Source organism: Candidatus Eisenbacteria bacterium (genome assembly GCA_035577985.1).
GTDB lineage: Bacteria > Desulfobacterota > Binatia > DP-6 > DP-6 > DATJZY01.
Genome location: DATJZY010000065.1, coordinates 1 through 57152 on the forward strand (window position 1 = coordinate 1; position 57152 = coordinate 57152).

The window sequence follows — 57152 nt, forward strand, 5'->3', positions numbered from 1 at the left end:
GTCGCTCAACGCGGTCCCGTTCTACCTCGCCGCAGGCTGGGCGCGGGAGCGCGCGACCACGCACACGCTGGCGCCCGGACGCGACATCGCGTGCGTCGTCATGACGAAGACGCTCGCTGAGCTGCCCGTCGTCGTGCGCGAGGAGACGCCGGCGGATGCGGGCGCCATCCGCGCCGTCAACGTGGCCGCGTTCGGCCGCGACGGCGAGGGCGTGCTCGTGGATCGCCTCCGTCACGCGGGCGCACTCGGGCTGTCGCTGCTCGCGGAGCTCGACGGGACCGTCGCCGGCCATCTCGCTCTCAGCCCGGTCACGATCGATGGCGCATGCGGCGCGCCGCTCGGCCTCGGGCCGATGTCCGTGCTTCCGGCATACCAGGGAAACGGCATCGGCTCGCGCCTGGTCGAGGAGGGACTCGCGCGGGCGCGCGAGCGCGGCCATGGCGCGGTGGTCGTCCTCGGCCATCCCGGATTCTATCCGCGCTTCGGCTTCGTGCCGGCGAGCCGCTTCGGCCTGAGCTACGACGACCGCGTGCCCGACGAGGTCTTCATGGCCGCGGAGCTGGTGCCGGGCGCGCTCGCGAGCGCGTCCGGCTTCGTGCGCTACCGGCCCGAGTTCGACGCCGTCTCGGAGTAGCCGCGCTCAGAACTCGTCGAACATCCAGGGCATGGCGCCGGCGAAGACGCGATCGAGCGCCGCGCGATCGCCGTCCGATCCGCCCTCGAGCAGTCCCGCGCGTGCGAGGAGCGAGGTCGTCGCATGACCGCTGAAGAGCGCGGACAGCGCCCCGATGCCGACGCGGACGGCCCCGGCGCCGCCGGGCTCGAGCCGCCCGCGTGCCTTCTCGACGACCAAGGTGAAGCGCCCGCCGTTCCACGGGCAGACGCCGTCGGCGATCTCGAGCGGGACGACGCAGCCCACGTCGTCGGGGAACCCCCGTGCCGCGACCGCGCCGGGCGCGTCCACCATCCGGAGCATCCACGGCCGCTCGCGCAGCACGGTGACGTCGGGCGCTCCGAGATGCATCGCCAGTGGATCGACGCCGCCACCGCGGAAGTACGTCGTCGGCGCGATCGCGGCCGACGCCGCGACCAGCGACCACAGGGCGCGCCATGCGGTCGCCGTCGCCGCGACGAGCTCGAGCACCATGAGATTGAAGCCGTCGGGCGGCGAGTTCGAAGGCAGCGGCAGGTGGCGGTAGAGCACGTAGCCGTCGCCATCCGCGACGTAGAGATGATCGTCGGAGAAGCGATCGAAGAACCAGTCCCAGCGCCCGCTCGGCCGGTCGACCCAGCCATTGTTCTCGCGCGCGACCCGAGCGTAACAGGCGCGAATCGCGTCGTGGTCGCGCTCGCCCGCACGTCGCACGGTGACGTCCGGCGTCGCGACCTGCGCCAGCGAGCGTGTCGGGACCTGCCGATACACGACGGTGCCTGCGATCTCCCAGCCGAGGCTGCGGTACGGCCGGGTCACCTGCGGGAAGAGGACGGAGATCGTCTCGCCGCGCCGGTGCATCGCGTCGATGGCGGCGCGCACCACGCGCGCGGCGTAGCCCCGGCCGCGACGCTCGGGACGCACCGCGACTGCCCGCACGCCTCCCATCGGAATCGCGCGCCCGCCGAACCACTGTCCGAACGCGAGCACGCCCGCCATCGCGACCAGCCGGCCGGCCTCGAACAGGCCCTCGAGGCGCTCCGGACCGATCGCGCGCTCCCATTTCCTCCAGTGTTCCTGATGGGATGGATCGGCATTGAAGGCCTCGCGCTCGATCTCCCACACCTGATCGAGGTCCGCCTCCTCGAGCGGTCGCTGATCGAGCGCCATCGTTGGATGATCCTACTACTCCGAGACCGGCGAGGCATATTCGCCCCGAGGCTGACCAATTCACGGCACCAAACGTGCCTTGCCAGGGTCAACCGATGTGCGCTACGGCCCGGCCATGATCCCGGCACGCATCCTCCTGGCTGACGACGAAGAGACGTTTCGAGCTTCGGTTGCCGTGCTCCTGCGGCGGGAGGGCTACGACTGCGACGTGGCTAGCTCGGGCGAGGAGGCCGCGGAGCTACTTGCCAAGGCACAGTACGACCTCCTCATCAGCGATCTGCGGATGCCGGGCAACATGGACCTCGAGCTGCTGCGCGGCGTGTCGAACGGTGGGGCGGTTCTCCCGGTGATCGTGGTGACGGCGTATCCGTCCGTACCGACCGCGGTCGAAGCGATGCGCTTCGCCGTGGTCGACTACCTCGTGAAGCCGTTCGACTTCGACGATCTGCTGCGCTCGGTGCGCCGCGCGCTCGAGACGCGCAAGGCGGCGCGTATGCTCGAGTCGCTGCGCGACGTGCTGGCCGACGGCTCGACGGTGGCGCAGATCGCCCGCCGCGTCGCGGCGCCGACCAACGGCTCCGCCTCGGACGTGCTCACGCCGCGCGAGCGCGAGATCGTCGCGGCCCTCTCATCGGGCCAGCGCGTCGGTGCCATCGCGGAGCGGCTCCGCGTGTCGGAGCACACCGTTCGCAACCACCTGAAGGCCGTCTATCGCAAGCTCGACGTCCATTCCCAGGTGGAGCTGCTCTCGCGCTGGCGCGCTCCGGGCCAGCGGGCGTAGTCCGAGCCAAGACTGCGTCTTGGCTCGGAGGGGGACGCGAGGGTGGTGCGTGGTGGCACGCACGACCGGCATGTCGCGGCCAGCGAAGCTGGCGCGACATACGAGGGTACGCGCCCCGAGCTGCAGCTAAGGTGACGCTCGCGTACGTGGTCGTGCCGGTGTGACGCAGCGACATGTCGGTCGCGCGGGCCACGGACGCCGCACTCTCGCGTTCCCCCCGACCCAAGACGTAGTCTTGGGTCGGCACTGTATAGTAGACCCGTCCGCATGGCGCGCTTTCCGGACGGGTTCGTGTGGGGCACGGCGACGGCCGCCCACCAGGTCGAAGGGGGCAACTGGAACAACGACTGGTGGGCCTGGGAGCACACGCCCGGGGCGCCGTGCACCGAGCCGTCCGGCGACGCATGCGACCACTACCACCGCTACCCCGACGACATCCGGCTGCTCGCCGCGCTCGGCTTCAACGCGTACCGCTTCTCGCTCGAGTGGAGCCGCATCGAGCCCGAGGACGGCGAGTTCTCGAGCGCGACGCTCGATCACTACCGGCGCATGTGCGCCACCTGCCGCGAGCACGGCCTCGAGCCGATCGTCACCTTCCACCACTTCACGACGCCGCGCTGGGTCGCGGCGCGCGGTGGGTGGACGGCGTCCGAGACCGCCGATCTGTTCGTCCGCTACTGCGAGCGCGTGACCGCGCGCCTGGGCGACGTCATCGGCCGCGCCTGCACGTTCAACGAGCCGAACGTCGTCGCCACCTTCGGGCACCTCTGGGGCCTCTTTCCGCCCGGCAAGCGCGATGCCGATCTGCGACGCCGCGCCAACGACGTCTTCATCGACGCCCACAAGCGATCCGTGCAGGTGGTCCAGGGCGGGCCGGGTACCGTGCCCGTCGGGCTCACGCTCGCCATGCAGGACATGCAGGCGGTCGCGGGAGGGCACGCGGTCCGCGACGCCGAACGCGCGCTGATGGAGGACGTCTACCTGGAGGCGGCGCGCGGCGACGACTTCATCGGCGTGCAGACGTACACGCGCTTCCGCTACGGGCCCCATGGGATGCTCCCGCCCGAGCCGGGCGCCCGCACGACGCAGATGGGCTACGAGTTCTGGCCCGAGGCGCTCGAAGCGACCATCCGCCGCGCCTGGGAGATGACGCGGCAGGTGCCGATCCTGGTCACCGAGAACGGCATCGGCACGCTCGTCGACGCCGAGCGCGTCGAGTACGTCGAGCGCGCGCTCCGCGGCGTGCTGGCGTGCCTGCGCGACGAGATCGACGTGCGCGGCTACGTGTACTGGAGCCTGCTCGACAACTTCGAGTGGACGTTCGGCTACGGGCCGAAGTTCGGACTGGTCGAGGTCGATCGCACGACGCAGGTGCGACAGGGCAAGCCGAGCGCCGCCTGGCTGGGGCGCATCGCCCGCGCGAACGCCCTCGACGACGACCGCGACGCCTGAGCGGGTCTACACCGGCGCGACCGCAAGCGCCGTCATGCCGAGCAGGCAGGCGAGCTGGATCACGAGGAACGCGAAGCGGCGATTTCCACGCACGCCGCCGCCGGGCGCCACGTGCACGATCGACTGCGCCAGGCGGGCGGCGAGGTAGACGACCGCGAGGAGGTCGAGCACGGGTCCGGTGACGCCGCGCACCGTGGCGATCAGAACCACGGCCGCGAAGAGGGGCAGGTTCTCGAGCGCGTTCACGTGCGCGCGGAAGAGCCGCCAGATGAGGCGCCGGTCGTCCGGCACGCCGAAGTCGCGCACCACGCCGCCGGCCGCGAGGTGCCGGAAGCGCGCGATCGAGAGCGCCACCACCAGCCCGATCGTCCACACCACGAACACGACGAGGCACCACAGGGGCACCGTCATCGGCAGGACGGACCTCATGCGCTCGTGCGCGGCTTCACGGGGCGGATGAGCCCCTCCTGCGCGACGCTCGCCACCAGACGGCCGTCGCGGGTGAAGAAGTGCCCGAGCGTGAACCCGCGCGCGCCGTGCGCGGCGGGGCTCTCCTGCGCGTAGAGGAGCCACTCGTCGGCGCGGAACGGGCGGTGGAACCACATGGCGTGGTCGAGGCTCGCCATCGCGTAGCGCGGATCGTTCCACGGGATTGCGTGCGGGAGCGTCGCCGTGTCGAGGAGCATCAGGTCCGAGGCGTAGGCGATCACGCACTGGTGCAGGAGCAGCGACGCATCGGGGAGCCGGCCGCTCGCCCGGATCCACACCAGCTGGCGCGGCTCGCGCGGCGTCGGCTTGAACGGGTTGTGGTCGGTGACGCTGCGCGTATCGATCGGGCGCTCGCGCGTCACCCACTTCCACACCTCGGGATGGAGCTGGTCCTTCACGCCGGCGAGCCGCTCCTCGGTCGTGGGCAGGGTCTCGGGATCGGGCACCTCCGGCATGCGGAGGCCGTGTTCGGGACCCTCCTCCGGCCGCTGGAAGGACGCGGACAGCAGGAAGATCGCCTCGCCGTGCTGGATGGCGACCGCGCGACGGGTGGTGAACGAGCGGCCGTCGCGGATGCGATCGACCTGGTACACGATCGGCACCTTGGGATCGCCGGGACGCAGGAAGTACGAGTGCAGCGAATGCACGACGCCGGTCTCGACCGTGCGGCCCACCGCGACGAGGGCCTGTGCCGCCACCTGTCCGCCGAACACGCGCAGGCGCATCTCCTGCGGGCTCTGCCCGCGGAAGAGATTCACTTCGAGCTCCTCGAGGTCCAGCAGGCCGAGCAGCTCGTCGAGCGCGCGTTGCATGTCGCGCGTTGTGACATGGTCCCGCCGCTCTTGCACGCGCGGCGAGGCGGCGGGATAACCCGCGCCATGCGTGCTGCCGTCATGCGGAACTCGAGCCTCGTCGTCGACACGGTTCCCGATCCGGAGCCCGGCCCGGGGGAAGCGATCGTCAAGACGCTCGCCTGCGGGATCTGCGGCTCGGATCTCCACGCGCTCAAGTTCGCGCACAAGATGGTCGACATCGCGCGCGAGACCGCAATGCCCTTCAACATGGACCCGTCGAAGGACGTCGTGATGGGCCACGAGTTCTGCGTCGAGGTCCTCGACTACGGCCCCGGCACCGACGGCAACGTGAAGCCGGGGCGGCGCGCCGTCTCGATGCCGCTCGTCTTCCGGCCGACCGGCATCCTCGGCGTCGGCTACTCGAACGAGATCCCCGGCGGCTACGGGGAGCTCATGGTTCTCAACGCCTCGCTCCTGCTCGAGGTGCCGAACGGGCTCGCGACCCCGTACGCCGCCATGACCGAGCCCATGGCCGTCGGATTGCACGCCGTCGAGAAGGCACGGCTCGCGCCGGGTGACGCCGCGATGGTGTTCGGGTGTGGACCGGTCGGGCTCGCGGTCATCGCGGCCCTCAAGCTCCGGGGCGTCGACCCGATCGTGGCCGGCGACTACTCCCCCATGCGGCGCGAGCTCGCCGGCAAGATGGGTGCCCACGTGGTCGTCGATCCGAAAGAGAAGCGGATCGTGGACGCGTATCGCGAGTCGGCCGACCTGCGACCGGCGGCCATGTTCGAATGCGTCGGCGTGCCGGGCCTGATCCAGGAGGTCCTGCGGCAGGCCCCGCTCGGCGCCAAGATCGTGGTGGCCGGCGTCTGCATGGAGGACGACGCGATCCGTCCGATGCTCGCGATCAACAAGGAGCTCTCGCTCCAGTTCGTGCTCGGCTACACGCCGATGGAGTTCGCCGACACGCTCGGGGCGCTCGCCGACGGCCGCATCGACGTCACCCCGCTCGTGACGGGGAAGGTCGGGGTCGAGGGGGTCGCGCAGGCGTTCCGCGACCTCGCAAATCCCGAGACGCACGCCAAGATCCTCGTCGAGCCCTGGCGCGCGTAGGGCGTCACCCGGGCGGACACTCGAGGAGCGCGATGCGGCGGTCGCCTTCGCCGGCCGCGTCGACGACCCGGAGGCCGAGCGCGGTCGCACGATGGAGCGACGGCGCGGGCGCGATGACGAGCGTATCGCGCTCGCAGACCATCGGCTCTCGGCGGATGGAGCGGGCCAGGCGATAGCGCAGGACGAGTGCATCGTTCTCGAGCAACGTGGGCGCCGCGACCAGGTGAGCGGCGTCCGCGACGCGAGGTGCGATGCGATCGGCGAATGGAACGAGCACATCGCGCCTCGCCTCGCCGAGTCGGCTCCGCTGTTCGCTCGCGATCATGACGAGCGACAGCACGACGACGGCCGGCAGGAGCCAGCGCGCCCGCACGGGGGCCAGCGCGCGCGCCACGAGGAGGGCGATCGCTGGATAGGCGGGGAGCAGATACACGCCGCGCGTCCGGCTCGCGAGCGCGAAGAAGCCGACGACGACCATCCACCACGCATGGAGCAGGTGGCCGGCCGCGTCCTCCCGCTCCCCGCGCCACCATCGCCGGGCGCTCCACACGAGCACCAGATTCCACGGCAGCAGGTGGGCGGCGAAGGCGCGCGGGAGGTGTGTCGAGCGGCTGCCGTGGCGACCGAAGGCGCCGAGGCCGACCATGCGGTTCACGTTCTCGTGGAAGAGCTGCACGTCGAGGAACTCGCGCCCCGCGATCCGGTAGGCGGCGACATACCAGCCGCCGATCGCGATCAGGGCCGCCGTGGCGAGGGGCCATGGCCAGAGGGCCGCCAGCTGCCCCAGCCGTCGCTCCGCCGCGAGGTAGGCGATCGCGATCCCGAGCGCCAGGACGGCGCCCGCCGGGCCCTTGGTGAGGCTCGCCGCGACGACCGCCAGCGTGCCCACGATCGCGGGCGCGAGCGTTCCGCGGCGATCGCGCAGGTAGAGCGCGGCGACGAACACCGTGATCGCGGCGGCGAACACCATGTCGACGCGAGCTTCGATCGCGGAGCGCCAGAAGTAGGCCACCGACGCGAGCACGGCAGCGCCGATCAGGCCGACCCGCCGCCCGCCGATCGCCTCCCCGAGGACGAGCGTCGCCGCCAGCATGGCGAAGGCGCCGAGCGCCGAGGGAAGGCGCACGACCGCGTCCGTCGGCCCGACGACTTCGCCTGCGGCCGCCGCGATCCAGTGGAAGAACGGCGGCTTCGACGCGAGCGCTCCGTCGCGCCGCGCGATCACCCAGCTCCCGTTGGCGACGATGTCGCGCACCACGAGGCCCTCACGCGCCTCGCCGCGACTCCAGATTCCCGGGTCGTGCAGCGGCCACGCGAGCAGGGCCGCGAGCAGCGCCGCGAGGCACGCGAGGTCAGCGGCGCGCGCGCGCATACCAGGACGGCACGATGAAGAGATTCAGCCACGTCGAGGTGACCAGGCCCCCGACGATCACGAGCGCCATGGGCTGATCGATCTCGCCGCCGGCGTGCCCCCCCAGGAGCAGGAGGGGGACGAGGGCGATGCCGGTCACGAGGGCGGTCATGAGGATGGGGGCGAGCCGCTCGACCGCCGCGACGATGAGCCCCGCGTGATCGAGGCGCTCGCCCCGCTCGCGCTCGACGTCGCGGAAGTGCGCGATGAGCACGATACCGTTGCGGACCGTGATCCCGAACACCGTGACGAAGCCCACGATCGCGCCGAGGGAGAGGTGACCGCCGGCACCGACGACCACCGCCACGAGCCCCCCGACGAATGCGAGCGGTACGTTCACCATGGTGAGCGCCGCGAGGCGGATGGAGCCGAAGTCGATGAGAAGGAGGAGAAAGATGCCGAGCAGCGAGACCATGCCGAGCAGGAGGAGGCGGCGGCGCGCAGCAGTCGCCGCGGCGTACTCGCCTCCCACTTCGGCGTAGACGCCATGGGGGAGCGGGGCCGTGCGCACGACCTCGGCGACGTCGGCGGCCACCGCGGCGAGCGAGCGGTCCCGCGCGTCGAGGCGCACGACCACCGTGCGCACGGCGTCCTCGTGCGCGATCAACGCACGCAGCGGTCCGAGCGAGACGTCGGCCACCGTGCCGAGCGCCACCGTACCGGCGCCGCCGGTGGGAACCGGGAGCGTGGCGAAGCGGATGGGGTCCGTACCGACCTCGGTCGCGACGCGCAGGACGATGTCGGCCTGGCGTTGTCCCTCGACGAGACGGCCGACGGGCTCGCCGCCGAGGACGCTGCGGATGGCTCGTCCCACGGCGGCGGTCGAGACGCCGAGCCGCAGGAGGTCGTCGCGGCGCGGCCGCACGTGCACGCCGGGTGCTGCGAAGGCGCCGGCGGCGTGCACGTCGACGGCGCCGGGAACGTCCGCGATGCGCTCGGCCAGCAGCCGCGCGCCCTCTTCGATCGAGCCGAGCTCGGCGCCCCGCACGCGGACGACGAGCTCGGCGCCTTCGCCCTCGATCGTCTCCTCGATGCGCTCGTTCAGGTATTGCTTGACGTCGAAGGTGAAGCCCGCGATGTCCTGCACGGCGGTCGCGAGCGCCCTGGTGACGGCGGCCGCCTCGTTGCCGGACGTGAGACGCACGAGGAGCTCGCCGCGCTCGGATCCGAACGCGTGATCTTCGGCCAGCGTCGCGCGTCCGATGAACTGCGCGACCGAGCGGACCCCCGGCACGGCGAGGAGCGCGCGCGCCGCCGCCGCCCCGACGCGGGCCGTCTCGTCGAGGCCGACTCCTGGTGCGCCCGTCATGTGCAGGATGAGATTCGTCTCGTGGAACTCGGGCAGGAACTCGAGCTGGAGCAGCGGCGCGAGCAGGATCCCGGCGACGACCGTCGCCGCCGCCGCGACGCGCATGCGGCCGGGCCGCTCGAGCACGCGCTCGAGCGCGGCGGCGTACCGCGTTCGGAGCGCGCGGACGAGGCGCGGCACGGTGTGCTCCTTGGCGGCGTTCGGGAGCAGCAGGAGCGCCATCACCGGCGTGACCGTGAGGGCGACCGCGAGCGAGGCCATGGTCGCGAGCACGTATGCGGCCGCGAGCGGACGGAAGAGCGCACCTTCGAAGCCGCCCATGAAGAAGAGCGGCAGGAAGACGAGCGCCACCATGAACGTCGCGTAGACGACGGCGCTGCGTACCTCGACCGACGCGCGAAGCACGACCTCGCGCGCGCGCGCCGTCGGCGGGGCCGCCTGCAGCCGTCGCCAGCAGTTCTCGACGTCGATGATGGCATCGTCGACCACCTCGCCGACCGCCATCGCGAGACCACCGAGCACCATGACGTTCAGCGTCTCGCCGAACGCGTTCAGCACGAGCACCGCCGCGAGCAGGGAGAGGGGAATGGCGACGAGGCTCGCCAGGGCGGCGCGCACGTCGCCCAGGAAGACCAGCAGGACGATCGACACGAGCACGCCCCCGACGACGAGCGCACGCGCGAGGTTTCCGATCGCGTGCTCGACGAAGGTGGCCTGGCGGAAGAGCTCGCGGTCGACGCGGACACCCGCGGGCAACACGCGTGCGAGGGCTGCCAGCGCCTCTTCGACGGCGCGCGTGACCTCGACGACGTTCACGCCCGGCTGCTTCACGACCAGCAGGAGCACACCGGGCTCGCCGTCGACGAGGGCCGTGCCGACCGGGACCGCGGCCCCCTCGCCGACGTCGGCGACGGCGCCGAGCGGCACGGGCGGATTTCCGCGGCCGGGGATGACCGCCTGGTCGAGGTCGGCGACGCTGCGCGCGCGCCCGTCGAACCACGTCTCGAGGCGTTGACCTCTGCGATCGAGGAAGCCCGAGCCCGACGGTGCGTCCGCCGCGGTGGTCGCGGCAGCGAGGTCGTCGAGCGTCGCGCCGTAGGCCGTGAGGCGCTCGGGCGTGGTCGTGAGTTGGACCTGCCGGGTCCCCCCCCCGTAGACGACGACGTTCGCGACGCCGGGCACGGCGAGGAGGCGCGGCGTGATGGTCCAGTCCGCGAGGTCGCGCAACACGAGCGGCGAGGTCTGCCCATCTCCACGCAGGCCGACGGCGAGGATCGTCGTGAGGACGGACGCCAGGGGGGCCACGCGTGGCCTCACCCCCGGCGGAAGCTGCTCGCTCGCCAGCGCGACGCGCTCGATCACCAGCTGCCGGGCGCGATACGGATCGGTGCCGTACGGAAAGATGGTGATCACGGTGGAGAGCCCGAGCGACGACTCCGAGCGGATCTTCGCCACGTCCGGCGTCCCTGCCAGCGCCTGCTCGAGCGGGGTCGTGACGAGCGCCTCGACGTCCTCGGCCCCGAAGCCGGGCGCTTCGCTCTGCACCTCCACGATGGGTGGCGCGAACTCGGGGAACACGTCGAGCGGGGCTACCAGGGCCGCGTGAATCCCCAGCGCGACGAGCAGGGTCGCGAGCAGGAGCACCACCGGCCGATGGCGCAGCGAGGTATCGACGAGCCGGCTGACCATCAGCTCAATCGCCGCCGCCGGCTGCGAGCGCGGCGGCGGAGAGCAGGCTCGCGGCGCCGGTCGTCGCCACGCGCGCGCCGGCTGCGAGGCCCGACGTGATCTCAGCCACACCGTCGCGGATCACGCCCAGTGTGACCTGTGTCGCCGAGTAGCCGCCGTGTCCGTCGTCCACGAAGACGAGGGCGCGGCGGTCGTCGTATACGACCGCGGCCTCGGGGACGGTGACACCCTCGTGCGGCGTTCCCACCTCGATTGCGACGGAACCCGTCATGCCCGGCAGCAGCCGGTGCTGGGGATCCGTCACGCGCACGCGAACCGGCGCGGTGCGCGACGTCTGGTCGACATAGGACGGCGCGCCGTCGACGGTGCCCTCGAACGTCTCCCGTGGCGTCGTGTCGGACATGAAGCGCGCGTCGGCCCCGGCGGCGACGAGCCCGACCGCCTCCTGGGGTACGCGGGCGACGACCCACGCCGTCGCGGGCGGCGTGCCGGCGGCGTCGGGGCGGCCGCCGAGGCTCGCAACGACCTGCCGCGCGCGCTCCGCCGCGGAGCGCGCGCTCGCCTCCTCGGCCAGCGCGGCGTCGAGGTCCTTCTTCGGTGCGACCGCCTGCGCGAGCGCCTGCAGCCGAGCGACCTGCTGCGTCGCCAGACGCAGGCGCGCCTCGGCCGCGGCGAGGTCGTTGCGGGCGTCACGGGCCTCCGGCGTGAGGCCGTCGGGCGCGACGGTTCCGGGCATTCGCACGACGTCGCGGATGGGCGCGGTCGCGGCGACGGCGGTTTCGAGTCCCGGCACGGTCGGCTTTGCAGCTTCGTGGTCTGCGGGATCACGCGTGCACGCCAAGGCGAGCGCCGCGAGGACGAGCGCAACGTGGCGGACCGCCATCACCATGGATCCTCCCCGACCGCTTCGATCAGCTCGGCTTCGGCCTCGCGCAGGGCGAGCCAGGCATCGACGGCAGAGCGCCGGGTCGCCCGCAGGCGGTCTTGCTGGTTCAGGACCTCGGGCAGGCCGAGGTATCCGCTCGCGAGCGCCCGTGCGAGGCTCGTATGAGCGGCGTCGACGGTGGGCAGCGTCTCGGTGCGGTAGCGTCCCCAGGTCGCGCGGGCCGCGCGCTCGTGGGCGAGCGCGGTCCCGACGTCGCGTGGAATCTGGCGCTCGAGCCGCACCACGTCCGCCGCCGCAGACGCCGCCTGTCCCCGGAGATCGGTCTCCGTGCCCTGCTGGCGGTTCCAGATCGGCAGCGGGATCTCGACCTCGCCGCCGGCGAGCGTCTCTTCGCCGTTCTCGTGGCTGTAGAAGCCGCGGAAGGTCGGATTCGGAACCAGGCCGCTACGGCGTGCGACGTCGGCTTCGCCGTCCAGGCGATCGCGCTCGGCGCGCGCCGCGGCGAGATCGGGTCGCACGGCGAGCGCACGCGCGACGAGGGCGGCCTCGGGAGGCGTCGGCGGCCGTGGATCGTCGGTCGCCGTCACGGCGAAGGTCTCGTCGGGTGGGGCGCCGATCGCGAGCGCGACGCGGCGCTGGGCGCGCACCACTTCGACGTCCGAGCTCGTGGCGTCTTCTCGTTGCTTCAGCGCGTCGATGCGTGCGAGCTCGACGTCGAGACCGCTCGCGTCGCCGTGCGCGAGACGGGTGGCCATGGCGTCGGCGAGCTGCTTCGATTCGGTTGCGGCCTCGGCGTCGATCACGCGGCGGCGCTGGGCGGCGACGAGTCCGGCGAAGGCGCGCCGCACCTCGGCGTCGACCGTGCGCTCGCGATCGGCGAGCAGCCGCTCGGCGCGATCGACGCCGTGGCGGGCCGCGCCGACGCGCAAGCCGCGCTGGCCGCCGACCTCCACCTCCTGAGCGACGGTGACGGCGTTGTCGACGTTGGTCGCGTGCGGAATGTGGTGATGCGTGCCGCTCGCGGCGACCGTCGGATTGGACGGGAAGAGGCCGGCCTGCACGAGCCGCCCGCGCGCGGCGTCGAGGTCGGCACGGGCCGCGGCGATGTCGGGGCTGTCGGCGTGCGCGCGCGCGAGCGCGCCCGCCAGCGTGAGCGGCTCGGCGCCCCGAGCGGACGCCGCGCCGAGGACGAGGCCCGCCGCCAGGGCGGCCGTGCGGATCATGCGGGCTCGCCGCCTCGCGCGAGGGGCAGGGTGACGGTGACGGTCGTTCCGGCGCCCGGCTCGCTCGCCAGCAGGATCTCGCCGCGGTGCCGGGACACGATCTCCCGGCACAGCGCCAGGCCGAGACCCGCACCGCCTTCCGCGGTCGCGCCACGGTAGAAGCGCTCGAAGACGCGAGGCTGCTCGGACGCCGGGATGCCGGGACCCTCGTCGTGCGCGCGGATGCAGGCGTGCCCGTTGCGGCGTGCCACGGCGAGGTCGACGTTCGCCCCGGGCGGCGTGTGGTGGAACGCGTTGTCGACCAGGTTGAGGATCAGGCGCTTCAAGAGGTCGGGGTCGCCCACCACGGTGACGTGGTCGTCGGCGCGAAGGGCGAAGCGGCGGCCCTGCTCCTGCGCCACCGGCTCGAACGAGTCGGCGACCTCGCGGGCGAGCTGTCCGAGGTCGACCGTGTGATCGCGCTCGCGTGCATGACCGGGATCGCCCTCGACGGCGCTCAAGGTGAGCAGGGTCTCTGCGAGCCGGCCGAGGCGCTCGGTCTGCTCGAGCGCGTCGAGCAGGTCGTCACGATACGCCGACGCGTCGCGCGACGACGCGAGGCCCACCTCGAGCCGCGTGCGGAGCGCGGCGATCGGCGTTCGCAGCTCGTGGGCCGCGTCGGCGGTGAAGCGCCGGAGGTGTCCGATCGCCGATTCCAGCCGCGCGAGCACGCGGTTCAGCACCGCGGCCAGCCGATCGACCTCGCTCGTATTGCGCTGCTCGAGGCGCCGGCCGAGTGATCCCGCTTCGATCGTCTCGAGCTCCGCCGCGAGCCGCTCGAGCTCGCTCGTCGCCCGGGTCGTGATCGCCCAGGCGAGGCCGGCCAGGATGGCGAGCGAGAGCGCGGCGGAGACGGCAATCATGAGGCGCGCGCGCCGGATCGTCGCCTTCGGGTGCTCCACCTGGACGCCGATCGCGATGCTCCCCCCGTCGGGCAGGGTGTCGACGACGGTGCGCGTGCCGCGCGCCTCGTCCATCACCAGGCGCTGATCGGCGTCCGGTCCCACCGTCCCCGTGTTCCCGAGGTCCGCGGGCACCGGCCCGTAGCTCGCGACGACCCAGCCGTCCGCCGAGGTCACGCGAACGAACTTGCCCGGACCCAGGTCCTCCTCGCGGCCGATCAGCGCGACCGCGGGCGCGAGGTCGTTCTGGTTCATCTTCACGATCGCGGCCAGGGTCTCCGCCTCCTCGGAGAGTCGCGAGTCGAGCGGGCTCCAGACGGTACGCTCGATGAGGATGCTCGTGGCGATCGCGGTCCCGAGCACGACGAGCCCCGCGAAGACCGCGAACGTCACCGTCAGCTGGACGCGAAGGCTGCGCGGTGTCCTCATCCGGCACGCTCGCCGAGGATGAACCCGGCGCCGCGGATCGTGTGCAGGAGCGGAGGGCGCCCGCTCACGTCGAGCTTGCGGCGCACGCGGCTCACGTGCACGTCGACGAGGTTGGAGATTCCCTCGTAGCTCTCGTCCCAGCAGCTCTCGAGGAGCGCGGAACGGGTCACGAGCTCGCCGCTGTGACGCATCAGGTACTCGAGGATGGCGAACTCCTTCGCGGTGAGGGAAACGACCGTGTCGCCGCGCCGCACCTCGAAGCGCGCCGGATCGAGCTCCAGATCGCCGACGCGCAGGACGGTGCCGGACACGACGGTGCCGCGCCGCAGGAGCGCCCGAACGCGCGCCAGCAGCTCGGAGAGCGCGAACGGCTTGGTGAGGTAGTCGTCCGCCCCGGCGTCGAGGCCCGCCACGCGGTCGGGCACCGTGGCACGCGCCGTCAGCATGAGGATCGGGATCGTGTCCTGTCGCTCGCGCAGCTTCCGCGTGAGCGCGAGGCCGGCCATGCCGGGCAGGCCGAGGTCGAGGATCAGCAGGTCGTACGGCGCGAGCCCCATCAGCTCGAGCGCGCGTTCGGCGGTCCTGGCGTGATCGACCGCGAAGCTGGCGGTGGCCAAACCATCGACGAGGGCCTTCACCAGGGCCGCGTCGTCTTCGACCAGAAGCACCCGCATGTTCGAGCGTTTGGGTCTATAGCGGACGGGCGCGGGGGGTAGAAAGGGAGGGCTTCACCGTGGCTTCACGGTACGCCTGATAAACCCGCCCACCGTGCCGACGAATCGGCCGAACCGGGCCCTCGTGCTCCTCTCGCGTTGGCGGATCAACATCGGGTGGCTCTCGCTCCTGTTCATCCCGCTCGCCAAGCCCACGATCGGCACGACCCTGGCCTGGCTGCCGCTGCTCGCCGCCGGTGTGGCGCTGCGCGTGTGGGCGCGCGGCCACCTCGTACGCGCGCAGCGTGTCACCGACACCGGTCCCTACGCCCTCGTCCGCCACCCGCTCTATCTCGGCAGCCTGATGATCGCGCTCGCGTTCGCGTTCATGACGCGGGTTCCGCTGGCGCCGGTCGTGATCACTGCCGTCTTCCTTCTGATGTACGTGCCGAAGGCCCTGCGTGAGGAGGCGTACCTCACAAAGCGCTTCGGCGCGCAGTACGTCGCCTATCAGGATCGCGTCGGAGCCTTCGTGCCCCGCGTCCTGCCGACGGGACTCGGCGACTTGAGCTTCACGTGGGAGCGCGTGCTCGGGCACCGCGAGTGGAAGACGTGGATGGGTATCGCGGCGCTGCTCACGTTCATGTTCGTGCGTGCCGCCACCATGACGATGCACTGAAGGTGCCGCGCGGCCGGGGGCGGGACTCCGGCTTCGGCTCGGCGCGAAGAGAAAGAGACCCCCCGTCTCGATGCAGTCGGCGCGCCGGGCGTCGAAGCTTTCGTCTCGCCCTCGACCGGGCGGCATTTTCGCGAGAGTGGGACGTGGGTGGCACGCGCGACCGGAGTGCGGCGGCCGGCGAAGCCGGCGCCGCATACAGGAACGCGCGCGGATCAGGCGTCCGCGAGGGACTCTTCTCAGGTGCGGTGGGTGAGCTTGTAGGTGACCAGGGCGCGGGCGATGTCGGTGGCGGCGGCGTCGGCCACGGTGACTTCGCAGACGACGATCGACTGGCCGCGTTGGAGGATTCGGCCGGTGGCGAGCAGGTCGCGGCCGCTTGCGCCGTTCAAGTAGTTGATGGTGAGACCGACGGTCGTGCCGCGCGGACCGCGGGTGACGTCGGCGCCGGACCAGGCGGTCGCGGTTGCGGTCGCGTCGATGAGTGCGGCGATTGCGCCACCGTGCACGAGGTCGCCGAAGGTCGTGATCTCCGGCCGGAACGGCAGGCGCACCTGCACGCGGTCGGTTTCGTTCGCCACCGGCTCGAGGGCGAGCAGACGTCCCAGCGGGGCGGCGACGATGGCGTTGCGGATGAGGGCGTCGAGCTCGGGGCTCATGCGCTCACGCGAATCCCGGCGGCGGCGTGAAGCCGCCCACGACGGCACCGAGGCGCCGCGCGACGTCGATCGGCGTGCGATCTTCGAGGTAGGGCCCGACGATCTGGATGCCGACCGGCAGCCCGCCCGGCGTGCGGCCGATCGGAGCGCTCGTCGCCGGTAGATGCGCCATCGTCGCGGGACCGATCCACGTGAAGAGGTTCATGTAGGGCATCGCCGCGTCGTTCACCATGATCGTGCGCGCCGGAAACGGATCGCTGTGGTCGTGCGGGATCGCCGCGACGGGGACGATCGGCATGAGGAGCACGTCGAACTGCCGGAAGAAGTCGGCGAACGCCGCCTGGATGCGCTTGCGGCGCTCGTGGAGGCGGAGCCAGTCGCGGTGGCGGATGGTCGCCGCGCGCGCGCTGCGCGCGAGCGGGCCGTCGTCGTCGGGCGGAAAGCTCGCCGCGAGCTGCACGAGGTTCTCGAACCCGTCGTCGGGCATGCCGGCGAGGATGATCGGGTTCAGAAGATAGTGGTACGTCCGCACCGCGTCGGCGAAGTCGAACCGTGGCCGCGCACGATCGTCGACGCGCGCGCCCGCCCGTCGGAGCGCGGCGACGGCGGTTTCGAGGAGGGTGCGTACCTCGCCGTCGACTGGAAACGCCGGGTCGTCGAGCCAGGCGGCGAAGCGGTACGCCTTCGAATCATCGCGACGCGGCGGCGGCAGCTCGATGCGCCACGCGCGCGCGTCCTCCGGGCCCGGACCGACCAGGACGTCGAGCCCGAGGTCCAGGTCGTCGACGCCGCGTGCGAGCGGACCAAAGACGCCGAGGTCGTCCTCGGCGAGTCGTCCCGGCGGGCCCGGGATGTGCCCGCGCCCGGGCACGATGCCCCAGGTCGGCTTGTGACCGTAGACACCGCACCAGCCCGCCGGCGTGCGGATGGAGCCGCCGATGTCGCTCCCGAGCTCGAAGCCCGTGAGCCCCGCTGCGAGTGCCGCCGCCGCGCCGCCCGACGAGCCGCCCGGCGTTCGGCCCACGTTCCAGGGATTGTTCGTCGTGCCGAAGATCGGATTGAACGTCTGCACGTCGCTCGCGAGCGTCGGCACGTTCGTCTTGCCGAAGATCACGGCGCCCGCGGCGCGCAGGCGGGCGACCGCCTCCGCATCGCGCTCGGGGACGTGGGTCGCGATCTCGCTCCAGCCGCACGTGGTGCGCATGCCGGCCGTTTCGTAGGTGTCCTTGATGGTCATCGGCACGCCGTGGAGCGGTCCCCACGTCTCGCCGCGCGCGAGCGCCGCGTCGGCCTCGTCGGCGCGCCGGCGCGCGCGCTCGACGTCGAGTGTCACGACGGCATTGAGGCCCGGGTTCATCCGTTCGATGCGACCGAGGTAGTGATCCAGCAGCTCACGGCAGCCGATCTCGCGCCCTCGGAGCGCCGCCGCGAGCGCCGTCGTCGAGCGATGCGCGATGTCCATCACCGAGCAGTGTCACGCGGGGTGGGCGAGAGCAAGGCTCACGCGAGGAGCGTCGCCTCGGGGTGCGTGACGACGACCTTGATGGCGGATGGGTGCGCGGCGGTGGCGAACGCGTCGGCGAGTCGCGAAGATGCCATGACGTTCGAGACGAGACGCGGCGCGAGATCCGTTCCGACGTCGGGCAGTACGTCGAGCGCGGTGGCGAAGTCGCCGCACCGCGACGTCGTGACGGAGATGCCGCGATCCAGCACGGCCGCCGTGAGCGCATCGCGTGTCTGTCCCGTGTCGGCGAGCACGACGACGCCGCGCGGGCGGACGAGACCGCGCTCGCGATCGGCGCGGGGACGGACGGCGGCATCGACCTCGGCGAGCGATCCCGCGACGACGACGTCGGCGCCGCCGAGCGGGAGCGCCGGCGCCTCGCGCTCGGACAGGAGTCGCAGTCCTGCGGGCCGGAGGTCGCGCGGCGCACCCGGCAACACCACGGCCGTCGCCAGCCGCGGGCCGTCGAACGGCGCGGCGAGATCGTCCCGTAGCGGCACCAGCGCGATCTCGTCGACGACCATGGCCGTCGCATGCGCGAGGCCGCACGACGGCTCGCCGCACGTGGTCTTCAAGTGCACCTCGCCGGACGCGAGCGCGAGCGCCCGCGCGAAGCCGGCCGGGCTCCCCGTCGTGTCGACGACGACGTCGGCGATCGGCTCGTGGAGCGCATCGGGATCGCGCGCGTCATCGGCGCCGCACGCGGTCGCGAGCGCCCGCAGCTCGGGGCGCCGGGCGAGCGCGAGGATCTCGTAGCCCGCGCCCGCCCGCCTGCGCCAGGCGGCGAGCGCGGCCACGACGAGGGACCCGAGGCGCCGCGGACCCAGCACCGCGATGCGCCGTCGCGGCACGCGCGTCGCCATCCGCACGGCGGCGAGGGCCGCCGCGAACGGCTCGACGAGCGTCGCGGTCAGTGGATCGATGGCCGGTGGCACGGCGTGGATCGCGGCGCGCGGCGCGAGGATCCACGGCGAGAAGCCGCCCGGGAGATCGTGGATGCCGAGGACGCGGCGGTCGGGACAGTGCGAGCCCATCTCGAGCCCGCACCAGGGGCAGTCGGTCACGAGACCGCGCGCCGCGTGCGACGCGTTGATCTCCACGACCACGGGACGGCCGCCGTCGCCGAGGGCGACGACTTCGTGCCCCGTCACCTGCGGCAGCGGGAACGGCAGGTGCCGTCGCGCGAGGTCGGTCGCGCACACGCCGCAATGGCTCGCGCGCAGGACCCGGTAGCCGGGACCGAAGTCGAGATGGGGTGCGCCGTCGCGCCGGATCCGCCAGCCGGTCGCCTCCGCGCCCTCGATCTCGTAGCGGGCCGGACGCAGCGCGCCGTCGGCGTGATACTCCTGCGCGACGAAGGCGACGCCGTCCATGCGTCCCCAGCCTTGCCACCCGGCGGCGCCGGGCGCCAGCCGGCGCTACCGGCTCGGCTGCGATCGGCCGGCGCGCTCGCGGAACGCGAAGAGGATCATCAGCGCCGGATACAGCAGGAGCATCGCGTAGAGCGCCCGCGGACGGCTCGCGAGGCGCGGCTCGAACTCGAGCAGGCGTCCCGCGTGATCGATCGCGTAGATGGCCCCGAGCGCGGCGAGCCCCATCACCACCACCAGGGTCTGGATGGCCGGGTAGGGCGCGATGCGATGGCGCTGGCTCCAGAGACCGAGGGCGATGGCGTTCGAGACGAGGAAGCAGGCGAGCAGCATGCGGGCGAGCGCGGGCTCTTCGAAGATGAACAGCCCTGCCGAGATGAGGATCCACAGCGTGCTGCCGAGCTGCGCGCCGATCCACCCTCCGGCGTTCCACTGAAAGCTGCCGCGGCCGACCGTTGGTTCGGTTGCGTCCATCGTGGCCTCCCGCTCCCACGAGTCTGCGCGGCGGCGAGTCGATTCTCAAACAGGCGGTGTCAGGTTCTCGTCCCGTCGGTCATGCCGAGGGCCTCGGCGAGGTAGGGCAGCGCGGCCTCGTTCAGCTGGAGCTGCGGATCGAGCCGCTTGCCGAGGCCCTCCGCGGTCATGAGGGCCAGGTTCACCATCGTCATGTGGCTGCGGGCCTGGATGCGGTGGCGGCGCAGGATGTCGAACAGACGGCCGATCTCGAGCGTGATCTGCACGTTGCCGAGTCCGCGCTTGTGCACCTGACGGACGTACTCCGCCATCTCGCGCTCGTAGACGCCGTAGTCGGCGACGTCCTTGTGCGGTGCGCTGTCGTAGAACAGGCGCGCGACCGTCGCGCCGTCGCCGACCGCGAACGAGTACAGGAGCGCGGCGCTGGTGAGGCGATCCGCGTCCTCGAGCGTGCCGATGAGCCCCAGGTCGAGGAAGACGACGCGGCCAGGCGGCAGGAAGCGGAGATTCCCCTGGTGGAGGTCGGCGTGGACGAAGCCGTGCGAGAAGATCATGCGGCAGACGGCGCGCATCCCGGCGTCGACGATGCGGCGCACGTCGAGGCCGCGCGCCTCGAGCTCGTCCTCGCGCACGCCCTCCACGAACTCCATGGTGAGCACGGCGTCCGAGCACGCCTCGGGGACGAGGCGCGGGAAATGGATGTCGCCGTCGCCGGCGAAGTTCGCCGTGAAGCGGCGGTTGTTCTCGGCCTCGTGCTCGAGGTGGATCTGATCCTCGACGGCGTTGCAGAAGGCCTCGAAGGCACCGGCGAGCGAGACGAGACGCAGGGACGGGACCGCGCGCTCGAGCGCACGCCCGACGAAGAGCAGGATCGAGCGGTCGAGCCGGACCCTTTCGAGGACGTCGGGGCGCCACACCTTCACGGCGACGGTCTCGCCGCTCGCGCGCCAGATCGCCCGGTGCACCTGCGCGACCGACGCCGCCGCCACCGGCTCGGGGTCGAAGCGGGCGAAGAGCTCCTCGAGCGGCCGGCCGAGATCGTGCTCGATCGTGCGGCGGACGTCGTCGAACGGGAACGGCGGCACCTGATCGCGGAGCTGCGCCAGCTCGTCGACGAGCGCGCGCGGCAGGAGATCGGCGCGCGTGGAGGCGATCTGCCCGACCTTGATGAACGTCGCGCCGAGCCGTGTCGAGGCCGCGACGAGCGCGCGGCCGAGCGCACGCGCCAGGCGGTCGCCGGGCGCGCGGCGCAGGGCCCAGGCCTCGCGCACGAAGACGCGCGAGCCGCGCGCCAGCGCGCCCGTCATCTGGAAGCTGCGCACGACGATGCGCCGGCGGCGGATCGGAGTGGGGGCATTCACGAACGCGCGAGTTTGACCGAAGGGGCGAGGGCGGGCTAGGCCCGCCCGTGATGCAGGAGCTGTGTGAGACCCTGAGGCCGCCGCGGGAGTGAGCGTGCGGCCGTTCGCGCCCTGGGTGTGGCGCATTCCGGAGCGTTTCAACATCGGCGTCGCGTGCACGGATGCGCACGTCGATACGCCGCGTGCCGATCGTCCGGCGGTCGTGGTCGACGACGATCGGACGGGCGCCGGCGTCGTCACCTTTCGCGAGCTGGCGGAGCGCACCAGCCGCTTCGCGGAGGTCCTGGGGGAGCTCGGTGTACAGGCCGGCGATCGGGTGCTCATCCGTCTCCCGAACTGCCTCGCGTACTCGACGGCGTTCCTGGGCGCCATGAAGCGCGGTGCCGTCCCCGTCCCGACCTCGACGCTGCTCACGGCCGACGAGGTGCAGTACCTCGCGGCCGACTCCGGCGCGGTCGCGATGGTGACCGATCGCGCGACCTGGGACGCGATGCGCGAGTCGCTCGAGCGCGAGGCCGCGCTGCGCGACGTGCTGCTCGTGGACGCACCCGGCGCCGCGCCGGCCGCCCGGCTCGCCGTGCACGACCTCGGGGTGCGGCTCGCCGCCGTCACGAGGTGGGCCGATGCGCATCCGACGCGCGCCGACGATCCCGCCTATCTCGTCTACACGTCGGGGACGACGGGCTACCCGAAGGGCGTGCTGCACGCGCATCGCGCGCTCCTCGGGCGGCAGCCGTCGTCCGAGTACTGGTTCGACTTCGACCCGGCCGGCGACCGCGTGCTGCATGCGGGGAAGTACAACTGGACCTACGTCCTCGGGACCGGACTCATGGACCCGCTCTATCGCGGGCACACGGCGATCGTCTGCGAGGGCGCGATGGAGGCCGCGCGCTGGCCGCAGCGCATCGCGCGGCACCAGGCCACGATCTTCATCGCCGTGCCCACGATCTACCGCCAGATCCTGCAGAAGACGACGTTCGTCGGACCCGACGTGCCGACGCTGCGACACTGCATGAGCGCGGGGGAGCAACTGCCGGCGGAGGTGCTCGACGAATGGCGGGCGCGTTTCGGGCTCGACATCTACGAGGGCCTCGGCATGACCGAGTGCTCGTACTACCTGTGCCAGACGAAGAGCCGCCCGATCCGTCCCGGCTCGGCCGGTTTCGCGCAGCCGGGGCACGACGTCCGGCTGCTCGATCCGGGCACCTTCGTCGACGTGCCCGAGGGTACCGAAGGCATGCTGTGCATTCCGCGCGACGATCCGGGCCTCATGTTGCGCTACTGGAACCAGCCCGAGGAGACGGCACGCTGCTTTTCGGGCGAGTGGTTCCTCACCGGCGACTACGCACGGCGGGACGCCGACGGCTACCTCTGGTTCCTCGGCCGCAAGGACGATCTCATCAACACGTTCGGCTATCGGGTGTCGCCCTACGAGGTCGAGCGCGTGCTGAAGGGCCATCCCGACGTGGGCGAGGTGGCGGCCGTCGGCGAGGAGGTGGGCGCCGGGAAGATTCTCGTCGTCGCGTACGTCGTCCCGCGCGCGTCGGGAGCGATCACCGCGGACGCCGTGCTCGCCTATGCACGCGAGCACCTCGCCTCGTACAAGGCGCCGCGCATCGTGTACCTGGTCGACGACTTTCCGCGCACGCGCAACGGCAAGGTGCTGCGCCGCGCGCTGCGGCCCGAGCAGGCGCGGGCGAGGGCCGGAGCGGCGTGAGGGCCATGGCGACGGCGTTCCGCAGGGCGCGGGCGGCCGATGCCCCGTTCCTCGCCTGGGTCATGCTGGAGGCGTCGCGCGGGCACGTCGGCCGGGGCGCGTGGGACGTCTACGTCGACGGCCCCGAGCCACGGGTGCTGGCGCTTCTCGAGCGGCTCGCGGTGCAGGCGGAGCCGTCGTTCTGTCGCTGGGAGGGATTCCTCGTCGCCGAGGTCGACGGCGTCCCGGCGGCGGCGCTCTGCGGATACGATCCGGGCGCGCCCGGCATGGCGAACCCCGATCCGGCGATCGTCCGCGCGGTCGTCGACGCGTTCGGGTGGGACGAGCTGCGGCGCCGCGCCGCGGACGCGCGGCTCGATCCCTTCATCACGTGCGTGAGCGTGCCGCCCCCGGAGACGTGGATCGTCGAGTGGGTGGCGACCCGACCTGGGTTTCGCCGCCGCGGGCTCGTTCGCGACCTCCTGCAGGCGATCGTCGCCGACGGGCGGCGTCGTGGGTTTCGCCGCTCGCAGATCACGCTGTTCATCGGCAACACGTCCGCCCAGCTCGCCTACGAGCGCGCCGGCTACCGAGTGATCGACGAGAAGCGCCACCCGGACTTCGCGCGTCTCATGGGTTGCCCGGGACTTGCGCGTATGACGCGCGAGATCGCGCCGCCGTGATCGGCGGGGCTTCTCGCCACGCATCGCGCCTTCGACGCTGCTCGTCTACGACCATCGGGTGGGTCAAGCCGCGTGCTGCGCGTCTCGCTGTGAGGGCTGTTCTAGTACTTTGGTCGCGTTGACCGTCTCCAAGGTCGCACATACATCGAAAGCATGAGGATGCATTCCGGATGGATGATGGCGGTTGGGGCGGCGGCGGTTCTGAACGCAGCTTCGGCCATGGCGGGGCCCGCGACGTCGACCACGACGACGAGCACCACGGCGGCGTCGAGCTCGACCTCGACGACCACGACGACGCTCCTCGGCGGATGCGCGGTGGAGGCGACCTTCGACTCGATCCTGTGCCGGCTCGACGCGCTGATCGCGGAGGCGCAGACGGCCTCGGATTTGGGACGCCTCAAGGGTGGAATCGTCGGCTCGGCCCAGAAGGCCAAGAAGCAGTGCGCGAAGGCGGCGATGCTCGGAACGGGGAAGAGCGCCTCGAACCAGGTGAAGAAGTGCTCGAAGAGCCTGGACACCTTCCGTCACAAGCTCGACTCGAACAACGCGCACAAGATCGTTCCCGAGGCGACGCGCAACCTCTTCCGCGACCAGGCCGCCCAGCTTCGCACCGACGCGAACAGTCTGCGCGGAACGCTGTAGCCGACCCGAGCCACGGCTCGGGTCGGAGTCGGACGCGAGAGCCGTGGCGTTGGTGGACCGCGCGACCGGTATGCCGCGGCCGGCGAAGCCGGCGCGGCATGCCGTCACGCATGGCGGCGGGGCAAGAATCTAAGGGGAGCGCGGGGCTGTTGCGTAGAGGATGTGGTGTCCTCGGGTTTCCCAGGGGTAGACGGTCGTGATCGCCTGGATCTCGGCTACGTGGCGGGGGCTGGTGACGATCCAGAGGAAGGGATGCTGGGCGAGTTGACGGCGTAGCTGGTTCGGGCGGTTCGCGCGGATGACGGGTCGCGCGAGGTAGAAGAGCATCGAGGCCGCGGTGACCTCGTAGGAGACGATCGGGGCGGGCGGCGCCGCCTGGATGATCGTCGCCAGCTCCTTCTCGCCGACGACCCGGCTCACGCGGGGCGCAACCGCCGCGTAGAACACGAACGAGCACACGACCATGCCTGCGGCGACGCCGAGCACCGCGGCTCGCAGACCGGAGAGGCGCCACAGCAGGAGGAGCGCGAGCGCCAGGAATGGCAGTGTGAACAGCGCCGGTGCGATCTGCGCGATCACGACGTGCGGCTTGTGGTGGCCGATCCGCAGGGCGATCGCCGGTGCGATCGCGACGGCGGCGACGAGCACGCCGATCCCGCCGGCGACGAGACGGCGGACCGACGCATGTTCGAGGTGGCGTCGCAGCGTGTAGGCCGTGACCGCAGCGAGCGGGGGAACGGCGGGGAGCACGTAGGTGACGAGCTTGCCGTGGGACAGGCTGAAGAAACCGACGATGCCGGCCGCCCAGACGAGGCAGAAACGCGCCGCCTCATTGCCACGCGTCGCGACGACGAGCAGCGTCGCAGGCAGGACGAGGCTCCACGGGAAGAGCACGAGGAGCACGCCCGGGCCATAGTACCACCAGGGTCCCGCGTGGAACGTCGTCGTGTCCTCGCTGAAGCGCGCCAGGTGGTGAACCAGGAAGAACTCGCGCAGGTAGTCGGGGTCGAGAACCTGCGCCGTCGCGTACCAGGGCGCGGCGACGGCGACGAAGGCGAGCAGCGGTCCCGCGTATGCCAGCGGCGAGCGCGGGATCGGACGGCGCGTGAGCAGCGCGAAGACGAGCGGGATGGCGCCGACGAACAGTGGCGCGATCATCCCCTTGGTCAGCATGCCGAGCCCGGCGGCCACGGCCGCGACGTAGAGGAGGGAGCGTCGCTCGGGCGCGGCGGTCCACCGCTCCGCCGCCGCCACCCCGAGCGTCAGCCAGCAGGTGAGCAGCATGTCGAGGCTCCCGTATCGTCCGATCGCGAGGAATCCGGCCGACGTCAGCAGCACGGCCACCGCGAGGCGTGCGGTGCGCCGGTCCCACACGGCGCGGCACCAGACGAACACGACGGCGAGCGTGCCGAGCGCCGTGAGTGCGGAGACGAGCCGCGCACCGAGCTCGTTCACGCCGGCCACCCCCAAGGCGAGCGCGGCGAGCCAGTAATAGAGGATCGGCTTGTCGTGGTACGGCTGGAAGTTGTGCTGCGGCAGCAGCTTGCCGCGCCAGGTGGTGGCGTCGAACAGCTCGCGTGCGATCTCGGAATGGCGTCCCTCGTCGGGATCCCACAAGCCGTAGTGCCCGAGGTTCACGAGCAGGACGACGGCGGCGAGCGCGAAGAGGCCCCCCGTGAGCCAGCGATCCCGAGCGGCGCGGTCCGGCGGCGTCACGCGGTCCCGAGCTGCTGGAGCTCGACGTACCGGCGGTACGCGCCCCGTGGACGCGCGAGCAGGTCGCGCGGTGCCCCGTCTTCGACGAGGCGTCCGTCCTCCAGCACGAGCACGCGGTCGGCGGCCTGCGCGATCGCGAGGCGATGGCTGATCACGAGCACGATGCGCGAGGGTGCGAGCTCGCGCAGGCGCGCCACGAGCCGGCGCTCGCTCGCCGGATCGAGCGCGGCCGTCGGCTCGTCGAGGATCAAGATGGGCGCGTCGCGCAGGAAGGCGCGCGCGATCGCCACCCGACTCCGCTGCCCGACGGAGAGCTTCGCGCCGCCACGCCCGACCGCCGTCGCGTAGCCTGCCGGAAGGGCGCGCACGAACTCGTCGGCGCCGGCGAGCATCGCCGCGCGGCGGACCTCGAGATCCGAGGCGTCGGGGTCACCCAAGCGGATGTTGTCGGCGATGGTGCCCTGGAGGAGACCGGGCTCCTGGAAGACGAAGCCGACGCGTGCGCGAAGCGACGCGGCCCGCAGCTCCGTCACGTCCCGGCCGTCGACGAGCACGCGCCCCGCGGTCGCGACGAGAAAGCCCGGAACGAGGCTCGCGAACGTCGTCTTGCCGGCGCCGGCCGGCCCGACGAGAGCCACCAGCTCGCCGCGCCGCAGCTCGCAGGACACGTCGCACAGCACGGGAGCACCGGCGTGGTCGAAGCCGACCTGCTCGAATCGGATCCGCTCGGGCGCAACGGGCGCATCCACCGCGGCCGCCGGAACGTGCTCGGCCGGCGCGTCGAGCGCGTCGAACACGCGGCCGAGTCCGGCCGCCGAGGTCTGCAAGCGGATCCAGCACGTGCCGAGCTCGACGACGTAGAAGACGACTTGCGCGAAATACGCGAAGAGCAGCGCGAAGTCGCCGACCGAGATGCGACCCGCGATGACCAGATCGGCGATGTGCAGGAAGGTGTAGAGCGCGAGCCCGAAGCCGGCGAAGGTCGCGACCAGCGCGGCACCGCCGCCCAGCAGCAACATGCGCCGGTGGCTCGTGAAGCCCGCCCAGCTCATGCGATCGAAGCGCTGTCGCTCGCCGGTGCCGGCGTCGAGGCCCTGGATGGCCGGCACCCGGGCGAGCGCTTCGGACAGCTTCGCGGTCGCTCGCGCACCGGCGACCCGGCTTTCGGTCGCCGCGCGCCGGAGCGCCGTGACGAAGGGCCAGGTGACCAGGAACGAGAGCGGGAGGAACGCCAGCGCCGCCAGGATGAGCTCGGGCAGATCGCCGAACGCGAGCTCGATGGCGCCGGCGGTGAGCGCGAGGCCGATCGGCGCCACGATCGGTGTCAGCACGAGCCGATAGCACGCGTTCGTGATCGCGGGCGTGTCGTACATCACGCGATAGACGGCGTCGCCGAGCTGCGTGTCGGCGAGCGCGGGCATCGGCGTCGCGAGGAGGCGCGCGAACAGGTCGCAGCGGAAGCGGTGATTCAGGTCCTGCGTCAGGCGCATCGTGAACCACGTCTCGAGCAGCCCGACGAGCCCGCCGTGCGCGCTCCAGCCGGCGTTGGCGGCGTTCTCCGTGGTGGTGGCGGTATCCCCCCCGCTCGCGAGCGACGTGTCGGCGTAGCTGTTCTCGGGGGACGTGGTCCCGAACGCGCCGACCAGGACGAGCAGCACCCCCTGGGCGACGACCGTCCACCACAGGATGCCCATCGGATCGTGCTCGGGGAGCCAGTCCGTGAACCACCGAACGAAGAACGGATAGGGCCGAGGCAGCGCGCCGAACGGCGTCCCGACGATGACGTGATCGATCAGGATCTTGGTCGGCCACGGCAGCAGGAGCACCGGCACCAGGCCGAGGAGCACGATCGCCAGCTTGGTGAGGAAGCGACCCCGGAAAGGCCACATGTGGGCCAGGGCGCGGGCGAGCACGCGCGTCGGCTTCATGCGACCAGCCCCTCGAGCTCGCTCGCGACCAGCGCGCGGTACACGCCGCTCGGACGCTCGAGCAGCGTGCGGTGCGGTCCCTGCTCGACCACGCGCCCGCCCTCGAGCACGACGATGTGGTCGGCCCGCCGCACGGTCGTCAGCCGATGGGTCACGACGACGATCACGCGGCCGCGGCCCCAGTCGGCGAGGCGGTCGAGGAGCGCCGCCTCGGTCGCGGGATCGAGCGACGCGGTCGGCTCGTCGAGGACGAGAATGCGCGGGTCCTTCAGCACGGCGCGCGCCACGGCCAGGCGCTGCCGCTCGCCCGCCGAGAGCTTTGCGCCGCGCTCGCCGATCACGGTCTCGTAGCCCGACGGCAGCCGCATGATGAAGTCGTCCGCGCAGGCGACGCGCGCGGCCGCGCGGACGGCGTCGTCGGTGGCCTGCGGCGCGGCGTAGCGGATGTTCTCGCGCACGCTTCCGGCGGCCAGGAGGGGCTCCTGCAGGACGACGGCCATGCGCGCGCGCAGGCTCCCGACCCGCAGGCGACGCAGGTCCTGGCCGTCGATCGTGACCGCGCCGCGATCGGGGTCGAACAGACGCAGCAGCAGCGCGACCAGCGTGCTCTTGCCGGCGCCGGTCGGTCCGACGATCGCAGTGATCTCACCGGCGCGGGCTGACAGCGAGACGTCCGCGAGCGCGGGGCGTCCCGGCTCGTAGGCGAAGATCACGTGGTCGAAGGCCACGCCCTCGCGGGCGGGCGGCGCGTCGACGGCGTCCGGCGCTTCGACCACATCCGGCGTGAGGTCGAGCACGGCGAAGGCCCGGCGCAGTCCGACGACGACGTCGTGCGCCTGGGCCCACGTGCGCCAGAGCTGGCGTGCGGCGCTGGTGCCGTTGCCCAGGTGCTGGCGCACGAACTGGAAGCAGCCGAGGTTCCAGGCCGCGAAGCCCGCCATCACGAGCAGGCGCCGCGCGAGCACGGGCGCACCGTCGCGCGCCGACGCCGTCGCCCACGCCGTCGCGATGATGAGTGCCGCGCCGAGCACGATGAAGACTGCGACGTCGAAGGCCACCAGCAACCCGCGAGCCGCGAAGGCTCCGCGAAAGGCGGCGGCGGAATCGGCGGTGAAGCGCGCGAGGGCCCAGGGCTCGGCGCCGTACGCCTTCAGCACCGGGAGGCTCGCGAGCTCCTCCTCGATGCTCGCGGTGAGGCCGCTGGCGCGCTCGCGGGCGATCCGGAAGCCGCGCGCGAGCCGCGGGCTCACCAGCATCGCCAGGCCCACGATCGGCGGCCAGGTGGCCAGGAGAACGAGGGCGAGCCGCGGGTCGACCGCCGCGACCAGCGCGAGGGACAGCACGAGACGCCCGATCCCGAACAGCGGCAGGAGCAGGAGCACCTGCACCACCTGGGTCACCATCGCGCTGTCCTGGAAGAGGCGATAGATCGCGTCGCCCACGCGCGCGGTGCCGTGGAAGCGCAGCGAGAGCGCCTGCAGGCGATCGAAGAGCGCGACCCGCAGGTGCTGGTTCACCCACTGCAGGATCGTGAGCTGGTAGTACCAGAGCGCCATGCCGGCGAAGAGGGCGGGGATCGCGAACACCGCCCAGAGGGCGATCGCGCGCACGGCGATGGCGTGGCGGACGGCGGCGGTCATGGTCGTGACGTCCGCGGTCGTCGCCGGATCGAGCCGGAGCACGGACGCTTGCAGCGTCGTCAGCGGCGCGCCGTTCAGCACGCGCGTCCACACGACGTCGAACAGGAGCGCGCTCGGTGGAATCAGCACGAGCGCCAGCATCGTCACGGACGCGAGGAGCGCCGCGACGTGCCAGCGGACGGGGCGGACCCACTCGAGCGTTCGCCGGACGAGCACGACGACGTCGCCGAGACGCGGGCGGCTGTTCTCGCCGGAGGGAAGATCGCTCACGGAGCCGTCACCCGAAAGTGGCGTTCGCCGGCTTCGCCGTCCTTGGACGCGAACGTGAGCGCGTACCGGCCCGGAGTCAGCAAGCGCGACGGAAAACGGAACGCCGGGCGGCCGGCGTCGGCGTCGGACGCGCTCTCGCGTCGTGCGACGAAGGTCCGCACGCCCCCCGCGTCGTGGAGCATCGCCGCCGCCGCGCCCGGTGGCGCGTCCTCGATGCGAAGGATCACGTCGCCGGCGCCCGGAGCAATGACGATGGTCGGCTCGCCCGCCGCGATGAGAATCTCCGGCGTGGTCGCCTGCGCTCGCGACCGCATCTGCTCGGGCTCGGCCGGCTTCGACTTCTGCTCGGCGTCGTTGCGCGCCAGACCCTCGTCGCCTTTGGCCGCCGCTGCGAGCTTGTCGCGGGCCACGTAGCCGAGCGCCGTCGCCGCGGGTGCGGGGGTGTCGGCCTCCTTGCGAAGATCGTACTCGTCGCCTGACGGGGCGGGCGCGGCCGCCGGCTTCCCGCCACCGGCTCCGGCGGGCGCCTCCGGCTGGCGCGTCTTGGCGGGAGCCGCCTCCTCGTCGGCGAGGACGTGGCGCGCGGGCCCCCCGATCGATCTCTTCTCCTGCTCCACGACGGCCGTCGGCGCAGTGACGCGGCCCGAGAGCGTCGGGTACAGCACGGCGAGGAGCGCCACCGCGTAGGCGAAGGCCGGGTGCCACAGGATGCGGCCGATCGACGGGAACGCAAACGACCGGCGCGGTCGCGGCGTCCGCTCGGCGGCCGGTGCGGACAGCGGATCGAACGTCCGCAGCGTGTGCGCCTCGTCGCGACACGCCGCACACGCGGCCAGATGCTCGGCGATCGCATGTCGCGTCGTGGGGGCGAGCGCGGCGCCCCCGTCGACGTAGCGCACGAGGTCGTCCGGATCGGGGTGCGATCCGCTGCCGAGGGCCAGGTGGAGCTCCGTCCACGCGCGCACCTCGGCGGCGCACGCCGGACAGCGCGGATAGTGGTCGCGGAACTCGGCCCATACCGCTCCGGTCGGATCGGCGAGAAAGCCCGCGAGATCGAGCTCGTATGCCTTCCGGCAGCTCATGCGTCCCCGCCCTGGAGGTCGGCCGCGCGCGACGAAATGGATCGCGCCGTCACGTCGGCTCCTCGGCGAAGCGGCGCCGCAGCGCGGTCAGGGCCTCGCGCAGCCGGCGCTTCATCGTCCCGAGCGGGATCCCGGTGTCGCGACTCACCTGCTCGTAGGTCTTGCCTTCGCGATAGACGCCCTCGAGCACGCGTTGCGCGTCGGCGGGCAGATCGCGGGCCGCGGTCCACACCTCCCTCGCACGCGCGTCGGGAGCGGGGTCGGCGACGGCGCGCGCCGTCTCCTCGTCCCACGGCAGCGTCTCGCGCTCGTGGTGGCGCAGCTTCGTCTTCAGGCGGTCGACGAACTTGTTGCGCGTGAGGACGCGGACGTAGCCGACGAAGGCCTGCGGATCGCGCAGCCGTCCCGCCTGGGCGTTTGCGACGATGGCGAGCAGCACCTCCTGGCGCAGGTCGTCCCATTCGTCGCGGAAGTCGTACGCGCGGAGCTGTGTGAGCTGACTGGTCACGAGGCGGTTCACCCGGGCGAGTGCCGCCCGCTCGCCGGCGAGGAGCCCGCGGAGGACCAGGAGCCAGTCCTCGCCGGGGCTCACCATCGGCGTGCCATCCTAGGCCAATGCCCTGGCGTGGACCAACGCGGTCTCCGCGGATCGCGTTTCGGCGGGCGGGCGGCCGGGGAAAGGGCTTCGGCTTCGGCTCCGCCGCGCGACACGACACACGGCGTGTCACGGCCCGACGTTTCGTCGCGCCGCTTCGCAGGCGCCTCCGCCCTCCCCCCGGGCCGCCCGCCCGCCGCCCGCGCAGCGAGCCGCGCAGCGGCGTGATCCGATTTCGCGGGGCGCGACGACCTACGCGGCAGGAGGTCATCATGCGAACTGCACTTGCCATAGCGACCCTCGTGTTGGCGCTGAGCGTCCGTCCCGCGCTCGCCGCCACTGGTTCTCTCGACGCCGTCGGACCCGATGGACGGGCGCTCGGGGGGTGTCCACTCGAGCATACGGACGTGAAGGCGACGGTGTCGGGCTTCGTCGCGCGCGTGACGGTCACGCAGCGGTTCGGGAATCCGTTCTCGGACCCGATCGAGGCGATCTACACGTTTCCGCTCTCCGAGCGCGCGGCCGTCGACGCCATGACGATGCGCACCGGCGATCGCGAGATCCGCGGTGACATCAAGACCCGGGAAGAGGCGCACAGGATCTACGAGGAGGCGAAGCGTGCCGGCAAGCTCACCAGCATCCTCGACGAGGAGCGGCCGAACATCTTCACGCAGTCGCTCGCCAACGTGATGCCGGGCGCAAAGGTCGAGATCGTCATCTCCTACGTCGAGCCGCTCAAGTTCGCGGCCGGCACCTTCGAGCTGACGTTCCCGACCGTGGTCGGGCCGCGCTTCATTCCGCCGGCCGGCGTGCCGGATGCGGACCGGATCACGCCGCCGGTCACCCCCGAGGGGACGCGTGCCGGGCACGACATCGCGATTGCCGTCGACGTCGACGCGGGCCTGCCGATCGGCACGGTAGAGTCGCCGCTGCACGAGATCGACGTCGCGCGCCCGGACGCCACGCATGTCCGCGTGGCACTGCGCGCGAAGGACGAGATTCCGAACCGCGACTTCGTGCTGCGCTGGGGCGTGTCGGGTGACCAGGTGCGCAGCGGCTACCTCGCGCACCGCGACCCCAAGGGCGACGGGTACGTGACGTTCATCCTCGTGCCCCCGAAGCGGGTCACGGCCACGACGGCGGCACCGAAGGAGATGATCTTCGTCATCGACCGCTCGGGCTCGCAGTCGGGCCTGCCGCTCCTCAAAGCCAAGGAGACGATGCACTGGATCCTCGACCACATGAACGCGAACGATACCTTCCAGGTCGTCGACTTCGGGAACACGGCGAGCCAGCTTTTTCCGACGCCGCAGCCGGCGAGCCTCGAGATGCGCCGCCGGGCCCGCACGTACATCGATGCGCTCGAGGCGAACGGCGGCACCATGATGGCCGACGCGGTCGAGACCGTGTGTCGGATGCCCGCGGCCGACAACCGCCTACGCATCGTCACGTTCATGACCGACGGCTACGTCGGCAACGACCTCGAGGTGCTGGGGCTGGTGAAGAAGCTCCGCGGCACCTCACGCTGGTTCCCGTTCGGGACGGGCAACGGCGTCAACCGCTTCCTCATCGACGGCATGGCGCGCCTCGGTGGCGGCGAGGCCGACTACGTCCTGCTGAACGAGTCGGGCGAGAAGGTCGCCCGCCAGTTCTACGACAAGATCGCGTCGCCGGTCCTGACCGACGTGCACGTCGACTTCGAAGGACTGGAGGTCGTCGACGTCTTCCCGCGCGAGCAGTCGGACGTGTGGGCGGAGCGCCCGCTCGTCGTCCACGCGCGCTATCGCACGGCGGGGCATGGCCGCGTCGTGCTGCGGGGCTTCCAGCAGGGGAGGGCGTACGAGCAGGCGCTCGACGTGACGCTGCCGGCGGCCGAACCCGAGCACGATGCGATCGCGTCCATGTGGGCGCGCGCCAAGGTCGAGGCGCTCACGAACGAGGATCTCTCGGCCATGCAATCGGGGAGCTTCCCGGCGCCGCTGAAGGATCAGATCGTCCAGGTCGCGCTCGCGCACCGCATCGTGACGCCGTTCACGTCGTTCGTGGCGGTGGAGGATCGGGTGGTGAACGAGGGCGGTGTCACCCGAACGGTCGCGGTTCCCGTGGAGATGCCCCAGGGCGTGACCTACGAGGGCGTCTTCGGTGACGGGAGAGGAGGCGCCGGCGGCAAGCTCGCCGCCGCGCAGGCGCCGGCCGGCTCGCCCATGCGGGCCCTGGGCTACGCCGCCAAGTCGGCGACCGAGCCGATGGCACGCGACGAGCTGCGGGCCGACAAGGCCGCCCCGCTCGAGGAGAAGGAGTACGACCGACCGGCTCGGACGCTGTCCGTCGCGGCACGGCGCCGCCTCGCACCCGCGCTCGCGACACTGATCGAGAAGGGGCCCGGTGCTCCGGGCGCCGCGACGTCGGGCGGCGGATGGGTACGCGTCCGCGTCTCGCTCAAGAGCCCGTCGGCGGACGTCGTCCGGGCGCTCGAAGCGGCCGGACTGCAGCTGGGACGGATCGGCACCAGGACGATCGAGGGCGTCGTCGCTCTCGACAAGCTGGTCGCACTCGCCGAGCTCGACGCCGTCGAACGCATCGAGCCGGCCACGACCTGAGCCGTCGCACTTGGAACAACGAGCATCCGGCGCCGTCGGGGAGGGGGTCCCGACGGCGCCGGGCCGTTCAGGATTCGTTCGCTCGCTTACGCGGCGTTACGGAATCCGTCGCGGTGATCGCTCGGTGGGTTCGGTTTCGACTCGCTGTCCGACTTCGCGTCGGGCCCGCGGCTCATCAGGATGGCGATGCGAAGAGCGACGAGACCGCCGAACGCCCACACCAGCGCCGCAACCGCCGCCGTCACGTCGACCGCCGAGAGACCGGTCGTGACGGCCGACAGCGACGGAACGAGCTGGATCGGGAACACCGTCGCGGGCAGCATCGGGAAAGCGCCGGGAAGCATCGTCGTCTCCTCCTCCCTTGTCGGAGCTTGATCGCTCGCTCACAGAGCGAAGCAACGGCCATGCCACGGTGCGGCAACGGCGGAATGAGGGTTTTTCGAGGCGGCGGTGCATCGCCCCGTATGCGGTGCCGCGGATTGTATGCGCTGCGGCGCTTAGCGGAGGCCGTAGTCCTTCATCTTCCGCTGCAGCATGGCACGCGAGAGGCCGAGGACCTGGGCCGCGTGCGTCACGTTGCCTCCATGGCGGTGCAAGACGCCCGCGATGTGGTGGGCCTCGAACTCGGCCCGCGCCTCTCGCAACGGGCGGTCGTCGGAGGGCAGCCCGTCGCCCGGGCTGCGCGCCGGCTTGCGCAGCTTGGCCGACAGGTGCGCAAGGCCGATGCGATCGCCGTCGCGCGCCAGGGTTGCGGCCCGCTCCATCTCGTTCTGCAGCTCGCGCACGTTGCCGGGCCAGTCGAACTGTACGAGAACGTCCATCGCGTCGGGCTCGATACCGTCGAAGTGACGGCCCTGGCGATCGGCGGCGGCGCGCAGAAGGTGGTGCGCGAGGAGCGCGATGTCCTCGCGCCGGTCGCGCAACGGGGGCACGCGCACCGGGAAGGCGGCGAGCCGATAGTAGAGATCCTGCCGGAACGTCTGCTTCAGGACGGCGTGCGACAGGTCCCGATTGGTCGCCGACAGCACGCGCACGTCGATCCGCCGCGGACGGGTGTCGCCGACCGGGATGATCTCGCCCTCCTGGAGGACGCGCAGGAGCTTCGCCTGCATGGCGAGCGGCATCTCGCCCACCTCGTCGAGCAGGATCGTGCCACCGCCCGCCGCTTCGAAGAGGCCGCGCTGGTCGTGGGTCGCGCCGGTGAACGACCCGCGCCGGTGGCCGAAGAGCTCGCTCTCGAGCAGGGCCTCGGGCAGCGCGGCGCAGTTGACCGCGACGAAGGGGCCGTCGCCGCGCGGGCTCGCGCGATGGATGCCGCGCGCGACCAGCTCCTTGCCGGTGCCCGTCTCGCCCTCGATCAGAACGGCGATCGTCGACGCGGCGGCGCTCTCCATCAGACGAAAGACTTCGATGATCGCGGGGCTGGTGCCGACGATCTCGCCGAACCGCTCGCGGCGTGCGATGTCGAGGCGGAGGGCGCCGACCTGGGCCCGCAGGCGCGCCTCCGAGACCTTCAGGTCGTCGTAGCGGCGCGCGTTCTCGATCGCGACCGTGACGCTCGCCGCGAGCGACTCGAGGAGCAGGAGATCACCGTCGGTGAACGAGGTTCCCTCGCGCCGGTTCACGCACTGTACGACGCCCATCGGACCGTGCGGACCCACCAGCGGGGCGGCGATGATGCTGCGGGTGGTGAAGCCGGTCTTCTGGTCGACGCCGGGGTAGAAGCGCGGGTCGACGGTGACGTCGTCGACCCGCAGCGAGCGTCCCGACGTGATGACGGCCCCCGCGACCCCCCGATCGGCGGGGAAGCGGGCCCGCAGGAGCCGCGCCGCGACCTCGGGATCGCCGCTGGCAGCGTAGGGGAAGTAGAGCTCGTCGGCATCCTGGTCGAGGAGGAGCACCGCGGCGCCCTCGGCCTCCAGCATGTCGCGGCACTTCTCCACCACGAGCGGGAGGAGCTCCCCCAGCTCGAGCTGCGAGGCGAAGGCGCACCCGAGCTCGTAGAGGAGCTGAAGGCGGGCGGCGTCGTCGATGTGTCCCACGGGACGGCCGAAGCTAGAGGCAGGCCCCTCCGGGGTCAACTTTCGGCTGCGCGGGTGTAACCGAGACCGACCGCCCGCATCGAGATGAGCATGCGCGTGGTAGCCGTACTGGTCGTCTGTTGCGCCGCCGTGACGGCGTTCGCCGGGGAGCCGGTGGACCTTCCGCCGACGAGCACGCGCGCACTCCTGCGCTGGTTGCGCGACGGCGTGTACCGGCAGCGCTTCGTGCCCGAGCCCGCGGTCCACGAGTCGGAGGCCGCCGTGCACGGGCCCCACGTGCGCACCTGGTACGGTCCGGTCCTGGTGCAGGACCTGCGCGGTGGCGTGCTCCCGCTACGGCGCGGTGCGGCCATGGTGAAGGAGCTCTACTTCGCAGGCACCGACGAGGTCGTCGGCTGGTCGGTCATGCGCAAGGTACGCCGACGCAGCACACGCGGGCGCGGGTGGTACTTCTTCGAGACGTTCGACGGACGGGACGCGCTCTCCAGCGGGCGCGGCGTCGGGATCTGCGTCGGGTGCCACGCCGCCGGGAAGGATTTTCTCTTGTCGGCATTTCGACCGTAGGCGCCCGAAGTAGTTGTCAGATCGGGGGCGCGCGATCTATCAGGGGTGAGCCCCGCACCCCATGGACGACAAAGACCTCGCCCACCAGCTCTCGCGGATTCGCGCCGAACGGGACCTCTACCTCCGCCTGCTCGAGCTGGGCGGCCTCGAGGACGTCGCCTCGTTCCTGCGCGAGGCCCTCGGGCTCGTCGTCGAGCTGGGTGGGGCCACCCGCGGCTACCTCGAGCTCAGCAGCGGCGATGACGAATCGGGCGGATCCCGGTGGTGGATCGCGCACGGCTTCGCAGCGGGTGACGTCGACGGCATCCGGTCCGCGATCTCGCGGGGCATCATCGCCGAGGCGCTCGCGACCGGGAAGACGGTCGAGACCACGTCGGCGCTCGACGACGATCGGTTCCGCGAGCGCACGAGCGTGCGCCAAGCCCGGATCGAGGCGGTGCTGTGCGTTCCGATCGGCGACGATCCGCCCACCGGCGTGCTCTATCTGCAAGGGCCCGCCGGCAGCGCGCTCTTCGGTCCCGCCGAGCGGGCCCGCGCCGAGCTCTTCGCGCGCCGGATCGCGCCGCTGGTCGATTTCGTGATCACCCGCGAGCGCGCGCGCGTCGCGAGCGATCCCACGGCGGGACTCCGCAAGTCGCTTCGGCTCGACGGCGTCATCGGCCGGAGCCCGGCGCTCGCGGCCGTGCTGCGCGAGGTGGCGATCGCCGCGCCGCTCGACGTGAGCGTGCTCCTCACCGGCGAATCGGGCACCGGGAAGAGCCAGCTCGCCCGTCTGATCCATCTGAACAGCCCACGGGCCACGCAGCCCTTCGTCGAGCTCAACTGCGCCGCGCTGCCCGAGGGCCTGGTGGAGAGCGAGCTGTTCGGCGCGCTGCCGGGTGCGCACTCGACGGCGACGCGGCGGATCGAGGGCAAGGTCGCGGCCGCGGAACACGGCACGATCTTCCTCGACGAGATCGGCGAGCTGCCGTTACCCGTCCAGGCGAAGCTGCTCCAGCTCCTGCAGTCGCACGACTACTACCCGCTCGGCGGCACCGCGCCGGTACGGGCCGACATCCGCGTCATCGCGGCGACCAACGGCGACCTCGCCCAGGCGGTCGCGGAGCGACGGTTCCGCGAGGATCTGTTCTATCGCCTGCAGGTGCTGCCGATCCGCATGCCGGCGCTCGCCGAACGACGCGAGGACGTGCGGGCGCTGGCGCAGCATTTCTGCGCCGCGGCCTCCTCGCAGCATCACTTCCCCGCGGTGACGCTGTCGCGCGATGCGCTGCGGGCGCTCGAGGCGGCCGAGTGGCCCGGCAACGTGCGACAGCTCGCGCATGCGGTCCAGGCCGGCGTCATCCGCGCCGTCGGCGACGGCGCGCCGACGGTCGAGCGAAACCACATCTTTCCGGACACCATGCCAGCCGGCGACGCCGTGCCGTCACCCCCGGAGACGTTCCAGAACGCGACGCGGCAGTTCCAGCGCCAGCTCCTCCAGGACGCGCTCGAGGAGTCGGGCTGGAACATCATGCAGGCCGCACGACGCCTCGATCTCACGCGGACCCACGTCTACAACCTCATTCGGGCGTTCGGGCTCCGACGCGCGGGATCGTGACGGAGGAACGTTCGCCCGCCGGGCGCTCCCCGGGTTCTCGCTAGGGGGGTGTACCCTTGCGACGCACGACCAGCGGCGCCGGCGGCACGACGCGATGCGTATCGGCGAAGCTGCCCTGGTTCAGCGCGACGCCGAGGCGGTCGCGCGAGTCGACGTAGAGCAGCGGCGCGCCGATCGGAACGTCACTGAACGTTCGCACGAAGGGAACGACCAACCGCTCGCTCCCGATCTCGATCGGTACGCCGTCGCCGATCCCGTAGCCGAGCTTCGCGAAGACGCGGGCATCGACGTCGGTGATGAGGTTGCCGAAGGGTCCATCGGTGGCGACCACCCGTCCGCGCAGGACATCGCCGTCGAGCGACGCCATGTGCAGGTCGAGCCGGAGCGGCGTCTCGATGGGCGGGCCCACCTTCGTCCAGTCCTCGCCGCGCGCCAGGTGGGCGGCGACCGGGGCGAAGACGTCGCGGCCGTGGAAGGTGGACGACCGCCCGCCGGCGCGCATCCAGGCGGGGTTCGCGATCTCGCGGGCGCCCACCAGGCCGTCGCGCTCCGCCACCAGCGTCGCGAGGCCGTTGTCGGGCAGGACCAGGAACTGCCCGCGCTTCGTGCGCGCAACCATCGGCTTGCGGGTGCTCCCGACCCCCGGATCGACGACCGCCAGGAAGACCGTGCCCGCGGGGTAGTGTGCCGCCGTGTCGGCCAGCAGGCGCGCCCCGTCGGCGATCGCGAACGGGGTCACCTCGTGCGTGAGGTCGATCGTGCGCAGCGCCGGCTCGACCTGCAGCATGACGCCCTTGCAGATGGCGACCGCGTCGTCCCGCGTGCCGAAGTCCGAAAGGAACACGACGGTGGGCGGTCCGCCGGCGGCGCCCGCCACGCTCGAGGCGAGCAGCCCGGCCACGAGCACGATCACCGGCCACGGCCGCATGGCGCACGTCCTTAGGATCGCGTCGCCGGCGCCGTCAAGCACGCTGCGGCGCGCGTCTCGCCGCCCGACTCGTTACGGTCGTACGTCATGCCACCGCTCGCGCGCACGAGCGGCCTGCTCACGCTCTCGAACGTCTTCATGACCGCCGCATGGTACGGCCACCTGCGCTTCCGCCAGCTCTCGCTGTGGACCGCGATCCTGGTCAGCTGGGGACTCGCGTTCTTCGAGTACGCCCTGCAGGTGCCGGCAAACCGGATCGGCTACCAGGGCGCCACGGCGTACCAGCTGAGGATCCTGCAGGAGGCGATCGCGCTCAGACGACGAGCCCCCCGTTCGGCGACAGCACCTGCCCGGTGAAGTAGGACGCGCCGGGTCCGGCCAGGAAGAGCGCCGTCGCGGCGACCTCGCGCGTCTCGCCCAGCCGGCCGACGAGCGTCTGGCTCGCGATCGCCGCCGACTGCAGCTCACGATGCGGCCCCATGACGGCGAGGAGCGGCGTCTCGATGTACCCCGGAGCGATCGCGTTCACGAGGATGCCCTGCGGGCCCACCTCGCGTGCGACCGCCTTCGTGAAGCCGATGATCCCCGCCTTGGCCGCCGAGTAGTGGGGCGCGCCCGCGATCCCCGTCGTGCCGGCGATGCTGGCGATGTTGATGATGCGACCGCTGCGGCGCGGAGCCATGAGCTTCAGCGCCTCGCGCGTGCAGCGGAACGTCCCGTCCAGATGGACGGCGAGCATGCGTGACCAGCGCTCGTCGGTCATGCGCGCGGTCGCCTCGAGCGGCGTCGTCACGCGCCCGGTTGCGCCGAGCTCCTGGAGCTGTCGTCCGATCCGATCGCTCGTCTCCGGATCGATCTCGGCGAAGCCCGCGTTGTTCACGAGGACGTCGAGGCGCCCGCCGGTCGCGGCGGCGAGCGTCTCGAACCAGCGTCGGACCGCGGCCGAGTCGGCGACGTCACCGACGAGCGGCTCGCAAGCGAGTGCGCCGGCGAGCTCCCGCGCGACCGCCGTCGCCGCCTCGTTGCGGAGATCGTTGACGGCGACACGCGCACCGGCGCCCGCGAGCGTGCGTGCGATCTCGCGCCCGAGCCCCGAGCCGGCTCCGGTCACGAATGCGATCTGTCCGTCGAGGTCCCCCATGTCGTCCTCCCTTGCACCGTGTCATATCACGGCCGCTGCGTTTGGATTGCGGCTCGTGGGTGCTCCAGCTATACGCGATAGGAGGAGATCCGCGGGCACGGAAGCCCCGGTACGACGCTAGGAGGTTTCGCTTCATGTCCGACGGTTCGGCCACGAGCCCCAAGCGCGTCGAGGCGCGCGATCAGGTCGTCATCCGCTTCGCGGGCGACTCGGGCGACGGCATGCAGGTCACGGGTATGCAGTTCACGGCCGAGTCCGCGATCGCGGGCAACGACATCGCCACGTTGCCGGACTTTCCGGCCGAGATCCGGGCCCCGGCCGGCACGCTCGCCGGCGTCAGCGCGTTCCAGCTGAGCTTCTCGTCGCACGAGGTCTTCACGCCGGGCGACGACCTCGACGTCCTCGTCGCCATGAACCCGGCGGCCTTGAAGGCAAACATCGACGACCTGCAGCCGGGCGGGATCCTCATCGTCGACCACGAGGGCTTCAACGAGCAGAACCTGAAGCGCGCGGGCTTCGAGCGGAGCCCGCTCGGCGACGGCTCGCTCGCGAAGTACCAGGTCTTCCCGATCGACGTGGCGAAGCTCACCAGCAACGCCCTGAAGGACCTCTCGCTCTCCGCGCGCGAGGTGTTCCGCTGCCGGAACTTCCTCTGCCTGGGTATCGTGTCCTGGCTCTACCACCGGCCGCTCGAGCCGGCCGAGGCGTTCATCCGCGACCGCTTCAAGAAGAACCCGCTCTTCGTCGAGGCGAACCTGCGCGTGCTGAAGGCCGGCTACAACTTCGCCGAGACGACCGAGCTGTTCGCGGTCTCCTACGAGGTGAAGCCGGCCGCGATCACGCCCGGCAAGTACCGCAACATCACGGGCAACACGGCGACGGCGCTCGGCTTCGTCGCGGCGGCGCACAAGGCCGGACGGCCGCTCTTCCTCGGCAGCTACCCGATCACGCCGGCGAGCGACGTGCTCCACGAGCTGGCGGCGCTGAAGCAGTTCGACGTCTACACGTTCCAGGCCGAGGACGAGATCGCCGGCATCGGCGCGGCGCTCGGCGCCGCCTTCGGCGGCGCGATCGCGCTCACGACGACGAGCGGTCCGGGAATGAACCTCAAAGCCGAGACGATGGGGCTCGCCCTCGCGGTCGAGCTGCCGCTCGTGATCACCGACATCCAGCGCGCCGGCCCGTCGACCGGCATGCCGACCAAGACGGAGCAGGCCGACCTCCTGATGGCGATGTACGGCCGGCACGGCGAAGCCCCGATCCCGATCCTGGCCGCCTCGACGCCGGCCGACTGCTTCCTCATGGCCTACGAGGCGGTGCGGATCGCCGTCACGTACATGACGCCGGTGATCCTGCTGACCGACGGCTACCTCGCCAACGGCGCCGAGCCGTGGCTCATCCCGGATCCCGACAAGCTGCCGCCCATAACGGTCAAGTTCCGGACGGATCCACAGGGCTACTATCCGTACCTGCGCGACGAGCAGAAGCTCGCGCGCGCGTGGGTCGTGCCCGGCACGCCGGGGCTCGAGCATCGCATCGGCGGCCTCGAGCACGACCACGTGACCGGCAACGTCAGCTACGCGCCGATGAACCACGAGCAGATGATCCGTACCCGCGCGCGCAAGATCGCGGGCATCGCGCGCGAGATTCCGCCGACCGAAATGTTCGGACCGGAGCGGGGCGATCTCCTCGTCGTGGGGTGGGGCAGCACGTACGGCGCCATCCGCGAGGCGGTGCGCCAGCTCCGCGCGCAGGGGCACGCCGTCGCACACGCCCACCTGCGGCACCTGAACCCGCTACCGCCCGATCTGCCGGCGATCCTGGGTCGCTATCGGCGGGTGCTCGTCCCGGAGATGAACCTGGGACAGCTCGTCCGCCTCATTCGCGCCGACTACCTGGTCGACGCGATCGGCTTCAACAAGGTGCAGGGCCGCCCGTTCAAGGTGAGCGAGCTCGTCGGCCGGTGCCTCAAGCTCATCAATGGGAAGGCGGAGGCCGCGGCGTGATGGCGACCCTCACCAAGAAGGATTTCGTTTCCGATCAGGAAGTACGCTGGTGCCCGGGGTGCGGCGACTACGCGATCCTGGCGCAGGTGCAGAAGGTGCTGCCCGAGCTGGGCGTCGCACGCGAGAACTTCGTCTTCGTCTCGGGCATCGGCTGCTCGAGCCGCTTCCCGTACTACGTCAACACGTACGGCGTGCACTCGATCCACGGCCGTGCACCGGCGATCGCGTCCGGCATCAAGGCGACGCGCCCCGAGCTCTCGGTGTGGGTCGTGACCGGCGACGGCGACGCGCTCTCGATCGGCGGCAATCACCTGATCCACGTCCTGCGTCGCAACCTCGACCTCAACATCCTGCTCTTCAACAACCGGATCTACGGCCTCACGAAGGGGCAGTACTCGCCGACGTCCGAGGTCGGGAAGATCACGAAGTCGACGCCGGTCGGCTCGATCGACCACCCGTTCGACCCGATCGCGCTCGCGCTCGGCGCCGAGGCGAGCTTCGTCGCGCGCACGGTCGACGTCGAGACCAAGCACCTGCAGGAGATCGTCCGGCGCGCCCACGCGCACAAGGGCGGCTCGTTCGTCGAGGTGCTCCAGAACTGCAACGTGTTCAACGACGGCGCCTTCGCCGACGTGACCGAGAAGGATCGCAAAGCCGACCACACGCTTCTCCTCGAGCACGGCAAGCCGCTCATCTTCGGCAAGAACCGCGACAAGGGGATCCGGCTCCGCGACTATCGCCCCGAGATCGTGACGCTCGGGAGCGGCGTCACGGAACGGGAGCTGCTCGTCCACGACGAGACCAATCCGGCGCTCGCCTACCTGCTGTCGCGGATGGGGTCACCGGCGTTCCCGACGCCGATCGGCGTGTTCACGGCGGTCGAGCGGCCGTGCTACGAGGACGCGCTGGCCGCGCAGGTGGCCGCGGCCAAGGCCAAGACCACGCCCGACCTGAAGCGGCTCCTGCACAGCGGCGAGACCTGGGTCGTCGAGTAGACCGGCTCGACCTAGGCCACCACCCGGCTCCGCAGCTCCGGCGGCCACGATGCCGGGTCGTCGGCCGGGTGGACGCGCAGCGACTGTCCCTTCGCCGTGAGCAACGCCTCGCGCGGGACGCCGAGGGCGGCCTGCGCGGCCAGGAGACCCGAGGTCGTCACGCCGAGGATGCCGGGCGCGATCGTGCTCGCCCCGCACTGGTAGAGCCCCGGGATGTGCGAACGGATCGGGAAGCTGAGCGGCCCCAGATTGCGCAAGCTCTTCTCGATCCCGTAGATGCCCCCGCGCGTCGCCGCCAGGTAGCGTGCGTTCGTGAGCGGCGTGCCGAGCGCCTGCAACACGACGTGGCGGCGTACGCCCGGGACGAACACTTCGATGGCGTCGAGCATCTTGTCTGCGAGCCGCCGCTTGAGCTGCCGATAGTCCTCGGGGCGCCGGCCGGGTGTCGAGTCCTTCCACTTCGCGAACGCCTCGTACGACGCGAGACAGATCGCCTCGATCGTATGCTTTCCGTCGCGCCGCCGGGTTGGATCCTTCAGCGTCGTCACGTTGAGGAAGAGCCCGGGCACCTCGTCGATGGCGGCCAGGTCGGTGCGCTCCGCGAGCGCGTACGACGCCTCGACGTCCGTCGTTCGGCTGAACCAGCAGTTCCCGGAGTCGAGGCCCGCCGCGCGCACGTCCATGTCCACGGCGAGAAACAGGCTCAAGGTGGAGCTCGAGTAGCGCATGCGTGCGAGCCGGTTGCGCAGGCGGGCTCCGACGTGCTCCGCGGGCACGAGACGGCCCCAGGTGACGCCCGGATCGGCGTTCGAGATCACGATGTCGGCGCGCAGGAGGGTTCCGTCCGCGAGGCCGACGCCACGCGCGACACCGCCTTCGATGAAGATGCGCTCGACCGGGGTTCCCACGCGCACCTCGCCCGCCCCGTCACGGATGCGCGCGACCAGCGCGTCGGCGATGGCCTGCGCACCGCCACGCGGGTAGCAGCCACCGTCCATGTAGTAGCTGGCGACGCTGGCGTGGAGAATCGCCGGGGCGCGCGATGGCGCCATGCCGTGGTCGCCCGCCTGGATCGAGAGGATCGCCCGCAGCAAGGGATCGTGCGTGAAGCGGTCGAGAAGACGGTCGAGCGAGCGGAGCCCGTAGCGCAGCACGGTTGGCATCCGCAGCGGCAGCAACGCCGCCTCGCGTGCGTCGTGCACCGGGAGCGCACGCCCCACCTCCGCGGTCATCCGCGCGACCGTGTCGAGGTAGCCGTCGATGCCGCCGGCCTCGGCTGGAAAACGCGACTTCAAGCGGGCGGCCAGACGGCCCTGGCCCTTCGGGAAGTCGAAGCGCTCGCGGCCGATTATGGCGTGGTCGTAACCGTCGGGGTTCAGCTCGAAGAAGAGGAGGTCGTTGGCGACGCCGAGACCTTCGTAGATTTCGCGCAAGCCGCCGCCGGGGCCGAGGCCGCCGATGTAGTGCACGCCCGGGCTGAACTGGAAACCACCGAGCGAGAATGATTGAGTGTAGCCGCCGGGATGATCGTGTTGCTCGAAGACGACGACCTTCTTGCCGGCGCGCGCGAGGGCGAGCGCCGCCGTCAACCCTCCAGAGCCCGAGCCGATGATGATCGCGTCGTAGTCGGTCATTGTCTCGAGACGACCATGCAAGCCGGGGGCCGTCGGCTCGGGCCGGGTGGAATCCGCCGGGCCATTCCGAATTGCGCCACCATGCCGTGCGCGCGTTCTCAGAAGCGCGACGGGACGCGCGTCGAGCGATCGGTGCGTCAAGGCATCGGGAGGCGGCAAGGGCTTTGCACCACGCCCGCACCATGACGTCCCTGCGGCGGTGGTGGCTGGGAGCGCTCGTACTCGGGGTCGCGGCGTCGGCCGCGAGCGGCGAGCAGCGCGACGGGAAGTTCCTCTTCGACGCATATTGCGCGGTCTGTCACGGCACCGACGCACGAGGCGACGGGCCCGACGCGGATCTCTTCTCGCCGCGGCCCCGCAACCTGCGCGACGGGATCCTCACGCGCTACGACGACGACGTCCTGGTCGAGCGCATCCGTCACGGTCGCCCGCTCGGTCTCGCGCGGGATCCCGAGGCGCTCCGCGCCCGTGCGGGCGACACCGAGACCCTGGTTGCGCACATGCAGCGCCTGCCGAAGATCGACTGGCGCGTCGCCGAACGCGGACAGGAGCTGTACGTCGACCGCTGCGAGGTCTGCCACGGACCGTTCGGGCACGCCTCGACGGTGCTCCCGCTCGGCGTGACGAAGGCGCCGCGCGATCTCTCCGACCCCGCGTATCAGCGGGCGACCAGCGACGACGCGCTCGTCGACCGCGTCCGCCATGGCCACGCCAAAATGCCCGCGATCCCGGACTTCGGCCTGCGCGAGAACCAGACTGCCCTCGTCGCGTTCGTGCGGATTCTCTCGCCCGGCTACGAGACGTATTCACGCTTCTGCGCCGCGTGCCACGGCGACGACGGGCGCGGCCCCGGGTTCGACTGGGCGACGGAGAAGCGGCCGACGGTCGTCTTCGACGCCGCCTACTTCGCGAAGAAGGACCCCGAGGCCCTGCGCCGCGACGTGTGGCACATGGTGGGCGACGTGCAGCCGCAGATGCCGCACATGAGCCGCCTGCTGTCCCCCAGGGACGTCCGCTCCATCCTGCGCTACCTGCGCTCGCTCCCTCCCGGATAGCCGTCGCGTCGAGGCCTTGCATCTTCTCCTTCGCCCTGCGAGTCATTCCGGGTTCGTCACAACCCCCATCGCAAGGAGAAGAGCGCCCATGCAGGTCATGCGCAAGATCCGTGAAGCCGTGGTCGTCGAGAGCCAGCGCACCGGGCTCGCGAAGTCGTTCCGAGGGTCCTTCAACCTCACGCGGCCCGACGACATGGCGGCGCACTGCGTGAAGGCGGTGCTCGCCAAGGTGCCGCAGCTCGACGTGAAGGAGATCGACGACGTCGTGTTCGGCACGGGCTTCCCGGAGGGGCCGCAGGGCTTCAACGTGGGACGCAACGTGGCGGTCTTGGCGGGGCTTCCGCACGAGGTCGCGGGCGGCACGGTGTCGCGCTTCTGCTCCTCGGGGCTCAACGCCGTCGCCGTCGCCGCGCACATGGTCGAGAACGAGGGCGCCGACGCCGTCATGGCGGGCGGCCTCGAGTCGATCACGTTGATGCAGAACGACTTCTCCAAGCACATGCTCTTCAACCCGTGGCTGACGGAGCACTACAAGCAGGTCTACATGCCGATGGGGCTCACGGCGGAGATCGTGGCCGAGCGCTACAAGGTGTCGCGCGAGGCGCAGGACGAGCTCGCGCTGGCCTCCCAGCAGCGCACCGCGGCCTTCCAGACCTCCGGCAAGGACAAGGAGGAGATCACGCCCATGACGGTCACCATGGAGGTGACCGACAAGGCGACCGGCGCGAAGTCGCAGAAGCAGGTGACGGTCGCGAAGGACGAGTGCAATCGTCCCGACACGACGATCGAAGGCCTCCGCAAGCTTCCGGGCGCCTTCAACCCGACGGGCAGCGTGACGGCCGGCAACTCCTCGCAGTTCTCCGACGGCGCGTCGGCCACGCTCATCATGTCGGCCGAGCGCGCGAAGGCGCTCGGCGTGAAGCCGCTCGGCTACTTCCGCGGCACGGTGTTCGCCGGCTGCGAGGCCGACGAGATGGGCATCGGTCCGGTCTTCGCGGTACCGAAGCTCTTGAAGCGCGCCGGCCTCAAGATCGACGACATCGACGTCGTCGAGCTGAACGAGGCGTTCGCGTCGCAGGTCGTCTACTGTCGCGACAAGCTCGGGATCCCGATGGAGAAGCTGAACCCGAACGGCGGCTCGATCTCGATCGGGCACCCGTACGGCATGACCGGCTCCCGCATGGTGGGCGCGCTGCTGCGCGAGCTGCGCCGCCGCAAGGGTCGCTGGGGCATCGTCACCATGTGCATCGGGGGCGGCATGGGCGCCGCCGGTCTGTTCGAAGCCGCGTAGCGCGCGGACCCGCACATGGCCAAGGGCCACTGGCTCGTGAAGCAGGAGCCCACCAAGTACTCGTGGGATCACCTCGTGCGCGACGGCCGCACGATGTGGGACGGCGTCCGCAACTTCCAGGCGCGCAACAACCTCGCGGCCATGGAGGTCGGCGACCCGGTCCTCTTCTACCACTCGGTCGAGGGCAAGGCGGTGGTCGGCGTCGCCGAGGTCGTGCGCACGGCCTACCCCGACCCGACCACGAAGGAGAAAGGCTGGGTGGTCGTCGACCTCGTCCCGGTGAAGCCGCTCGCCAAGCCCGTCACGCTCGAAGCCATCAAGGCGACGCCGGCCCTGCGTGACATCAAGCTCGTGCGACAGTCCCGGCTCTCGGTCGTGCCGCTCACCAAGGCCGAGTTCGACATGATCGTGAAGATGGGAAGCTGACGGGCGCCGTCAGTCGCGCAGCGCCACGACGAGGCACCCGCACGCGATGAGGGCGCAGAGCGGCGAGTAGAGCCACGCGTCCCAGCGCGCGAACGCCGTGGGCGTCGGGGCCTTGAAGAATCCGATCCATCGGAAATCGCCGATCGCGCGCCCCGCGAACACGAAGAACAGCACCCAGGTGCCGGCGACGAACGGCCAACGCGGCAGGGTGCCCGCCACTACGCCGAGCCGACCGAGCACGATCCCGCCGGCGGCGAGCAGCAGGGCGGCCACGACCAGGGTTGCCGCGATCGACGGTGCAAAGAGCGGCTGCCCGTCACGCTCGGGAACGGTGACCCGCGTGCCCCACGTCCCGCCCGCCGCCCAGTAGACGTGCAGTGCCGCGAGCGCGAGGAGGACGCCGGCGGTCGTCGCCCCGATGAGCCGCGTCATGCGCGACGAGGGCTATCGCCGGCCTGCGGTCGGATCAAGGTGCGTTGACTGCGCTCGCCGTGAGCTATAGCCAGGTAACAGCACTCGATGGGCGATGGGGTTCGCCCGAACCGCCCTGGCCTCGGCCGGGGATGATGACTCCTGCAGGGGATGCCCGCGGGAGCTGATTTCGACGATCCGCCGCACGGCGTCCGCTGGGACGACGGCGATGGCGATCGAATCGGAACGAACACGGGAGGGGCTCACCGAACTGGCTGCCGTTGCCGCCGAGCTCGGCAGGGCGGCGCTCGCCCGCGAGGCCTTGGATCTCGCCACCAGGCTTTCCGAAGGCCGCTTCTTCGTCGCCTGCGTCGGTCAGTTCAAGCGGGGCAAGTCGTCGCTCGTCAACGCGCTCGTCGGCGCGCCCATCCTTCCGACAGGCGTCGCTCCGGTGACGAGCGTCGTGACGGTCGTCCGTGGCGGCGAGCGGCTCGCGGTGCGGGTCGAGCTTCCCGAAGGCTGGACCGATGTGGACCCGCGTCTCCTGGCCGCGTACGTCACCGAGCAAGAGAATCCCGGCAACACGAAGCGAGTTGACACGGTGGAGGTGTCCGTGCCGAGCAGGCTCCTGCGCGACGGGCTGTGCCTCGTCGACACCCCTGGCATCGGCTCGGTCGTTGCGCACAACACGGCCGCCACGCGGGCGTTCGTTCCACACGTCGATGCCGCCGTCGTCGTGCTCGGCGTGGATCCGCCGATCTCGGCCGACGAGCTGACGCTGATCGAGGAGATCGCGGCCCAGACGGAGACGCTCCTGTTCGTGCTGAGCAAGGCGGATCGCTTCTCGAATGCCGAGCGCCACGAGGCCGAGGTGTTCACGACCCGCGTCCTGCGCGAGCGTCTCGGCAGGGATCCCGGTTCCATTCTGGCGGTGAGCGCGACGGAGCGGCTTGCCGGCGGAACTCCTCGCGACTGGGCCTGTCTGGAGAGGACCCTTGCGCGCCTCGCCCGGGATTCGCGCCAGCATCTCGTCGCCACCGCCGGGCTTCGAGGCATACGCGGTCTGGCTGATCGGCTCTGTCGGGAGATCGACGAGCGACTCGGAGCATTGCTCCGACCCCTCGAGGACTCGGAGCGCAGGGTTGCCGCACTGTCCGAATGTGCGGCGCGCGCGGAGGAGACGCTGGGGGACCTTCGCGCGCTGATGGCCGCAGAGCACCAACGTCTCGCCCGGCGCCTCCAGGCGCAGCAGGCGGCGTTTCTCGATCGTGCCCTGCCGGCGGCCAGAGAAGCGCTCGCTCGTTTCGTACGTGACGGCGATGGGGGACGCGAGGTACTCCGCACACGGGCCTTGGCTGAAGCTCGGCGCCTCCATCGGGAGCTCGCCGAGCGCTGGCGTGCAGAGGAACGCCCCGCGGCCGAGGAGCTCCATCGGATCGGAGCCCAGCGGTTCGTGCAGCTCGCGGACGAGTTTCTCGAGCGCCTGGTCGATGCCATCCGGTCCGATGCAAGCGGGATTCCCGCTATGCCCGTCGAGGTAGGCTTCCGCGTGCCCAGTCACCTCTACTACACGAACCTGCTCCAGGTGACCGGTCGCTCGCCGTTGCGCTGGATGCTCGATCAGCTCCGTCCCGCGCCGTACGCCCGTCGCGCGATCGGGCGGGAGGCGACGAGGTATCTCGAGCGTCTCCTGACCGTGAACGTGTCGCGCGTGACCAACGACCTCGACGAGCAGGCGCGCGCCAGCGGCCGCGATCTCGAGGCCGAGGTTCGTCGACATCTCCGCGACATTGGCGAGGCCGCGCGGCGGTCCCTGGCGGACGCCCGCGCGCAGCATGCGCAGGGCGAAGATGCGGTCCGGCAGGAAGTCGAACGGCTCAGATCGCTGCGCGCGCGTGCGACCATCGTCGCCGAGACGAATCTGAGCGGCCCCCTCCCGTTGGAGGCTTCCTCCCATGGATGAGCTCCGTGGCGGGGACACCCGGACGGGAGAACCCCGGCCAAGCGTGCCGCCGTGGCTCAATCGTACCGTTCTCGCGTTCGGCGTCGCGAGCCTCCTCTCCGATGCAGGACACGAGACGGCGACCGCGGTCCTCCCGCTCTTCCTGGTGTCGCTCGGCGGGTCAGCCGCGTCATTGGGTTTCGTCGAGGGAATATCGGACGCGCTCTCGACCGCAGCCAAGCTCCTCGCAGGCTGGTACAGCGACGGGTTGCGGCACCGAAGGCCGATCGGCGTCGTCGGGTACGCGGCGACCGGCATCGGCATGGCGGCCCTGGCCCTCGCGCGGGTGCCCAGCCAAGTGCTGGGCGTTCGCGCGGCGAGCTGGGTCGGCCGTGGCATGCGCGGGCCCGTGCGGGACGCGATGCTTGCCGAAGCCGTCCCCGCGACGGCTCGTGGGCGTGCATTCGGCTTTCATCGTGCGATGGACACGGTCGGCGCGGTGCTGGGGCCGTTGCTCGCGCTCCTGCTCCTGGGACGGTTCGGCTACCGTACGATCTTCCTGGCGACCCTCGTGCCGGGGATTCTCTCAATCGCAGCCTTTGCAAGCGCACCGGAGCTGGGTAAGCCGCGTCGGCGGCCGCCGCTTCGAGCGAGCCTCGCGGACCTACCGGCTCCGTTCCGGCGATTCCTCGTGGCCGTATTTCTCTTCGGGCTCGGTGATTTCGCGCGCTCTCTCCTGATCCTGCGCGCCGTCTCCCTGCTGGGGTCGTCTTCGAGCGTCCCGCCCGAGCGGATGGCGGTGGCGATGTACGCTCTTCACAACCTGGTGCATGCCTGCTCGTCGTACGGCATCGGCGTGCTCGGCGAGCGCGTGGGCGCGCGCCGCGTGCTGGCCGCCGGGTACGCGGCGTACGCGGCGATGGCGCTCGGCTTCGTGGCCGCCGCCGATCACCCCGGTATCGTCGTCCTGGCGGGTCTGTTCGTTCTGGCCGGCGTGGCGATGGCGGCCGAAGAAGTGCTCGAGGCGACGGTCGCCGCTGATCTCCTTCCGGAGGGCGTGCGAGGGACCGGCTACGGCGCGCTCGCTGCGGTCAACGGCGTCGGCGATCTCGTGGCGAGCTCGGTCGTCGGTGCCCTGTGGGTGGGCGTTTCGCCGGCCGCCGGGTTCACGTACGCTGCGATGACCGGAGCAGCAGGCGCACTCGCGATGCTGCGGCTTCGTTAGGCTCGTGACCGACGACGAAGATCAACGCGCGTACGCGAGCCGTCGCCGGATCGTGTTCTTCGACGTGGAGAACTCGAATCGCCTCGAGCACGCGCAGCGGATGCTGTCGTATCTGGGGCTCGACCGGCCCGGCTCGACGGCGAGGATCGTCGCCATCGGGAATTGGCGCGTGGTGAGCCAACAGACGGCGCGCCTGTTCGCCCGCCATGGGGCCGAGCTCGTCCACAGCGCGCCTTCGGCCGGGGTCAAGGACTGGAGCGACATGCGGATCGCGGCGGTGGTCGGCCTGTGGCTCGGGACGGCGCGACCGGGGGACGTGGTGGAGATCGTGACGGACGACCAGGCGTTCGATGCCGTCGGCGACGTCGCCGCGAACGTCGGCGTCGCGTTTCGACGCTGCTCCCATCGACGACTCGTCGAGGAGGGCTTCGCGGCGAGACCGCGTTCCTCAGGCAGGCGTCGTGGCCGCAAGGTCAAGCGAGGCGGCGAGCAGTGACGGGCGGGACACGATTCCCACGACCTTGCCCTGGGTATCGACGACGGGGAGCCGCTTGATGTGCCTGGTCACCGAGAGGGTGAGAGCCTCGATGACCGTCGCGTCGCTCCGCACCGAGATGGGAGGGCTGCTCATGACGTCGGCCGCGCGCTGCCCGGAGGCGCGCCGTACCTTGTGCTCTGCGCTTCGATTCCAGCGGCTCCGCAGGAGCGTGAAGATGCCAGGGCGCTCACCCGGGTCGACCCGCGCCAGGAGGTCGGTGTCGGCGATGACGCCGACGAGGCGTCCCGCGTCGTCGACGACCATGACGCGCTTCGCATCCGAGCCGAGGAGCTTCTCGACCACCTCGGCCAAGGGCGTGGTCTCTCGGACGGACGGCACTTCACGGTCCATGATTTCGGACACGCGACGATGCTCCTGGGGAAGTCGCTGCGTCTGGGGCACGCTGCGGCGGGTGTAGCCCTCGGCGATGCTCGACAGAACGTCGAGGCGGCTGACGACGCCGACGAGGCAACCCCGTTCATCGACGACCGGGAGGCGCTTCAAGCCCCGCCCGTGCATCAGTTGCGCAGCGTCCTTGAGCGGCGCCGCTTCCGCGATCGTGACGGCAGGCTTCGCCATCGCCTCCCCGACGGTCGTCCCCCGGGACTGAAGGCTGCGAAGGACCTCGGCCACGGTCGCCGCGTCCGCGGCCTTGTGCAGGCTCAAGCTCGCCGACGTGAGGCCCGCCCGCAGGAGGTCTTGATCGCCCACCATCCCCACGACGAGCCCCTGCGCGTCCACGACGGGCAACGCGGTATGGTCGCGTTCGAGAAGCTTCCGGACCACCTCCGCGATCGACGTTTCCGCGGTCACCGTCTCGGCGGATCGCGTCATGACGTCCGCGACACTCACGTCCGGGACGCCGCCCCGAAAGGCCGCGGAGTAGAAGCGAACCTCGGTATCCTCGACCGTGATGGTGCCGGCGCTGAGCATACCGGCAACGTGATCCGCGAACTTGTCGATCTTGTCGGGCAAATCGACCACCGTGATCACGATCGGCAGGTCGACGGACACCTCGACGAGCACGCTCGTCTTGATGTGTGAGTGCGCACCGAAACCGGCGAGGCCTCTGGTGACCGTCGCCCCCGCGCAGCCGTTGGCTTTCAGGTACTCGAGGATCGCCAGGTAGAGCGGGCGATGCTTCCAGCGGTCGCGCTCGCCGGTGAAGATGGTCATTCGCTTGCCGCGCATGATGTGGCCATCGGCGCTTCATGGCGACGCTCTCACGTTGCCACTGATCGCCGTCCCTCGGTCGCTGCCGAACCAGACGTAGCGCACGTCGCGCGCGAGCGGAAGGCCTGGGCCGCCGACCGTTTGCGTGCACTGGACCGCTCGTGGCACGAGAAGCGTTCGATGGCGACCAAACGCGTGTGCGAGACGGCCCTCGAGGCCGTCGCCGACGTGAAGGACGGCGACACCCTGCTCGTGCATTCGTTCGGACCCCCGCAGGCGTGGCCGACCGATTGCCTGCTGGCGCTGCAGGAGCACGGCGTGAAGGACCTGACCGTCGTCTGCAACTCGACGGCCGCCGGACCGACGTCGCTCCAGATCCTCGCCGAGAAGCGACAGGTGCGAAAGCTCATCTGCACGTTCGCGGTCCTGCCGGTCGGACCGACGCCCTTCTCGGAGCAGATCCGCGCCGGCGAGGTCGAGCTCGAGCTGACGCCGCAGGGCACGATGGTCGAGCGGGTGCGCGCCGGCGGCGCCGGGCTCGCCGGTTTCTACACGCCTGTCGGGGTGGGCACGGTGGTGGAGGAGGGCAAAGAGGTGCGCGAGTTCGACGGCCGGCCGCATCTGTTCGAGCGCGCCATCCGCGCCGACTTCGCGCTGCTCGCGGCACAGCAGGCCGACCCGATCGGCAACCTCACGTACCGTCGCGGCGCGCGCAACTTCGGTCCGGCGTTCGCGACCGGTGCGCGCACGACGATCGCCGAGGTGCGCGAGCTGGTGCCGCTCGGCGCCATCGACCCCGAGGCCGTGCACACGCCGGGCATCTTCGTGGACCGCATGGTGAAGACCACGCAGCGCTGGGATCCGGCGATCGTGCGGCAGATCGTCATGATGGCGGGCCGCACGCGGTCGATGGAGGGGCAGACCGCCCGCGAAGGAGCGACCGGGCTTCCGCCCGACCTGATGGCGATGCGCGTGGCGGCGCTCCTGCGTCCGGGCGAGTACGTGAACCTCGGCCTCGGGCTCCCGACGCTGGTCTCGAACTTCATCGAGGGACGCGGCCTGACGCTCCACTCCGAGAACGGCATCCTCGGCTTCGGCGCCTTTCCGCCCGAGGGCGAGGAGGACATCGACCTCTACAACGCGAGCGGACAGCTCGTGACGCCGGTCGCCGGCACGGCGTACTTCGACTCGACCGTCTCGTTCGCGATGGCGCGCACCGGACGTGTGTCCACCGTCGTCCTCGGCGGCTTCCAGGTGGCGCCGAACGGCGACCTCGCGAACTGGAACGTGCCCGCGACGGGCGTCGGTGGCATCGGCGGCGCGATGGACCTGGCGGCCGGCGTCGCCGCCGGGGGCGGGCGCCTCATCGTCATCATGTATCACCGCGAGAAGAGCGGCGCGTCGAAGCTGGTGCCGGCGCTCAGCTATCCCGCGACCGCGCGCGGCTGCGTGACCGACATCGTGACCGATCTCGCCTACTTGCAAGTGACGCCCGAGGGCTTCCTCTTGCGCGAGATCGCTCCGGGCCTCAGCGTCGACGACGTGAAGGCGGCGTCGGGGGCGCCGTTGCGGGTCGCCCGCGACGTGGCCGAGATGCAGTTCGCCTGAGGCTCAGGGATCGTAGAAGCTGCGCAGCGCGCCCGCCCGCGATGAGTGGCGGAGCTTGTCGATCGCGCGGGTCGCGATCTGCAGGATGCGCTGGCGGGTCACGCCGAGCTGGGCGCCGATCTCCTCGAGCGTGTGATCGAAGCAGCGACCCAGACCGTAGCGCAGGCGGAGCACCTTGCGCTCCTTCGGCGTGAGGCCGGCGAGCGCGCGCTCGGTCTGCGCGGCGAGCCCGCGCGCGAGCGCGGCCTCGAGCGGCGTCATGCTCTGCGTGTCGGCGAGCGCGTCGCCGTGCGTGCGGTCGTCGTCGGCTTCGAGCTTCTCGTCCAGGGGAACGAGCTGGCGCGCGAAGTCGTGCTCGACGGCGAGCAGGGCCCCGACCCGCTCGACCGAAACGCCGAGACGGCTCGCCAGCTCCCGCGCCGAGGGTTGCTGGCCCGCGACCCGCGAGAGGCGATCGCGCTCGCGGCGCAGGGTCTGCAGCTCCTCCTCGACGTTGATCGGCAGGCGCACCGGCCGTGCCTGGCTGGTGAGGGCCCGGCCGATGGCCTGTCGGATCCACCAGGTCGCGTAGGTGGCGAACTGGACGCCGCGGCTGCGCTCGAAGCGGTCGATCGCGCGCAGGAGGCCGATCGTGCCTTCCTGGATCAGGTCGGGGAGATCGAGCCCGCGGTGCGCGAAGCGGCGCGCGATGGCCGCCACGAGCCGCATGTTCGCCTCGACGAGCTTCGCGCGCGCCGCATCGGCGTCGCGGGTGGCGCTGCGGATGGCGTGCAGGGCGTGGTCGAGCTCCTCGAGCGACATGCCGGCGGTCGACTCGCTGCGGGTGAGGAGCTTGCGGGTGGTCTCGAGCGCCGGCCCGCGGGTGCGCGCGAGCGCCTTCACCCGCCGGCGCAGCCGGCGCTGCTCGGCCGCTGCGCCCTCGAGCGACGCGATCACGCGCTCGACCTGCGATCGCTGGAGCCGCAGGTGCACCAGCTCGCGCATGAGGCGGGCCGCCGAGCCGGTCGTGGCCCGGGTGTGCGACGCCGCGAGCCGGCGGATCGCCGTCAGGCGGGCGATCGTCTCGGCACTTGCGTCACCCTCGTCGGGGTCGGCGCGTGTGACGTCGCGCACGTCGACGGTCCCGATCGAGAGGCGTTCGGCCAGCGCGTGGAGGTGCCGGATCCCGAGCGGGGAGGCGAGCGCGTGGCGTGCGACGACCAGCTCGGCATCCTCGAGCGTGCGGATCAGCTCGAGCTGGCGCATTCGTACGGGCTTCGGGCGCGCGCCGGCGGCCTTCGGGCGCCGGGTCCATCCGTCGAGGTCGCTCCGGGCCTCGAGCGGACGAGAGACCTTCGGGTGCTTGTGCGACATCGGCGCCGCGAGCGTCATTTGCTGGTGCGGCGAGACTTGCGGCGCGCGGACGTCTTGTCGCCGGTGGTGGAGAGCTCCTCGCTGATCGTGTCGATGACGAAGTCCATCATCGTCACGTCCTGCAGGAAGCAGTGGAGCTTCAGGCGGCGCTTCAAGTCGCGCGGCACCCGCGTCACGAGCTGTACCAGTTCGGCCGAATCGTTCGTCATGCGTGCTCCTATGAAGGGGGGGGTGCGGCGAGGCCGGGGTGAACGGGGGTTTGGCATCGTGGAATCTGGAGTGTTCTTGGTCGGGCCTCGCCGCACGACCCTCGTCAGTGCATCGTGCGTGCCGGCCGGAACCCCTCGAATCCACGAGCCTATCGGTCGGGTGACCCGTGTCCTTTCGATCCAGGCGCGGGTCGGGCGCGTCGTTCCTACACGCACACCCGCGCGCCCGGCCCAAATTGCTAGCCGCGCCGGGTGCGGTGGCTAGCTAGGCGTCGATTCGCGCTAGGCGGCGCGCTCGACCGCGGCGCTCGCGGCCGGCAGGAAGACGGTGAAGCGGGCGCCGTGGCCGGGCTCGCTCGCGACCGACATCCAGCCGCCGTGCTCGGCGACGATGGCCTGCGCGACGGGAAGACCCAAGCCCGTACCTTCGCCGGTTTGCTTGGTGGTGAAGAACGGCTCGAAGACGTGCGGCAGGTGGTCGGACGGAATGCCGGGTCCGTCGTCGCTGACGACGATGCGACAGTGCTCCCCGCGCGGCCCGCCCTGCGGCGGGGCAACCCGTTCGCTGTCGATGGCGATGTCGAGGCGCCCGCCACGCTCCATCGCCTGGACGGCGTTGATGGCGAGATTGGTCACGACCTGCTGGAGCTGTCCCGGATCGGCGCGCGTCTCGATCGGACGGTCGCCGGCCTGCACGTCGACGGTCACGCCGGCCTTGCGGGCGAGCGGATCGATCATCTCGATCGTCTTGCGCACCACGTCGCGCACGTCGACCAGCGCCGGGTGCGGGGGCTCGCGGCGGGCGTAGTCGAGGAGCTGGCGCACGAGCCGGGTCATGCGATCGGACTGCTCGACGATCGCCTGCGCGCTCGACGCCGCCTCGTCGCCCGTAGCCTCGCGATTCGCGATCATGCGGGCGCGCACGGAGATCACGCTGAGCGGCGTGCCGAGCTCGTGGGCGACGCCCGAGGCGAGCTGCCCGACCGTGCGCAGGCGGTCCTCGTGCTGGAGCCGGTCGCGGGCGGCGAGGCGCGCGCCGAGACTCGTCAGCTCCGAGGCGAGGGCGCCCAGCTCGTCGCGCCCCCGGACCGCGGGGAGGGCGTCGAACCGGCCTTCGCCGAGC

At 71.4% G+C, this 57152-nt stretch carries 49 protein-coding genes, 1 pseudogene and 1 riboswitch (1 of these 51 running past the window's edge); of the genes and pseudogenes, 21 read left to right on the plus strand and 29 right to left on the minus strand.

Annotated elements, in window-relative coordinates; genetic code table 11:
• A partial coding sequence (locus VMS22_10250) for an N-acetyltransferase (GenBank protein ID HXJ34404.1) occupies nt 1-634 on the plus strand: 634 nt, incomplete at its 5' end.
• Between the two features lie 6 nt (nt 635-640).
• Here the strand turns inward: VMS22_10250 and VMS22_10255 are convergent.
• Entirely contained in the window at nt 641-1822 is a 1182-nt protein-coding gene (locus tag VMS22_10255) for a GNAT family N-acetyltransferase (GenBank protein HXJ34405.1), read from the minus strand.
• Between the two features lie 115 nt (nt 1823-1937).
• On the opposite strand from VMS22_10255, the gene VMS22_10260 reads away from it, so the two are divergent.
• Entirely contained in the window at nt 1938-2603 is a 666-nt protein-coding gene (locus tag VMS22_10260; protein HXJ34406.1) for a response regulator transcription factor, read from the plus strand.
• 267 nt (nt 2604-2870) lie between these two features.
• On the plus strand, nt 2871-4055 hold the full coding sequence (locus VMS22_10265) for a family 1 glycosylhydrolase (GenBank protein HXJ34407.1): 1185 nt from the start codon (nt 2871-2873) through the stop codon (nt 4053-4055).
• A 6-nt stretch (nt 4056-4061) separates the two neighbouring features.
• Here VMS22_10265 and VMS22_10270 read toward each other — a convergent pair whose 3' ends face one another.
• Nucleotides 4062-4484: an MAPEG family protein gene (locus VMS22_10270; protein HXJ34408.1), complete on the minus strand. Its 423-nt coding sequence runs from the start codon at nt 4482-4484 to the stop codon at nt 4062-4064.
• Nucleotides 4481-5356 (minus strand): acyl-CoA thioesterase II, encoded by an 876-nt coding sequence (gene tesB / locus VMS22_10275; GenBank protein HXJ34409.1) that lies wholly within the window; start codon nt 5354-5356, stop codon nt 4481-4483. The genes VMS22_10270 and tesB overlap by 4 nt, the downstream gene beginning before the upstream one ends.
• A gap of 66 nt (nt 5357-5422) precedes the next feature.
• Between tesB and VMS22_10280 the strand changes: the two genes are divergently transcribed.
• Entirely contained in the window at nt 5423-6454 is a 1032-nt protein-coding gene (locus tag VMS22_10280; protein ID HXJ34410.1) for a zinc-binding dehydrogenase, read from the plus strand.
• A 4-nt stretch (nt 6455-6458) separates the two neighbouring features.
• On the opposite strand, the gene VMS22_10285 is transcribed toward VMS22_10280, so the two are convergent.
• From VMS22_10285 to VMS22_10310, 6 genes are read right to left on the minus strand one after another with little or no spacing between them, the layout of a single operon-like run.
• Nucleotides 6459-7826, minus strand: a complete 1368-nt coding sequence (locus VMS22_10285; protein HXJ34411.1) for a glycosyltransferase family 39 protein — start codon at nt 7824-7826, stop codon at nt 6459-6461.
• Nucleotides 7807-10863, minus strand: a complete 3057-nt coding sequence (locus tag VMS22_10290; protein ID HXJ34412.1) for an efflux RND transporter permease subunit — start codon at nt 10861-10863, stop codon at nt 7807-7809. The genes VMS22_10285 and VMS22_10290 overlap by 20 nt, the downstream gene beginning before the upstream one ends.
• A 4-nt stretch (nt 10864-10867) precedes the next feature.
• The gene (locus VMS22_10295; protein ID HXJ34413.1) at nt 10868-11752 is read right to left on the minus strand and encodes an efflux RND transporter periplasmic adaptor subunit; all 885 of its coding nucleotides are present in this window, start codon (nt 11750-11752) and stop codon (nt 10868-10870) included.
• On the minus strand, nt 11746-12972 hold the full coding sequence (locus VMS22_10300) for a TolC family protein (protein ID HXJ34414.1): 1227 nt from the start codon (nt 12970-12972) through the stop codon (nt 11746-11748). Before VMS22_10300 ends, VMS22_10295 begins: the two co-directional genes overlap by 7 nt.
• A complete protein-coding gene (locus tag VMS22_10305; GenBank protein ID HXJ34415.1) occupies nt 12969-14342 on the minus strand; it encodes an ATP-binding protein in 1374 nt (457 codons plus the stop codon). The genes VMS22_10300 and VMS22_10305 overlap by 4 nt, the downstream gene beginning before the upstream one ends.
• Nucleotides 14339-15016 carry a response regulator transcription factor gene (locus VMS22_10310; protein ID HXJ34416.1) on the minus strand — a complete coding sequence of 226 codons (678 nt, stop codon included), beginning with the start codon at nt 15014-15016 and terminating at the stop codon, nt 14339-14341. Before VMS22_10310 ends, VMS22_10305 begins: the two co-directional genes overlap by 4 nt.
• Nucleotides 15017-15110: 94 nt before the next feature.
• Between VMS22_10310 and VMS22_10315 the strand changes: the two genes are divergently transcribed.
• Complete coding sequence (locus VMS22_10315) at nt 15111-15674, plus strand: isoprenylcysteine carboxylmethyltransferase family protein (protein HXJ34417.1); 564 nt, start codon at nt 15111-15113, stop codon at nt 15672-15674.
• Between the two features lie 236 nt (nt 15675-15910).
• Here the strand turns inward: VMS22_10315 and VMS22_10320 are convergent, their stop codons facing one another.
• From VMS22_10320 to VMS22_10340, 5 genes are read right to left on the minus strand one after another with little or no spacing between them, the layout of a single operon-like run.
• Nucleotides 15911-16330, minus strand: a complete 420-nt coding sequence (locus tag VMS22_10320) for a PaaI family thioesterase (protein ID HXJ34418.1) — start codon at nt 16328-16330, stop codon at nt 15911-15913.
• Nucleotides 16331-16334: 4 nt separating this feature from the next.
• Nucleotides 16335-17792: an amidase gene (locus VMS22_10325; protein ID HXJ34419.1), complete on the minus strand. Its 1458-nt coding sequence runs from the start codon at nt 17790-17792 to the stop codon at nt 16335-16337.
• A gap of 38 nt (nt 17793-17830) precedes the next feature.
• Entirely contained in the window at nt 17831-19207 is a 1377-nt protein-coding gene (locus VMS22_10330; GenBank protein HXJ34420.1) for an alcohol dehydrogenase catalytic domain-containing protein, read from the minus strand.
• Between the two features lie 45 nt (nt 19208-19252).
• Nucleotides 19253-19678 carry a hypothetical protein gene (locus tag VMS22_10335; protein ID HXJ34421.1) on the minus strand — a complete coding sequence of 142 codons (426 nt, stop codon included), beginning with the start codon at nt 19676-19678 and terminating at the stop codon, nt 19253-19255.
• 59 nt (nt 19679-19737) lie between these two features.
• Nucleotides 19738-21039, minus strand: a complete 1302-nt coding sequence (locus VMS22_10340) for an AarF/UbiB family protein (protein HXJ34422.1) — start codon at nt 21037-21039, stop codon at nt 19738-19740.
• Nucleotides 21040-21127: 88 nt separating this feature from the next.
• Between VMS22_10340 and VMS22_10345 the strand changes: the two genes are divergently transcribed.
• The 3 genes from VMS22_10345 (at nt 21128) to VMS22_10355 (ending at nt 24060) form a co-directional block, all read left to right on the plus strand.
• Nucleotides 21128-22756: a class I adenylate-forming enzyme family protein gene (locus VMS22_10345; protein HXJ34423.1), complete on the plus strand. Its 1629-nt coding sequence runs from the start codon at nt 21128-21130 to the stop codon at nt 22754-22756.
• 5 nt (nt 22757-22761) lie between these two features.
• Nucleotides 22762-23418 (plus strand): GNAT family N-acetyltransferase, encoded by a 657-nt coding sequence (locus tag VMS22_10350; protein ID HXJ34424.1) that lies wholly within the window; start codon nt 22762-22764, stop codon nt 23416-23418.
• Between the two features lie 219 nt (nt 23419-23637).
• Entirely contained in the window at nt 23638-24060 is a 423-nt protein-coding gene (locus VMS22_10355) for a hypothetical protein (GenBank protein HXJ34425.1), read from the plus strand.
• Nucleotides 24061-24189: 129 nt separating this feature from the next.
• Here VMS22_10355 and VMS22_10360 read toward each other — a convergent pair whose 3' ends face one another.
• The 5 genes from VMS22_10360 to VMS22_10380 are packed head-to-tail and all read right to left on the minus strand — an operon-like array spanning nt 24190 to nt 31291.
• A complete protein-coding gene (locus VMS22_10360; GenBank protein ID HXJ34426.1) occupies nt 24190-25776 on the minus strand; it encodes a glycosyltransferase family 39 protein in 1587 nt (528 codons plus the stop codon).
• Complete coding sequence (locus VMS22_10365) at nt 25773-27704, minus strand: ABC transporter ATP-binding protein (GenBank protein ID HXJ34427.1); 1932 nt, start codon at nt 27702-27704, stop codon at nt 25773-25775. Before VMS22_10365 ends, VMS22_10360 begins: the two co-directional genes overlap by 4 nt.
• Nucleotides 27701-29614 carry an ABC transporter ATP-binding protein gene (locus VMS22_10370; GenBank protein ID HXJ34428.1) on the minus strand — a complete coding sequence of 638 codons (1914 nt, stop codon included), beginning with the start codon at nt 29612-29614 and terminating at the stop codon, nt 27701-27703. Before VMS22_10370 ends, VMS22_10365 begins: the two co-directional genes overlap by 4 nt.
• Nucleotides 29611-30696, minus strand: a complete 1086-nt coding sequence (locus VMS22_10375; protein ID HXJ34429.1) for a zf-HC2 domain-containing protein — start codon at nt 30694-30696, stop codon at nt 29611-29613. Before VMS22_10375 ends, VMS22_10370 begins: the two co-directional genes overlap by 4 nt.
• A 49-nt stretch (nt 30697-30745) precedes the next feature.
• The gene (locus VMS22_10380) at nt 30746-31291 is read right to left on the minus strand and encodes a sigma-70 family RNA polymerase sigma factor (protein ID HXJ34430.1); all 546 of its coding nucleotides are present in this window, start codon (nt 31289-31291) and stop codon (nt 30746-30748) included.
• A gap of 272 nt (nt 31292-31563) precedes the next feature.
• On the opposite strand from VMS22_10380, the gene VMS22_10385 reads away from it, so the two are divergent.
• Nucleotides 31564-33891 (plus strand): VIT and VWA domain-containing protein, encoded by a 2328-nt coding sequence (locus tag VMS22_10385; protein HXJ34431.1) that lies wholly within the window; start codon nt 31564-31566, stop codon nt 33889-33891.
• 86 nt (nt 33892-33977) lie between these two features.
• Here VMS22_10385 and VMS22_10390 read toward each other — a convergent pair whose 3' ends face one another.
• Nucleotides 33978-34235 carry a hypothetical protein gene (locus VMS22_10390; protein HXJ34432.1) on the minus strand — a complete coding sequence of 86 codons (258 nt, stop codon included), beginning with the start codon at nt 34233-34235 and terminating at the stop codon, nt 33978-33980.
• A 153-nt stretch (nt 34236-34388) separates the two neighbouring features.
• Nucleotides 34389-35933 (minus strand): sigma 54-interacting transcriptional regulator, encoded by a 1545-nt coding sequence (locus VMS22_10395; protein HXJ34433.1) that lies wholly within the window; start codon nt 35931-35933, stop codon nt 34389-34391.
• Between the two features lie 90 nt (nt 35934-36023).
• On the opposite strand from VMS22_10395, the gene VMS22_10400 reads away from it, so the two are divergent.
• Together VMS22_10400 and VMS22_10405 are read left to right on the plus strand one after the other, a co-directional pair.
• Complete coding sequence (locus tag VMS22_10400; GenBank protein ID HXJ34434.1) at nt 36024-36497, plus strand: hypothetical protein; 474 nt, start codon at nt 36024-36026, stop codon at nt 36495-36497.
• Between the two features lie 61 nt (nt 36498-36558).
• On the plus strand, nt 36559-38094 hold the full coding sequence (locus tag VMS22_10405) for a sigma-54-dependent Fis family transcriptional regulator (protein ID HXJ34435.1): 1536 nt from the start codon (nt 36559-36561) through the stop codon (nt 38092-38094).
• Nucleotides 38095-38134: 40 nt separating this feature from the next.
• On the opposite strand, the gene VMS22_10410 is transcribed toward VMS22_10405, so the two are convergent.
• Nucleotides 38135-39022, minus strand: coding sequence for an SAM-dependent chlorinase/fluorinase (locus VMS22_10410; protein HXJ34436.1), 888 nt, complete (start codon nt 39020-39022; stop codon nt 38135-38137).
• An 87-nt stretch (nt 39023-39109) separates the two neighbouring features.
• Here VMS22_10410 and VMS22_10415 point away from each other — a divergent pair.
• Nucleotides 39110-39337 (plus strand): annotated as a pseudogene (locus VMS22_10415) (DMT family protein).
• On the opposite strand, the gene VMS22_10420 reads toward VMS22_10415, so the two are convergent.
• Nucleotides 39336-40163 carry an SDR family oxidoreductase gene (locus VMS22_10420; GenBank protein HXJ34437.1) on the minus strand — a complete coding sequence of 276 codons (828 nt, stop codon included), beginning with the start codon at nt 40161-40163 and terminating at the stop codon, nt 39336-39338. The pseudogene VMS22_10415 and the gene VMS22_10420 sit on opposite strands and share 2 nt — an antisense overlap.
• Nucleotides 40164-40297: 134 nt before the next feature.
• Here VMS22_10420 and VMS22_10425 point away from each other — a divergent pair, with 134 nt between their 5' ends.
• Nucleotides 40298-42169 (plus strand): 2-oxoacid:acceptor oxidoreductase subunit alpha, encoded by a 1872-nt coding sequence (locus VMS22_10425; GenBank protein ID HXJ34438.1) that lies wholly within the window; start codon nt 40298-40300, stop codon nt 42167-42169.
• Complete coding sequence (locus VMS22_10430) at nt 42169-43164, plus strand: 2-oxoacid:ferredoxin oxidoreductase subunit beta (GenBank protein HXJ34439.1); 996 nt, start codon at nt 42169-42171, stop codon at nt 43162-43164. Before VMS22_10425 ends, VMS22_10430 begins: the two co-directional genes overlap by 1 nt.
• A gap of 11 nt (nt 43165-43175) precedes the next feature.
• On the opposite strand, the gene VMS22_10435 is transcribed toward VMS22_10430, so the two are convergent.
• Nucleotides 43176-44798, minus strand: coding sequence for an NAD(P)/FAD-dependent oxidoreductase (locus tag VMS22_10435; protein ID HXJ34440.1), 1623 nt, complete (start codon nt 44796-44798; stop codon nt 43176-43178).
• Between the two features lie 182 nt (nt 44799-44980).
• On the opposite strand from VMS22_10435, the gene VMS22_10440 reads away from it, so the two are divergent.
• The 3 genes from VMS22_10440 (at nt 44981) to VMS22_10450 (ending at nt 47570) form a co-directional block, all read left to right on the plus strand.
• Entirely contained in the window at nt 44981-45853 is an 873-nt protein-coding gene (locus VMS22_10440; GenBank protein HXJ34441.1) for a c-type cytochrome, read from the plus strand.
• Between the two features lie 106 nt (nt 45854-45959).
• Complete coding sequence (locus VMS22_10445; GenBank protein ID HXJ34442.1) at nt 45960-47144, plus strand: acetyl-CoA C-acyltransferase; 1185 nt, start codon at nt 45960-45962, stop codon at nt 47142-47144.
• Between the two features lie 15 nt (nt 47145-47159).
• Nucleotides 47160-47570, plus strand: coding sequence for an EVE domain-containing protein (locus VMS22_10450; protein ID HXJ34443.1), 411 nt, complete (start codon nt 47160-47162; stop codon nt 47568-47570).
• Between the two features lie 9 nt (nt 47571-47579).
• Here the strand turns inward: VMS22_10450 and VMS22_10455 are convergent, their stop codons facing one another.
• Nucleotides 47580-48002 carry a DUF3995 domain-containing protein gene (locus VMS22_10455; GenBank protein HXJ34444.1) on the minus strand — a complete coding sequence of 141 codons (423 nt, stop codon included), beginning with the start codon at nt 48000-48002 and terminating at the stop codon, nt 47580-47582.
• An 81-nt stretch (nt 48003-48083) separates the two neighbouring features.
• Nucleotides 48084-48153: riboswitch (Fluoride riboswitch) on the plus strand.
• A gap of 57 nt (nt 48154-48210) precedes the next feature.
• Here VMS22_10455 and VMS22_10460 point away from each other — a divergent pair.
• The 3 genes from VMS22_10460 to VMS22_10470 are packed head-to-tail and all read left to right on the plus strand — an operon-like array spanning nt 48211 to nt 51644.
• On the plus strand, nt 48211-49944 hold the full coding sequence (locus VMS22_10460; protein HXJ34445.1) for a dynamin family protein: 1734 nt from the start codon (nt 48211-48213) through the stop codon (nt 49942-49944).
• Between the two features lie 43 nt (nt 49945-49987).
• Entirely contained in the window at nt 49988-51148 is a 1161-nt protein-coding gene (locus VMS22_10465) for an MFS transporter (protein HXJ34446.1), read from the plus strand.
• 4 nt (nt 51149-51152) lie between these two features.
• Nucleotides 51153-51644 carry a hypothetical protein gene (locus tag VMS22_10470; protein HXJ34447.1) on the plus strand — a complete coding sequence of 164 codons (492 nt, stop codon included), beginning with the start codon at nt 51153-51155 and terminating at the stop codon, nt 51642-51644.
• Here the strand turns inward: VMS22_10470 and VMS22_10475 are convergent.
• Nucleotides 51597-52877 carry a DUF190 domain-containing protein gene (locus VMS22_10475; protein ID HXJ34448.1) on the minus strand — a complete coding sequence of 427 codons (1281 nt, stop codon included), beginning with the start codon at nt 52875-52877 and terminating at the stop codon, nt 51597-51599. The two genes, VMS22_10470 and VMS22_10475, sit on opposite strands and share 48 nt — an antisense overlap.
• Nucleotides 52878-53039: 162 nt before the next feature.
• Between VMS22_10475 and VMS22_10480 the strand changes: the two genes are divergently transcribed.
• Complete coding sequence (locus VMS22_10480; protein ID HXJ34449.1) at nt 53040-54467, plus strand: 3-oxoacid CoA-transferase subunit A; 1428 nt, start codon at nt 53040-53042, stop codon at nt 54465-54467.
• Nucleotides 54468-54470: 3 nt separating this feature from the next.
• On the opposite strand, the gene VMS22_10485 is transcribed toward VMS22_10480, so the two are convergent.
• The 3 genes from VMS22_10485 to VMS22_10495 all read right to left on the minus strand — a co-directional run.
• Nucleotides 54471-55838 carry a sigma-70 family RNA polymerase sigma factor gene (locus tag VMS22_10485; protein HXJ34450.1) on the minus strand — a complete coding sequence of 456 codons (1368 nt, stop codon included), beginning with the start codon at nt 55836-55838 and terminating at the stop codon, nt 54471-54473.
• Nucleotides 55835-56029 (minus strand): hypothetical protein, encoded by a 195-nt coding sequence (locus VMS22_10490; protein ID HXJ34451.1) that lies wholly within the window; start codon nt 56027-56029, stop codon nt 55835-55837. The genes VMS22_10485 and VMS22_10490 overlap by 4 nt, the downstream gene beginning before the upstream one ends.
• A 282-nt stretch (nt 56030-56311) precedes the next feature.
• Nucleotides 56312-57152: the 3' portion of a HAMP domain-containing sensor histidine kinase gene (locus VMS22_10495; GenBank protein ID HXJ34452.1), read on the minus strand. 581 nt of this gene lie beyond the right edge of the window; the window shows 841 of its 1422 coding nt (coding positions 582-1422); its start codon lies off the right edge, out of view — the gene reads right to left on this strand; it ends in the stop codon at nt 56312-56314.

Bases quoted from the DNA above. Each gene is read 5' to 3' on its own strand.
- VMS22_10405 (HXJ34435.1), top strand. From the start codon at position 36,559: ATGGACGACAAAGACCTCGCCCACCAGCTCTCGCGGATTCGCGCCGAA.
- VMS22_10440 (HXJ34441.1), top strand. From the start codon at position 44,981: ATGACGTCCCTGCGGCGGTGGTGGCTGGGAGCGCTCGTACTCGGGGTC.
- VMS22_10475 (HXJ34448.1), bottom strand. From the start codon at position 52,877: ATGCGCGGCAAGCGAATGACCATCTTCACCGGCGAGCGCGACCGCTGG.
- tesB (HXJ34409.1), bottom strand. From the start codon at position 5,356: ATGCAACGCGCGCTCGACGAGCTGCTCGGCCTGCTGGACCTCGAGGAG.
- VMS22_10400 (HXJ34434.1), top strand. From the start codon at position 36,024: ATGCGCGTGGTAGCCGTACTGGTCGTCTGTTGCGCCGCCGTGACGGCG.
- VMS22_10485 (HXJ34450.1), bottom strand. From the start codon at position 55,838: ATGACGCTCGCGGCGCCGATGTCGCACAAGCACCCGAAGGTCTCTCGT.
- VMS22_10455 (HXJ34444.1), bottom strand. From the start codon at position 48,002: ATGACGCGGCTCATCGGGGCGACGACCGCCGGCGTCCTCCTCGCGCTC.
- VMS22_10390 (HXJ34432.1), bottom strand. From the start codon at position 34,235: ATGCTTCCCGGCGCTTTCCCGATGCTGCCCGCGACGGTGTTCCCGATC.
- VMS22_10325 (HXJ34419.1), bottom strand. From the start codon at position 17,792: ATGGACATCGCGCATCGCTCGACGACGGCGCTCGCGGCGGCGCTCCGA.
- VMS22_10335 (HXJ34421.1), bottom strand. From the start codon at position 19,678: ATGGACGCAACCGAACCAACGGTCGGCCGCGGCAGCTTTCAGTGGAAC.
- VMS22_10305 (HXJ34415.1), bottom strand. From the start codon at position 14,342: ATGAGGACACCGCGCAGCCTTCGCGTCCAGCTGACGGTGACGTTCGCG.
- VMS22_10380 (HXJ34430.1), bottom strand. From the start codon at position 31,291: ATGGTGAGCCCCGGCGAGGACTGGCTCCTGGTCCTCCGCGGGCTCCTC.
- VMS22_10385 (HXJ34431.1), top strand. From the start codon at position 31,564: ATGCGAACTGCACTTGCCATAGCGACCCTCGTGTTGGCGCTGAGCGTC.
- VMS22_10260 (HXJ34406.1), top strand. From the start codon at position 1,938: ATGATCCCGGCACGCATCCTCCTGGCTGACGACGAAGAGACGTTTCGA.
- VMS22_10375 (HXJ34429.1), bottom strand. From the start codon at position 30,696: ATGAGCTGCCGGAAGGCATACGAGCTCGATCTCGCGGGCTTTCTCGCC.
- VMS22_10490 (HXJ34451.1), bottom strand. From the start codon at position 56,029: ATGACGAACGATTCGGCCGAACTGGTACAGCTCGTGACGCGGGTGCCG.
- VMS22_10300 (HXJ34414.1), bottom strand. From the start codon at position 12,972: ATGATCCGCACGGCCGCCCTGGCGGCGGGCCTCGTCCTCGGCGCGGCG.
- VMS22_10295 (HXJ34413.1), bottom strand. From the start codon at position 11,752: ATGGTGATGGCGGTCCGCCACGTTGCGCTCGTCCTCGCGGCGCTCGCC.
- VMS22_10480 (HXJ34449.1), top strand. From the start codon at position 53,040: ATGGCGACCAAACGCGTGTGCGAGACGGCCCTCGAGGCCGTCGCCGAC.
- VMS22_10365 (HXJ34427.1), bottom strand. From the start codon at position 27,704: ATGAAGCCGACGCGCGTGCTCGCCCGCGCCCTGGCCCACATGTGGCCT.
- VMS22_10425 (HXJ34438.1), top strand. From the start codon at position 40,298: ATGTCCGACGGTTCGGCCACGAGCCCCAAGCGCGTCGAGGCGCGCGAT.
- VMS22_10285 (HXJ34411.1), bottom strand. From the start codon at position 7,826: ATGCGCGCGCGCGCCGCTGACCTCGCGTGCCTCGCGGCGCTGCTCGCG.
- VMS22_10255 (HXJ34405.1), bottom strand. From the start codon at position 1,822: ATGGCGCTCGATCAGCGACCGCTCGAGGAGGCGGACCTCGATCAGGTG.
- VMS22_10330 (HXJ34420.1), bottom strand. From the start codon at position 19,207: ATGGACGGCGTCGCCTTCGTCGCGCAGGAGTATCACGCCGACGGCGCG.
- VMS22_10270 (HXJ34408.1), bottom strand. From the start codon at position 4,484: ATGAGGTCCGTCCTGCCGATGACGGTGCCCCTGTGGTGCCTCGTCGTG.
- VMS22_10320 (HXJ34418.1), bottom strand. From the start codon at position 16,330: ATGAGCCCCGAGCTCGACGCCCTCATCCGCAACGCCATCGTCGCCGCC.
- VMS22_10450 (HXJ34443.1), top strand. From the start codon at position 47,160: ATGGCCAAGGGCCACTGGCTCGTGAAGCAGGAGCCCACCAAGTACTCG.
- VMS22_10355 (HXJ34425.1), top strand. From the start codon at position 23,638: ATGGCGGGGCCCGCGACGTCGACCACGACGACGAGCACCACGGCGGCG.
- VMS22_10265 (HXJ34407.1), top strand. From the start codon at position 2,871: ATGGCGCGCTTTCCGGACGGGTTCGTGTGGGGCACGGCGACGGCCGCC.
- VMS22_10350 (HXJ34424.1), top strand. From the start codon at position 22,762: ATGGCGACGGCGTTCCGCAGGGCGCGGGCGGCCGATGCCCCGTTCCTC.
- VMS22_10460 (HXJ34445.1), top strand. From the start codon at position 48,211: ATGGCGATCGAATCGGAACGAACACGGGAGGGGCTCACCGAACTGGCT.
- VMS22_10420 (HXJ34437.1), bottom strand. From the start codon at position 40,163: ATGGGGGACCTCGACGGACAGATCGCATTCGTGACCGGAGCCGGCTCG.
- VMS22_10410 (HXJ34436.1), bottom strand. From the start codon at position 39,022: ATGCGGCCGTGGCCGGTGATCGTGCTCGTGGCCGGGCTGCTCGCCTCG.
- VMS22_10430 (HXJ34439.1), top strand. From the start codon at position 42,169: ATGGCGACCCTCACCAAGAAGGATTTCGTTTCCGATCAGGAAGTACGC.
- VMS22_10310 (HXJ34416.1), bottom strand. From the start codon at position 15,016: ATGCGGGTGCTTCTGGTCGAAGACGACGCGGCCCTGGTGAAGGCCCTC.
- VMS22_10280 (HXJ34410.1), top strand. From the start codon at position 5,423: ATGCGTGCTGCCGTCATGCGGAACTCGAGCCTCGTCGTCGACACGGTT.
- VMS22_10435 (HXJ34440.1), bottom strand. From the start codon at position 44,798: ATGACCGACTACGACGCGATCATCATCGGCTCGGGCTCTGGAGGGTTG.
- VMS22_10290 (HXJ34412.1), bottom strand. From the start codon at position 10,863: ATGGTCAGCCGGCTCGTCGATACCTCGCTGCGCCATCGGCCGGTGGTG.